At 36.0% G+C, this 57671-nt stretch carries 49 protein-coding genes (2 of these 49 only partly in view); 33 read left to right on the top strand and 16 right to left on the bottom strand.

The genetic code is table 11. The annotated features are described in order from the left end of the window. Positions 1-2234 carry the 5' portion of a transcription-repair coupling factor gene (mfd, locus tag CHRYMOREF3P_RS15555; RefSeq protein WP_180564993.1) on the bottom strand. The gene continues 1135 nt to the left of window position 1, outside the view, so 2234 of the gene's 3369 nt are visible here — the first part of the coding sequence; its start codon is at positions 2232-2234; its stop codon lies off the left edge, out of view. A gap of 246 nt (positions 2235-2480) precedes the next feature. On the opposite strand from mfd, the gene CHRYMOREF3P_RS15550 reads away from it, so the two are divergent. From CHRYMOREF3P_RS15550 to CHRYMOREF3P_RS15470, 17 genes are all read left to right on the top strand, one after another. Beyond that, the gene (locus tag CHRYMOREF3P_RS15550; protein WP_180564992.1) at positions 2481-2876 is read left to right on the top strand and encodes a hypothetical protein; all 396 of its coding nucleotides are present in this window, start codon (positions 2481-2483) and stop codon (positions 2874-2876) included. Positions 2877-3059: 183 nt separating this feature from the next. Next, complete coding sequence (locus tag CHRYMOREF3P_RS15545; RefSeq protein ID WP_077413486.1) at positions 3060-3353, top strand: hypothetical protein; 294 nt, start codon at positions 3060-3062, stop codon at positions 3351-3353. 135 nt (positions 3354-3488) lie between these two features. After that, positions 3489-4988: a GH3 auxin-responsive promoter family protein gene (locus CHRYMOREF3P_RS15540; protein WP_180564991.1), complete on the top strand. Its 1500-nt coding sequence runs from the start codon at positions 3489-3491 to the stop codon at positions 4986-4988. A 69-nt stretch (positions 4989-5057) separates the two neighbouring features. Next, the gene (locus CHRYMOREF3P_RS15535; protein ID WP_047380343.1) at positions 5058-5420 is read left to right on the top strand and encodes a hypothetical protein; all 363 of its coding nucleotides are present in this window, start codon (positions 5058-5060) and stop codon (positions 5418-5420) included. A gap of 92 nt (positions 5421-5512) precedes the next feature. Then, entirely contained in the window at positions 5513-6748 is a 1236-nt protein-coding gene (locus CHRYMOREF3P_RS15530) for an MFS transporter (RefSeq protein WP_180564990.1), read from the top strand. 303 nt (positions 6749-7051) lie between these two features. Further along, positions 7052-7657: a tetratricopeptide repeat protein gene (locus CHRYMOREF3P_RS15525; protein WP_139348453.1), complete on the top strand. Its 606-nt coding sequence runs from the start codon at positions 7052-7054 to the stop codon at positions 7655-7657. 160 nt (positions 7658-7817) lie between these two features. Then, positions 7818-9890, top strand: a complete 2073-nt coding sequence (locus CHRYMOREF3P_RS15520) for a T9SS type B sorting domain-containing protein (RefSeq protein WP_077413481.1) — start codon at positions 7818-7820, stop codon at positions 9888-9890. Between the two features lie 102 nt (positions 9891-9992). Continuing rightward, positions 9993-12140, top strand: a complete 2148-nt coding sequence (locus CHRYMOREF3P_RS15515; RefSeq protein WP_077413480.1) for a T9SS type B sorting domain-containing protein — start codon at positions 9993-9995, stop codon at positions 12138-12140. Positions 12141-12295: 155 nt separating this feature from the next. Beyond that, positions 12296-13882 (top strand): replicative DNA helicase, encoded by a 1587-nt coding sequence (gene dnaB, locus CHRYMOREF3P_RS15510; RefSeq protein ID WP_047380329.1) that lies wholly within the window; start codon positions 12296-12298, stop codon positions 13880-13882. A gap of 65 nt (positions 13883-13947) precedes the next feature. Further along, a complete protein-coding gene (rnhA, locus tag CHRYMOREF3P_RS15505; protein WP_077413479.1) occupies positions 13948-14424 on the top strand; it encodes a ribonuclease HI in 477 nt (158 codons plus the stop codon). 164 nt (positions 14425-14588) lie between these two features. Next, a complete protein-coding gene (locus CHRYMOREF3P_RS15500) occupies positions 14589-16847 on the top strand; it encodes a lectin-like domain-containing protein (protein ID WP_077413478.1) in 2259 nt (752 codons plus the stop codon). A gap of 146 nt (positions 16848-16993) precedes the next feature. Next, complete coding sequence (locus tag CHRYMOREF3P_RS15495; protein ID WP_180564989.1) at positions 16994-19252, top strand: gliding motility-associated C-terminal domain-containing protein; 2259 nt, start codon at positions 16994-16996, stop codon at positions 19250-19252. A 121-nt stretch (positions 19253-19373) separates the two neighbouring features. Beyond that, positions 19374-20000 carry an NAD(P)H-dependent oxidoreductase gene (locus tag CHRYMOREF3P_RS15490; RefSeq protein ID WP_047380324.1) on the top strand — a complete coding sequence of 209 codons (627 nt, stop codon included), beginning with the start codon at positions 19374-19376 and terminating at the stop codon, positions 19998-20000. A gap of 33 nt (positions 20001-20033) precedes the next feature. Further along, positions 20034-21605, top strand: coding sequence for an L-aspartate oxidase (gene nadB / locus CHRYMOREF3P_RS15485; RefSeq protein WP_180564988.1), 1572 nt, complete (start codon positions 20034-20036; stop codon positions 21603-21605). Positions 21606-21617: 12 nt separating this feature from the next. After that, positions 21618-22478 (top strand): carboxylating nicotinate-nucleotide diphosphorylase, encoded by an 861-nt coding sequence (nadC, locus tag CHRYMOREF3P_RS15480; RefSeq protein WP_077413475.1) that lies wholly within the window; start codon positions 21618-21620, stop codon positions 22476-22478. A 208-nt stretch (positions 22479-22686) separates the two neighbouring features. Next, positions 22687-25332: a TonB-dependent receptor gene (locus CHRYMOREF3P_RS15475; protein WP_180564987.1), complete on the top strand. Its 2646-nt coding sequence runs from the start codon at positions 22687-22689 to the stop codon at positions 25330-25332. A gap of 69 nt (positions 25333-25401) precedes the next feature. Continuing rightward, a complete protein-coding gene (locus tag CHRYMOREF3P_RS15470) occupies positions 25402-26142 on the top strand; it encodes a nucleotidyltransferase domain-containing protein (protein WP_180564986.1) in 741 nt (246 codons plus the stop codon). A gap of 27 nt (positions 26143-26169) precedes the next feature. Here the strand turns inward: CHRYMOREF3P_RS15470 and CHRYMOREF3P_RS15465 are convergent, their stop codons facing one another. From CHRYMOREF3P_RS15465 to CHRYMOREF3P_RS15435, 7 genes are all read right to left on the bottom strand, one after another. Continuing rightward, the gene (locus CHRYMOREF3P_RS15465; protein ID WP_180564985.1) at positions 26170-28368 is read right to left on the bottom strand and encodes a peptidase domain-containing ABC transporter; all 2199 of its coding nucleotides are present in this window, start codon (positions 28366-28368) and stop codon (positions 26170-26172) included. A 19-nt stretch (positions 28369-28387) separates the two neighbouring features. After that, the gene (locus tag CHRYMOREF3P_RS15460) at positions 28388-31483 is read right to left on the bottom strand and encodes a lantibiotic dehydratase (protein WP_232539112.1); all 3096 of its coding nucleotides are present in this window, start codon (positions 31481-31483) and stop codon (positions 28388-28390) included. A 23-nt stretch (positions 31484-31506) separates the two neighbouring features. After that, positions 31507-32712, bottom strand: coding sequence for a lanthionine synthetase LanC family protein (locus CHRYMOREF3P_RS15455; protein ID WP_180564983.1), 1206 nt, complete (start codon positions 32710-32712; stop codon positions 31507-31509). Positions 32713-32809: 97 nt separating this feature from the next. After that, positions 32810-33109, bottom strand: coding sequence for a class I lanthipeptide (locus CHRYMOREF3P_RS15450; protein WP_180564982.1), 300 nt, complete (start codon positions 33107-33109; stop codon positions 32810-32812). A gap of 22 nt (positions 33110-33131) precedes the next feature. Continuing rightward, positions 33132-33413: a class I lanthipeptide gene (locus tag CHRYMOREF3P_RS15445; RefSeq protein WP_180564981.1), complete on the bottom strand. Its 282-nt coding sequence runs from the start codon at positions 33411-33413 to the stop codon at positions 33132-33134. An 18-nt stretch (positions 33414-33431) separates the two neighbouring features. Next, positions 33432-33710 (bottom strand): class I lanthipeptide, encoded by a 279-nt coding sequence (locus CHRYMOREF3P_RS15440; protein WP_180564980.1) that lies wholly within the window; start codon positions 33708-33710, stop codon positions 33432-33434. An 18-nt stretch (positions 33711-33728) separates the two neighbouring features. Continuing rightward, positions 33729-34022: a class I lanthipeptide gene (locus tag CHRYMOREF3P_RS15435; protein WP_047427254.1), complete on the bottom strand. Its 294-nt coding sequence runs from the start codon at positions 34020-34022 to the stop codon at positions 33729-33731. Between the two features lie 382 nt (positions 34023-34404). Between CHRYMOREF3P_RS15435 and CHRYMOREF3P_RS15430 the strand changes: the two genes are divergently transcribed. The 3 genes from CHRYMOREF3P_RS15430 (at position 34405) to CHRYMOREF3P_RS15420 (ending at position 36961) form a co-directional block, all read left to right on the top strand. Continuing rightward, a complete protein-coding gene (locus CHRYMOREF3P_RS15430) occupies positions 34405-34845 on the top strand; it encodes a hypothetical protein (RefSeq protein ID WP_180564979.1) in 441 nt (146 codons plus the stop codon). 67 nt (positions 34846-34912) lie between these two features. Further along, positions 34913-35905 carry an aspartate-semialdehyde dehydrogenase gene (locus CHRYMOREF3P_RS15425; RefSeq protein ID WP_077413472.1) on the top strand — a complete coding sequence of 331 codons (993 nt, stop codon included), beginning with the start codon at positions 34913-34915 and terminating at the stop codon, positions 35903-35905. 57 nt (positions 35906-35962) lie between these two features. Then, the gene (locus tag CHRYMOREF3P_RS15420; RefSeq protein WP_180564978.1) at positions 35963-36961 is read left to right on the top strand and encodes a cation diffusion facilitator family transporter; all 999 of its coding nucleotides are present in this window, start codon (positions 35963-35965) and stop codon (positions 36959-36961) included. Positions 36962-36971: 10 nt separating this feature from the next. Here the strand turns inward: CHRYMOREF3P_RS15420 and CHRYMOREF3P_RS15415 are convergent, their stop codons facing one another. Together CHRYMOREF3P_RS15415 and xrtF are read right to left on the bottom strand one after the other, a co-directional pair. Next, the gene (locus CHRYMOREF3P_RS15415) at positions 36972-37409 is read right to left on the bottom strand and encodes an exosortase F system-associated membrane protein (protein WP_077413470.1); all 438 of its coding nucleotides are present in this window, start codon (positions 37407-37409) and stop codon (positions 36972-36974) included. Beyond that, positions 37396-37926: an exosortase family protein XrtF gene (xrtF, locus tag CHRYMOREF3P_RS15410; protein ID WP_077413469.1), complete on the bottom strand. Its 531-nt coding sequence runs from the start codon at positions 37924-37926 to the stop codon at positions 37396-37398. Before xrtF ends, CHRYMOREF3P_RS15415 begins: the two co-directional genes overlap by 14 nt. A gap of 240 nt (positions 37927-38166) precedes the next feature. On the opposite strand from xrtF, the gene CHRYMOREF3P_RS15405 reads away from it, so the two are divergent. The 7 genes from CHRYMOREF3P_RS15405 (at position 38167) to CHRYMOREF3P_RS15375 (ending at position 43057) form a co-directional block, all read left to right on the top strand. Next, on the top strand, positions 38167-39192 hold the full coding sequence (locus CHRYMOREF3P_RS15405; protein WP_077413468.1) for an aminoglycoside phosphotransferase family protein: 1026 nt from the start codon (positions 38167-38169) through the stop codon (positions 39190-39192). A 32-nt stretch (positions 39193-39224) separates the two neighbouring features. Continuing rightward, positions 39225-39587, top strand: coding sequence for a GxxExxY protein (locus CHRYMOREF3P_RS15400; RefSeq protein ID WP_228408607.1), 363 nt, complete (start codon positions 39225-39227; stop codon positions 39585-39587). Between the two features lie 116 nt (positions 39588-39703). Continuing rightward, positions 39704-40111, top strand: coding sequence for an RNase adapter RapZ (locus CHRYMOREF3P_RS15395; RefSeq protein WP_077413467.1), 408 nt, complete (start codon positions 39704-39706; stop codon positions 40109-40111). A 110-nt stretch (positions 40112-40221) separates the two neighbouring features. Beyond that, positions 40222-40935, top strand: coding sequence for an NDP-sugar synthase (locus tag CHRYMOREF3P_RS15390; protein ID WP_077413466.1), 714 nt, complete (start codon positions 40222-40224; stop codon positions 40933-40935). A gap of 9 nt (positions 40936-40944) precedes the next feature. Further along, positions 40945-41697 (top strand): TIGR00730 family Rossman fold protein, encoded by a 753-nt coding sequence (locus CHRYMOREF3P_RS15385; protein ID WP_077413465.1) that lies wholly within the window; start codon positions 40945-40947, stop codon positions 41695-41697. Between the two features lie 58 nt (positions 41698-41755). Continuing rightward, positions 41756-42226: a DUF6702 family protein gene (locus CHRYMOREF3P_RS15380; RefSeq protein WP_228408605.1), complete on the top strand. Its 471-nt coding sequence runs from the start codon at positions 41756-41758 to the stop codon at positions 42224-42226. 279 nt (positions 42227-42505) lie between these two features. Further along, positions 42506-43057 carry an inclusion body family protein gene (locus CHRYMOREF3P_RS15375; RefSeq protein WP_047380290.1) on the top strand — a complete coding sequence of 184 codons (552 nt, stop codon included), beginning with the start codon at positions 42506-42508 and terminating at the stop codon, positions 43055-43057. Between the two features lie 42 nt (positions 43058-43099). Here the strand turns inward: CHRYMOREF3P_RS15375 and CHRYMOREF3P_RS15370 are convergent, their stop codons facing one another. The 3 genes from CHRYMOREF3P_RS15370 to CHRYMOREF3P_RS15360 form a co-directional block, all read right to left on the bottom strand. Beyond that, the gene (locus CHRYMOREF3P_RS15370) at positions 43100-43606 is read right to left on the bottom strand and encodes a hypothetical protein (protein WP_180564977.1); all 507 of its coding nucleotides are present in this window, start codon (positions 43604-43606) and stop codon (positions 43100-43102) included. A 141-nt stretch (positions 43607-43747) separates the two neighbouring features. Continuing rightward, positions 43748-45172 (bottom strand): DUF5689 domain-containing protein, encoded by a 1425-nt coding sequence (locus CHRYMOREF3P_RS15365; protein ID WP_180564976.1) that lies wholly within the window; start codon positions 45170-45172, stop codon positions 43748-43750. A gap of 26 nt (positions 45173-45198) precedes the next feature. Then, a complete protein-coding gene (locus CHRYMOREF3P_RS15360; protein ID WP_180564975.1) occupies positions 45199-48075 on the bottom strand; it encodes a carboxypeptidase-like regulatory domain-containing protein in 2877 nt (958 codons plus the stop codon). A 251-nt stretch (positions 48076-48326) separates the two neighbouring features. Here CHRYMOREF3P_RS15360 and CHRYMOREF3P_RS15355 point away from each other — a divergent pair, with 251 nt between their 5' ends. Both CHRYMOREF3P_RS15355 and CHRYMOREF3P_RS15350 read left to right on the top strand, forming a co-directional pair. Next, positions 48327-49517 (top strand): endonuclease, encoded by a 1191-nt coding sequence (locus tag CHRYMOREF3P_RS15355; RefSeq protein WP_077413461.1) that lies wholly within the window; start codon positions 48327-48329, stop codon positions 49515-49517. A gap of 51 nt (positions 49518-49568) precedes the next feature. Beyond that, positions 49569-49988 carry a DUF6146 family protein gene (locus CHRYMOREF3P_RS15350; RefSeq protein WP_077413460.1) on the top strand — a complete coding sequence of 140 codons (420 nt, stop codon included), beginning with the start codon at positions 49569-49571 and terminating at the stop codon, positions 49986-49988. 71 nt (positions 49989-50059) lie between these two features. Here the strand turns inward: CHRYMOREF3P_RS15350 and CHRYMOREF3P_RS15345 are convergent, their stop codons facing one another. Beyond that, entirely contained in the window at positions 50060-50656 is a 597-nt protein-coding gene (locus CHRYMOREF3P_RS15345; protein WP_047380285.1) for a superoxide dismutase, read from the bottom strand. Positions 50657-50853: 197 nt separating this feature from the next. Continuing rightward, positions 50854-52695, bottom strand: a complete 1842-nt coding sequence (rho, locus tag CHRYMOREF3P_RS15340) for a transcription termination factor Rho (protein WP_077413459.1) — start codon at positions 52693-52695, stop codon at positions 50854-50856. Positions 52696-52838: 143 nt separating this feature from the next. Between rho and CHRYMOREF3P_RS15335 the strand changes: the two genes are divergently transcribed. The 4 genes from CHRYMOREF3P_RS15335 to CHRYMOREF3P_RS15320 all read left to right on the top strand — a co-directional run bounded on the left by CHRYMOREF3P_RS15335 (position 52839) and on the right by CHRYMOREF3P_RS15320 (position 56757). Further along, positions 52839-53228 (top strand): DUF4293 domain-containing protein, encoded by a 390-nt coding sequence (locus CHRYMOREF3P_RS15335; protein WP_077413458.1) that lies wholly within the window; start codon positions 52839-52841, stop codon positions 53226-53228. A 167-nt stretch (positions 53229-53395) separates the two neighbouring features. Beyond that, positions 53396-54316, top strand: coding sequence for a M28 family peptidase (locus tag CHRYMOREF3P_RS15330; protein WP_180564974.1), 921 nt, complete (start codon positions 53396-53398; stop codon positions 54314-54316). A 236-nt stretch (positions 54317-54552) separates the two neighbouring features. Beyond that, positions 54553-56391, top strand: a complete 1839-nt coding sequence (locus tag CHRYMOREF3P_RS15325) for an ABC transporter ATP-binding protein (RefSeq protein ID WP_077413456.1) — start codon at positions 54553-54555, stop codon at positions 56389-56391. An 18-nt stretch (positions 56392-56409) separates the two neighbouring features. Continuing rightward, a complete protein-coding gene (locus tag CHRYMOREF3P_RS15320; protein WP_077413455.1) occupies positions 56410-56757 on the top strand; it encodes a DUF1801 domain-containing protein in 348 nt (115 codons plus the stop codon). A gap of 49 nt (positions 56758-56806) precedes the next feature. Here CHRYMOREF3P_RS15320 and CHRYMOREF3P_RS15315 read toward each other — a convergent pair whose 3' ends face one another. Continuing rightward, on the bottom strand, positions 56807-57671 hold the 3' portion of the coding sequence (locus CHRYMOREF3P_RS15315) for a hypothetical protein (RefSeq protein ID WP_180564973.1). The gene runs 947 nt beyond the window's last position; only the last 865 of its 1812 coding nucleotides appear in the window; its start codon lies beyond the right edge, outside the window; the stop codon is at positions 56807-56809.

Here is a 57671-nt window from a genome sequence, read left to right as displayed (position 1 = left end):
TCTACAGGCTGTCTGTTAGGTGGTGGTGTTTTGATGACAGATAAATCCCTTGCCGCCATTAATGAAAACTGTAAAGTCCTTGGAATAGGAGTCGCTGTAAGGGTAAGCGTATCAACATTACTTTTAAGCGTTTTCAACTTATCCTTTACTGAAACTCCAAACTTATGTTCTTCATCAATAATCAGCAGGCCCAGATCTTTAAACTTCACAGAACTGCTTACCAGCTGGTGTGTCCCAATGATAATATCTACTTTTCCATTCTTTAAAGCATCTAAAGTTTCTGATTTTTGCTTCGCTGTTCTGAATCGGTTTATATAACCAACATTTACAGGAAAATCTTTAAGTCTTTCTTTAAAACTCCTGTAGTGCTGAAAAGCAAGAATAGTTGTGGGAACTAATATTGCAACCTGTTTACCGTCTGTGGCCGCCTTAAATGCTGCACGGATTGCAACTTCCGTTTTACCGAAACCTACATCACCACAAACCAGCCTGTCCATAACCGTATCAGCCTCCATATCTTTCTTTACATCTACGGTTGCTTTTTCCTGATCCGGAGTATCCTCGTAGATAAAGCTGGCCTCCAGTTCATTCTGAAGATAAGAATCCGGTGTATAAGCAAAACCTTTTGCCGTCTTTCGCTGTGCGTATAATTGAATAAGATCAAAAGCAATTTGCTTTACCTTCGCTTTTGTTTTTTGTTTCAAAGATTTCCAGGTTGGAGAACCAAGTTTGCTCAGCACAATCTCTCTTCCATCCGGTCCATTGTATTTCGAAATCTTATGCAAAGAGTGAATACTTACATATAATAAGTCTCCGTTTTTATAAGTCAGTTTAAAACATTCCTGAATCTTACCATCATTATTTACTTTTACCAGCCCCATAAATTTTCCGATCCCGTGGTCAATATGGGCAATATAGTCACCTATTTTCAAAGACATCAGGTCTTTCAGGGTAAGCTGCTCTGATTTTGCAAAAGTATTCTTTGCCTTATATCTCTGATAACGGTCAAAGATCTGGTGGTCAGTATAAACAAGAAGCTTGTGACCGTTGTCCACAAATCCCTCATGCAGCTCAGATTTAAAGCTCTTAAAAGGAAGTTCATGTTCAAGTTCTTCAAAAATAGATTCGAGTCTTTCTTTCTGTTTTTCTGTTGAAAAGGAAATCCACGTATCAAATCCGCTGTTCTGTTTTTCTTCGATATCTTCAATCAGCAGTTCAAAGTTTTTATGAAAAGACGGCTGAGGGAGCTGCTCCATTTTGACTTCAGTAATTTCCTTCAATCCTTCAATTACTGCCCCACCAAAATCAACTGTTCTGAATTTTTTATAATCGAATAAAAACTCCTGATCAGAAATAAAAAGTTCCTGAGGAGTTCTGTGAGCAATATCTTTACTTAAAGTATCATATTTTTCCAGGGACTTCTCATAGAACGTCCTGATCTTCTGCATTCCTATCATTCCATTTTTAGAAACTACAAAACTTTCGTTTGGCAACAGCTGTAACAATGACACTCTGCTTCCTGTCACAGAGAAATTCATATTGGAAACCAATTGAAAATCCTTTACTTTATCTATAGAAAGCTGGGTTTCGATATCAAAAGTTTTAATACTTTCCACTTCATTCCCAAAGAATGTAATCCTATATGGCTTTTCGTATGAATAAGAAAATACATCTACAATTCCCCCTCTTACAGAAAATTCTCCCGGTTCTGAAACAAAATCGGCCTGCTGAAAATGGTAATGGGTGAGCAATTCGTCTACAAAATCGAAGTCCAGCTGGTCACCTACTTTTATATGATGAGAGATGGCTTTAAAATCTTCTTTTTTCAAAACCTTTTCAGACAAAGCTCCGGCATAAGCTACAATAACTTTCGGAGATCTCCCTGAATTGATTTTATTTAAAACTTCAGTTCTTAAAACCAGATTAGCATTTTGTGTTTTTTCTACCTGATAAGGCTCAAGATGGGTGGCTGGAAAATACAACACCTTATCTTTGCCAATAAGATCTTCCATTTCAGTATTGGCATACAATGCATCCTCTTTATCATCTACCAGATAAAGAATATTTTTCTTTTGAACTAAAAAAAGTTCAGCCACAAAAATAGAAACTGAAGATCCCGCACTTCCCTTTACGGCAATATGCTGGCTGTTTTCTAACTGGGTGAAAATTTCTTTCCCGAACTCTTTCTGCATCAGATCTGGAAGAAACTTTTCTTTGATGGATTTTAATTGCATAAATAGTATTGATATAAACGACAAAAGCGATTTCGGGAGTTTTCCGAAACCGTTTATGATATACAAAGGTACGGATATTTTTTTCTTTCATTAAAAAACCAGCTGACTTTCGGATTTAAAATGAATGACTTAGCCTAATAAATCTTAATTTTTTACAAATTTATTTAATAACCCGTTAAAAAAAACCAATTATTCCCTCATGGCATAGTGTTTGGGCTTTTAAGTCTAACCAAACATTTAAGTATTATGAAAAAAGCAATTAAAATCTTAGGAATTATGCTGCTGCTGGTATTCACAGCATTATCGTTTTCGTCGTGCAGCAAGGATGATGATCCGGTAAACAATGAGTTCTTTGCGGGAACATACAAAGGAAGTATTTCTTATAACGATGGCGGATCTACTAATGTAAGCACAGATAACGGAAGTGTTTTTGTAACGAAGATTGCCAGCGGTACCAAGTATAATTTCGGTTTCTCAAACAGCATTCCGGATCTTAACGGAATAGAGTTTAATCAGGAAGGAGATCACACTCTTGTTATGATTGGTTCTACAGCAACCTCTTATATCAGAATTGACAACAATACGTTAAAAATCCTATACGCAAAGGACGGTAAAACGTGGACAGCCAACTGTACGCGCTAACCTCCTGTCTATTTATATATTATTGCAAGCCTGTTTTCATCTGAAGACAGGCTTTTCTATTGTAAATGAATTGTTTTAATTTTTTTTTAAGCAGTAATAAACTTTAGTTAAGGTTGAAAATCCAAATTTTCTAGCCTGCTTTTTGTATATCTTTATTCAACAAAAACAAACAATAATATTCTTATGAAAAAACTATTATCTGCAATGTCATTGATCCTTGGATTAGGACTTGCAACTGCTCAGCAGACTGCTCCCGCTACCAGCGCTCAGCCTCATCAACCTGTAAAAACTACAGTGAAAGCCGCTAAACCTGCAGAAGTAAAAGCTGCAAAACCAGCAATGGATGCAAAAGCTGCGAAGCCTTCACAACCGGCTGCCAAAATGAAAAAAGACGGTACTCCTGATAAGAGATATAAAGAAAACAAGCACCTGAAAAAAGATGGTACTCCTGATAAAAGGTATAAGGTGAACAAATAAGCATAACATTAACATATAGTTGTTATTTTCATAATCAAATTTCGAAAAGCCGGTGGAACTAGTTCTATCGGTTTTTTTATGTGAAGCTTCGTAAAAAATGACTCCATATTCTCTACTTATTTATAAATTTGACCCATGTTAAACTTCTTCAAGAAAAATGCAGCGCTGATCTGGGCAAAGAAACATGTTCAAAAAGCGGAGGAATTCAAAAAAAATGCAGAGAAAAACCAGGAGGACTTATTACTTTCTCTAGTCAGTACGGCTCAAAAAACACTTTTTGGCCGGGAACATGATTTTGAAAACATCCATTCGGTGAAAGATTTTCAAGACAGAGTTCCTGTAGCAGATTATGAAGATCTTAAACCTTATATAGAACGGGTAAAAAAAGGACAGTCCAATATTTTATGGACAGAAACTCCTGAATATTTTGCTAAAACTTCGGGAACAACTTCCGGATCAAAATATATTCCTATTTCCAAAGAAGGAATGCCGCTTCAGATTGCCGGTGCACAAAGTGCCTTATTTCATTACATCAGTAAAAAGAATAATGCCGACTTTGTGAACGGAAAAATGATTTTTCTGCAGGGAAGTCCTGAACTGGAGGAAGTTTTTGGAATAAAAACAGGAAGATTATCCGGTATTGTAGCGCACCATATTCCTAATTATCTGCAAAAAAACCGTCTGCCAAGCTGGGAAACCAATATCATGGAAGACTGGGAAGCCAAAGTAGATAAAATCATTGAAGAAACGGAACATGAAAACATGACCCTGATCTCAGGAATTCCGCCATGGCTGATTATGTATTTTGAAAAGTTAACAGAAAGACACGGCAAAAAAATCAAACAGCTTTTCCCAAACCTGCAGCTTATCGTTACAGGAGGGGTCAATTACGAACCATACCGCGATAAAATGGAAGATCTGCTGGGTGGAAAAGTAGATATTATTCAGACATTTCCTGCTTCTGAAGGCTTTTTTGCTTTTCAGGATGATTACACAAAAGAAGGTCTTCTGCTATTGACCCATCATGGAATTTTCTATGAATTTATTCCTTTGGAAGAATATGGTAAGCCGGGAGCAAGAAGATTAACATTAAAAGAAATTGAACTTCATAAAGATTATGCCTTAATTCTTACAACGAATTCCGGACTTTGGGCGTATTCTATCGGAGATGTTGTGCGGTTTATCAGCAAAGATCCTTACAGAGTTCTAGTAAGTGGCAGGACCAAACATTTCACTTCGGCATTTGGGGAACACGTGATTGCTTTTGAAGTTGAAGAAGCGATGAAAGCTACTCTTGAAAAACATCCGGCACAGATTACAGAATTCCATCTTGCCCCACAGGTAAATCCTGGCGAAGGACTTCCTTATCATGAATGGCTGATCGAATTTGAAAAGGAACCGGAGAATTTAGATACATTCAGAGATGGACTAGATTTGCAATTGAGGGCAAGAAATACGTATTATGATGATCTTATTTCCGGGAATATTTTACAGAAGCTGCATATCACCACCTTAAAAAAGAATGCCTTTCAGGAATATGCCAAATCTCAGGGGAAACTGGGTGGCCAAAATAAGACTCCGAGATTGGCTAATGACAGAAACATTGCAGATCTCTTAGAAATTTACAAAAATTAATCATATTTTTTCAATTCCAAAAACGTATATTCAAAAAAAATTATAAATTTGAAAAACTAAAAGAAAATAATGAAAGCATCTGTACTGTTGAAATCGTCTTTACTAACATCTTTATTTGTTATTACATCTTGTGCTACTACAAAATACAGCGAAGATATTTCAAAAAACAATTACTCTAATCTTGAAGCCGGAAAGGTATACAAAGTAACTATGAGAGACGGTTCTCCTAAACAAACCATCTTATTCAGAAACGTTGTTGGTGACAATCTTGTAGGTACAGCGGGTAAAAAAGACAGTACAGAAGTAGTGATCCCGAAATCAAATGTAGCGGCTGTAAAAGACAGAAGAAAGGCAAGAATTGCTGCCGGAGCTACTATTATTGGGGCTGCGGGTGTTGCTGCCATCGTAATCAGTTCTTCAAGAGCAGACTAAAATAGATTTTATCTTTCAGGATATATTTAATATATCTTTTAAAAATCAACATATGAATAGTCCTAAATAGATTTTTAGGGCTATTTTTGTTCATGATTTCCTTTACCCCGTTACAAACATTACAAAATGTTGAGTTCAGAAATCTTCTTACCGGGAGATTTTTTATTGTTTTAGCTTTCAGAATGCTGGCCACTTTATTAGGATGGTGGGTATATCAATTAACAAAAGATCCTTTTTCAATAGGTCTTATCGGGCTATCGGAGGTAATTCCTGCTGTAAGCTGTGCGCTGTATGCCGGGCACGTTATTGATATGAATGAGAAAAAGAGACTGCTTCTCATCTGTAATTATACATATATTTTCCTGATCGGGCTGCTGCTGATTCCTGCCTTTTTTGATGTGGAGATGCATTTCACCGGTCATCAGATCACTTATTATATTTATGGAGTTATCTTTTTTACCGGAATAGCAAGAGCGTTCATAGGCCCTATTGTACCTTCCATGATTCCTAAAATTGTAAAGAAAGAAAACCTTCCCAACGCTGTTACTCTGAACCAGGCTACTTTCCTTATATCTTCTGTGTGTGGACATGCGGTAGGTGGTATTCTTATTGGCTTTATAGGCGTAAAATGGACGTTGGTTGCTATTTTAGCATTAATATTTGTTGCTTCACTGTTTTTCTGGCAACTTCACAAACAGTATTCGAAGTACAAAAAGGAAACTGTAAATGTGGTGGAGAGTATGCGTGAAGGAATTTCTTATATTTTTAAAACCAAAGAGATTCTGGGAGCACTGTGTCTTGATATGTTTGCTGTACTTTTTGGGGGTGCAGTGGCCATGATCCCGGTATTTGCTACTGATATTTTAAATTCAGGGGCTGAAGGTTTCGGATTGTTGAATGCAGCATCTGATATCGGTTCAATGTGTATCATTACTATTTTATCCATTGTTCCTCTTCGAAAAAATCAGGGGAAAATACTACTTGTTGTTGTCACCGGATTTGGGCTTTGTATTATTGGGTTTGGTTTATCCAAATTGTATTGGCTGTCTTTCATGTTCCTTGTGATGAGTGGAATGCTTGATGGAATTTCTGTGGTCATCCGGGGTACCATTGTACAGTTAAAGACACCAGACCATATAAGAGGACGTGTTCTCAGTGTAAATTCAATCTTCATTATGTCCAGCAATGAAATGGGACAGTTTGAAAGTGGTGTTATGGCTAAATTACTGGGGGTTGTACGCTCTGTAGTATTTGGAGGATGCATGACTGTTCTTGTTGCTTTACTTGTGGGAAGCACCAATCCTAAACTAAGAAAAATGCAATATTAACCTATTATTTATCAATTCATTTCAAAACTTATACGGTAAAAACCGTAATCCGAAATACTTAAAATCAGAATAGAACGTTTTCTATTCTGATTTTACTTTTATAGGTGTTTTTTCAAAATCATTCAAAGGATTAAATCCCAAATATTCAGTGAAATCATTAAAATCTTTGCGATCTCTATATAATTTCACTTAAAAAATAAAATACAATATTAAAAATCAATATATTACTTTCTTTAAATATATCTCAAAATCTTTAATTTAACGTTAATAATTTTTTATATTTGCTCTATAAAATATCCCCCTATGTATAAACTTTTACTAATTTTGAGTTTTTTCGTCACAGGTTCGCTGATGAATGCCCAATTTTTTTCAGATCAAACCTTACAGCAATCTGTTTTGCAGCTGAATAATGCAAAAACAGAAAACGACTATGATACTCTTTTTTCTAAGTTTTCAGAGGCTAAAACTTCAGAAAAATGGCAGGCGAATTATTATGCCGCTGCAGCATTGTATCTTAAAACAAATTTCCTTTTAAAGAACAGCCCGAACAGTCCTCTTGGAGAAACTAACGAAACTGCAAGAAAACTGGCTATGCAGGCTCTTGCTTCTGAGAAGAATAATGGAGAAGTAAATATTCTTCTTGGTCTTATCCATTTTCAGAAAATCAGGATAAAAACAGCTGCAGATCCTCAAAAGGAACTAAAGACCGCTACAAGCTTTATGACAAAAGCGGAAACAACTGTAAAGAACAATCCAAGACTTTCTTTCTTAAAAGCTGAAATGGCTGAAAAGCAAGGCAATAAGACAGAAGCTATCAAATTTTATCAAAAAGCAGTCAAAGAATTCGAAACATCAAACGCTTCATCCGGTTCACCAAACTGGGGAAGACAGCTGATCGGAACAAATTAACAGTAAGAAAATGCATGATCTCCTGAGTAAATTGGGCGGTCAGTTTTTATTTTGATACACAAGACTTTAATAGTTCGCAGAAACATTTTTGTATCCGATAAAGCACCGCATTTTTTTAGTAATTAAACAATTTTACTATTTGTTTTTAAAATCATCTCTTATGAAAAAAGCATTACTTGTTTTCTCAATTATATTTTCACATCTTTTATTTGCCCAGTCTGACTGTCCTACTGCAATGGCAGTCTGCGGAAACTCGGATATTTCCTATACTCCGGGCGGGCACGGAGACATTGCAGAAGACCTTGGCGGATGTTTATCTTCCGATGAAAAGTACTCTGTATGGTACTCGTTTACGGTAGCTACAGCCGGAACCTTAACTTTCGAAATCATTCCTAATGATCAGAGTGATGACTATGACTTCGGGGTATATGGTCCTAACAAGTCATGTGGCAGCCTTGGAACGCCAATCCGCTGTTCTTATTCCGGAACAAGTGGAAACACAGGCCTTAACATGACGGCTACAGACCTTAGTGAGGATGCTTCAGGAGATAAATGGGTGAAATACCTTGATGTATTACCTGGCCAGACGTACTATTTAATTGTAAACAACCACAGAGAGACCGCTAACGGATTCAAATTATCATGGGGTGGGACAGCTACTTTATCTTCTCCATTTACAGATCCGAATATACAGCCTCATCCGTTCATTCCACCAGGAATTCCAGGAGCAAACCCTACAGACCCTAGAGAAGTAGTGGTGTGTGCAAATCCTGCAACTTTTGATTTCTCTTCATTAACAGCAGGAATTCTGAACGGTAACCCGAACTTCAGTATTAGCTATCATACAAGCCAAAATGATGCATTAACAGGTAACAATCCTCTTATTGGCCCTCAAACAGTTACTCCTGTAGGTGTTTATTTCTATAGTATCAACTATACCGATCCTACTAATCCGGACAGTCCTATTAATAAATGTAGACAGACTGGTAAATTTAAATTTAAAGATGGTACCATCAAGGCAACAAGCGTTACTTTAACAAGCTGTAACAACAACAATGCGGGTACGGCAACTTATGACCTTACAACAGCAGCTGTTTTTGCAGATCCTACGGCTACAAAAAAATATTATTATACTTTATATGATCTGAATAACTCAATTAATGAGATCACCAATATCTATCAGTTTGTTTCGGCAGAGGGTAAAATATATGTAAAAGTAACTTCTGTATTCGGATGTACCGATATTGCAGAAATTACCCTTAAGTTCTATCCGGCAATCATTGCAAAAGATGCAGAATTAAGATCATGCTTTATTGAAGCAAATCCTTCTACAGCTTTATTCAACCTTGATAACGCCGCTGTAATCACGCCACAGGCAGGTATCACGAAAAAATACTTCCCTTCACTGACAGATGCAATAGATGCAACCAACGAGATTTTAAATGCTAATTATATTGCACCAAACGGTTTGGTATACGTAAGAGTATCTGATACCAGAGGATGTTTTGTAGTTGTAAAAATCGGTTTAACAGTTATCCCTCCGGTAACATCCAGTGTTCTGAAAGACAAAATCATCTGTATAGAAGACACAACAACTTTAGATGCCGGGCCTGGATTCAAAAGCTATGAGTGGAGCACGGGAGCTACAACTCAGTCTATAAAAGATGTAGGAGTAGGAATCTACTGGGTAAAATTAAAAACGGGGGAATGTATCACTACTCAAACAGTAACAGTATATCCTGCTGATCAGCCGGTTGTAACAAATATTGATGTTTCTAACACTACATTAACGATCAATGTTATAGGAGGAACTCCGGATTATCAGTATTCTATGGATAAAATCATATGGCAGACCTCCAATACATTCTCTAATGTGGCAAGAGGCACCTATAAAGTATATGTAAAAGATGCTTATGACTGTGAGCCTATTGAAGTTACAATAGTGGTTCCTAACCTGATCAATATGATTACACCGAACGGAGATGGTGTGAACGATGTTGTAGATTATTCTGCAATTGCAGACAAACAAAACCTTGTATTGAGTATCTTTGACAGATACGGAACAAAAATCCACCAGGGAGATAAATCCAATGGATACAAATGGGACGGAACCATTGCAGGGAAGAAGATTCCGACAGGTACATACTGGTATTCTGTAACATGGAATGAGAATGACAAGAAGAATACTCCATTTAAGTTTTCAGGTTGGATTGTTGTAAAAAACAGAGAATAAAACTAATACAATACGAGAAAGCCGCTTTGGCGGCTTTTTCTTTTAACAAATCATGATAAAATTAATTGATCCCAATTTTGTTTAACAAAAATCGTTTCAACAATGAAAAAAATACTACTTCTTTTTATTTTATTGATAACACAAATAGTCTACTCACAGTCAGATTGTATCACGGCAATTCCCATCTGTGGTAACTCTGATATTTCTTACACTCCTTCAGGACCTGGAAATATTATAGAAATTCTTAATGCAAACGGAGGATGCCTTAGCACCAATGAAAGATATACCGTTTGGTACACTTTCACTGTATCTACACCAGGTACACTTGCATTTAAAATAAAGCCAAACGATCAAGGTGATGATTATGATTTTGCAGTTTATGGACCAACAGCAAACGGCTGTGCTTCTTTACAGAATGCAGATCATGTCTTCATACAGCCTATAAGATGTAACTATAGCGGTACTCCGGGAGATACAGGTCTGGATCTTACTCTTGCTCCACCTGCAGTATTCCCTACCAATCCTCCTGGCACTACAGCCAGTATGAACAATGGTAAATGGAGTCCTTATATGGATGTATTAGTAGGACAAACCTATTATTTAGTCATTGATAACTTCAGTAGATCCGTTAATGGTTTTTCTATGGAATGGTCAGGTACTGCGAGCTTAAGTTCTGCATTTAATGATCCTGTTCTTTCACCTAACCCATTCATTCCTCCGGGAATTCCAGGAGCTACTCCTAACGATCCTAACCAGGTAATGGTTTGTGCATTACCTAGCCAGTTTGACTTTACAACACTTTCTGCTGCTATTGTAAACGGTAACAGCCCTAATTTCAAGGTTACTTATCATAAAACTACCAACGATGCCCTTACAGGAGAAAACCCTCTTACCATAGCAACTGTAGATGGAACAACAACCTACTATTACAGAGTAGTATATAAAGACCCGAACAACCCAACCAATCCTATCAACGGATGTTTTATAACCGGGAAATTTAAGTTTGTGAATGTAGGCATCTCAGCCAATACAGCCACTCTATATTCTTGTAATAACAATGGAGCCGGTACTGCTAAATATAATTTGACAACAGCCAATATATTCGGCGGAAGCGGAGCAACTATTAAGTATTATACTACGGTTGATGATATGAATGCGGAAATCAACGAAATTACGGATCCTGCCAACTATATCTCTCCGGAAGCAACTATATACGCAAAAGTAATTTCTACTTTCGGGTGTAAAGCAACCACTACCATCAGACTATTATTCTACCCTACAGTGGTATTAAAAGATGCAGTACTTCAAAATTGTTATATTGATAATGATGTTACCCGTTCAACATTTGATCTTTCCAAAGCAGATATCGGAGTACCTGTACCAACCCCTACAGGAACTATCATCAAGTATTATACATCGGTAGCTGATGCAAAAGCCCAGACCAATCCTATTACAATGCCATTTAATTATCTTTCAGAAAGCAAAACGGTATATGTAAGAGTAGACAATGATAAACAATGTTATTCAATTGCTAAAATAGAACTGGTAGTATTACCTCCGGTAAAATCAGCTGTATTAAAAGACAAAACGATTTGTGCGGAAGCCAAAACCACTTTGGATGCAGGACCTGGATTCGACAGCTACGAATGGAGCACCGGAGAAACTTCACAATCTATCAATAACGTAGGCGTAGGAGTTTACTTTGTAAAACTTCAGACTGGAAAATGCTTCACGCTTCAGGAAGTACGTGTACATGCAAGCCTTCAGCCGGTGATTTCTGGGATAGAAATATCAAATAATAACATCACCGTTACTGCTACAGGTGGAGTTCCTCCATATAAATTCTCAGTAGATGGTATCAACTGGCAGGATTCTAATACATTCACAGGACTTCCAAGAGGTGAAAATACAGTGTATGTAAAAGACACTTATAATTGTACTCCTGTTCAGGTAACGGTTACTGTTCCTAACCTTATTAACGCTATCACTCCAAACGGAGACAACGTAAATGATGTGATTGATTACTCTGCACTGGCGTACAAGAAAAATCTTATCTTCGTTGTGTATGACAGATATGGAAACAAACTTCATGAAGCCAACAAAATGAGAAATTTCACTTGGGACGGAACTGCTTTCGGTAAGAAAATCCTGACAGGAACTTACTGGTACACGATCTCATGGAACGAAAACAATAAAGACAATACAGAAACCAAATATTCAGGATGGGTATTGGTAAAAAATAAAGAATAAGCGATACTTAATCTTTTTGAAAAAATCACCTCAGACTGAGGTGATTTTTTTTATCAACAAGATCAACCTCCTGTTTACAGCATTTTCCGAAAGACTGCTAATAATTTGTTGAATACTATTTTTTTATTATTTTTTAAATAAACTATCTTTGCACCATGGCGCAGAAAGAAACATTATCATCCCTAACACACGGAAACTTTGCAAAAGAATTGTCTATTGCGGATGGAAAAATGCCTCCCAATGCAGTGGATTTCGAAAGACTTGTTATCGGAACTTTTTTGATTGACAAAAAAGGGCTTGACCATTCTATTGACCTTCTTACTTCAGAAGTATTCTATGATCCGAGACATCAGGTCATCTTTTCTATCATCTTAAAGCTTTATGAAGGCAACCATCCGGTAGACTTAATGACCATTATTCAGGAATTAAAAAAAGAAGATAAGCTAAGCCAGGCAGGTGGTGATCACTACATTATTGACCTGACAATGGGAGTAAGTTCATCTGCCCATATTGAATACCATGTACGTGTGATTCTTGAAAAATATATTTTAAGAAGCCTTATCAATGTTTCTGCCAATGTCATTGATTCCTCATACAAAGAGTCAACCGACGTTTTTGAACTTCTGGATAAAGCTGAACAGTCTTTCTTTGAGATTACCAACGGAACGATCAAAAAGGGATTCGATACTGCCAATTCGTTAGTAAAACAGGCTATTGACACTATTAAATCTTTAAAAGATAAAGAAGGTCTTTCAGGGGTTCCTTCAGGATTCCGAGACGTAGATAAGGAAACCGGTGGGTGGCAGAATTCTGACCTTATCATTATTGCTGCACGTCCCGCGATGGGAAAAACGGCATTCCTTCTTTCCATGGCAAGAAATATTGCAGTAGGACACAAAGTTCCTATGGCTCTTTTCTCTCTCGAGATGGCATCAGTACAGCTGATCACCAGAATGATTGCTTCCGAAACAAGAATTTCTTCTGAGAAATTAAGAAAAGGAACTCTGGATGATGAAGAATGGCAGAGACTATTCTCCAATGTATCTGAGTTGGAAAATGCTCCTTTATATATTGACGAAACCCCTTCCCTTTCCATATTCGACTTCCGTGCAAAATGCCGAAGACTTGTCATGCAGCATGGTGTAAGAATTATCATGGTCGACTACCTTCAGCTGATGACAGCAGGAAGCAGCGGTGGAAAAGGAGTTGGAAACCGTGAACAGGAGATCTCCATGATTTCACGTTCATTAAAAGCGATTGCAAAAGAACTTAACGTTCCGGTGATTGCTCTTTCCCAGCTTTCAAGAAGTGTGGAAGCGCGTCCGGGGAAAAGACCTCAGCTTTCTGACCTTAGGGAATCCGGAGCGATTGAGCAGGATGCCGATATCGTATCTTTCATCTTCAGACCGGAATATTATAAAATTACCGTTTGGGACAATGATGAAGAAGGACAGGAAACTTCTACTGAAAACCAGGCCGAACTGATTATAGCAAAGCACAGGAATGGTGCTACGGCAGACGTCCGACTATCTTTCTTAAAACATTTTGCAAAATTTGGTGATATCGAAGCAGCAATGGATGGAGCCGGAGGAGGATATCCTTCCAACTTTGGAGAACCAAGCGGCTTTGACAAGATCAAAACGACTATTCAGCCAGGGGCAGCATTTGACCTTCCGGACAGCTCAAAACTTTCCGGCTCATCAATGAATGACTTTGATGATGATGACGATTTTCCTTTTTAAGTGAAGGCTTAAACCTAATTCAGTTTAAATTCACAATCCATAATTCAATTTTTTAAAAAACAGATTTGAGAATCGAAATTTATACCGACGGGGCTTGCAGCGGAAATCCGGGAAAAGGCGGATATGGAATTCTCATGCGCGTTCCTGAAAAAAATTATCAGAAAACATTTTCCAAAGGGTTTCGGAAAACCACCAATAACAGAATGGAACTTCTGGCAGTCATCACTGCATTGGAAAAGCTGAAATCTACAGAAAATGAGATCCATGTATATACTGACAGTAAATATGTATCTGATGCAATCAACCAAAACTGGATTGCCGGATGGATCAAGCGAGGCTGGAAGAATGTAAAAAACCCCGACCTCTGGAAAAAATTTGTTGAGCTATACAATAAACACACCCCTAAAATGCATTGGGTAAAAGGCCATGCAGGACACTTTGAAAACGAACTTTGCGACAAATTAGCGGTTGCAGCAGCCAATTCTTCCGATCTCGAAATTGACACTTATTTCGAAAATCTTGATAATAATTCTCTATTTTAATCTTAATTAAAACTATTCTAAAGCCCCAGCCTCATATTTGCCATTTCATCAGAAGAAACAAGATTTATTAAAAAATAATTAAATTTTTTAACAAAATTAACATTAAATACATATTGTTTGATCGGGATTTAATATCTTTACACATTAATCAAAGTCCCATTTAAATGAATAAAAATCTATTATTGTATTTATCTGTTTTTTTACTTTGTATAGCCGGGAAGTCCTTTGCCCAGACTTATCAGCTTATTGGAAACCCAGTGGCTACTACTGGATGGACGATGGTTTCCCCTACTCAGGTAAACACAGATTTTATTCAGCTTACCCCGGATACCAACAACCAATCCGGTTCTATCAGACTGAATGACCCTATCAATTTAAAATATTGTGACAAATGGAGAGTGGAATTTGATTTCAGAATGGATTCCAACCAAACCTCTAATGGGGATGGAATTGCTTTCTGGTATCTGGCCAACCCGCCTGTCGCCAGTGTATTGGGATCCGGTCTGGGGGTATCTCAAAATGCAGTAGGCCTTGTTGTAGGTTTTGACACTTATAACAATACTACAACCGCTACAATGAGCAAGGTTCACGTTGCTTATGGACAAGTTCAAAATACAAGTGACACGAATAATGTTGAGTTCTTTAATGTTGCAGGAAGCTCTTTCCATTCACCAGATCTGAATACAACCCAGCCTTTTCAGGGAACCACCTTTAAGCATGTTGAAGTAACGGCACAGGTAGATCCAGCGAATCCTACCAGCTGGATATTAAAAATAACAATAGACGGCAATGTAATCTGTAATCAGTCTTTTGCTCCTTCCGGAACGGCTGCCGCAATGACTGTAGGATATTTTGGATTTTCAGCTTCCACAGGAGGTGCAAGATCAAGACATTCTATTAAAAATGTAAAAATTTATACTGATAAAGTTCCTATTTTACAAAACTCGGCTACTCAGTCTTTCTGCCCTAATCCGACTACCGGATATGGATCTGTAAACCTGACATCTTTCAATTCGCAATTCGTCAACAATACTTCAAATTATACATTTACGTATTATCCACTGGGAAGTTCTACCCCTATTGCCAACCCTGCCAACTACCAATTCAATACAAATACAACAGTTACGGTTGTTATTAAAGATAATGCAGGACTGCTCTGTGATAATCCGGATGGTAAAATCTTACTCGTTCTCGCTCCTTTTAAAGCTGAGGATAAAACCATTACTGTATGTAATAATAACAAAGCCGGAACGGCCGCTTTCAACCTGAATACAGCAAATGTAACAGGTGTTCCGGGAGCGGTTAAAAAATATTATAAAACGTTAGCAGATCTCAACGCAGATACTAATGAGATTCAAAATCCCGGCAACTATATATCTGCTCCGGGAGACGTGTATGTAAAAGTGACAACTCCTCAGGGATGTACAGGTTCCGCAAAAATCACGCTGGCATTTTATCCTGACACACCTGTGAAAGAAGCCACACTCAGATCATGTTTTATTGAAAACAATATTACCAGTGCTATTTTTAATCTGACCACTGCTGATGTTACTACATTAACTTCTGGAGTGACAAAAAAATACTACACCTCCATTGCTAATGCTTTAGACGGAACCAATGAAATCATGAACCCTCTTCAGTACTTATCCACAAGTACTGCCGTTTACGCAAAAGTAACAGATGCCAACGGATGTTTTAATATTGCTAAAATCAACCTTATTGTATTACCACCTGTTCCTTCTTCTGTTCTGAAAGACAAAACCATTTGTATTGGTGAAAAAACAGATCTGGATGCAGGTCCTGGATTTGATGGCTATGAATGGAGCACCGGAGCCACTACCTCATCTGTTAAAGACCTTGGAGTAGGTGTTTATTGGGTGAAGCTTAAAACCGGCAACTGTATCACGACACAGATTGTAAAAATAAATGCATCTGCAAATCCTGTGATTTCCAGCATTGATATTGACAACAACACGATCACCGTAAATGTAGCAGGAGGAAAACCTCAGTATCAATTCTCTCTGGATGGAGTCAACTGGCAGACCAGCAACATATTCACCGGACTGGCAAGAGGAGAAGTAAGAGTATATGTAAAAGACTTCTATAACTGTACTCCTGTTGAAGTTCAGATCACTGTACCAAACCTGATTAATGCCATCACTCCGAACGGTGATAACGTAAACGATTTCATAGACTACTCTGCACTCGCTTACAAAAAAAACTTAGTATTCATCGTCTACGACAGATATGGCAATAAATTGTATGAAGCCGGAAAGATGAGAAACTTCACTTGGGATGGAACTGCTTCCGGTAAAAAAGTTCTTACAGGTACTTACTGGTACACCATCTCATGGAACGAAAACAATAAAGACAATACTGAAACTAAATACTCAGGCTGGGTATTGGTAAAAAACAGAGAATAAATTTTACTATCAGAAACTACCTCATTTGGGGTAGTTTCGGTATTAAAACAAGACCTGCTTAATCAGAGATTGTTTCATGATCAATTCAAACATTAAAAAAACAATTTTATTTCTAAGAAAAAGTATAACATCACAATCCATCCACTATGAAAAAAGATATACTCATTTTTGTACTGACTATCTTATTATGCTTGCCGGGAAGCCTATTTTCGCAAACCTACCAACTTACCGGAAACCCCGTAAATACAACAGGCTGGGACCTTGTCTCTGATGCTGTAGTAAGCGGAGACTTTGTAAGGCTTACAACCGATCAGACCAGCAGATATGGAGCTGTAAAATTATCCACACCTATCACCCTGAGCTATTGTGATAAATGGAAAGTGGAATTTGATTTCAGAATTGACGGAAATGGAACTACTCAGTTTGGAAAAGGAGATGGCTTTACCTTCTGGTATCTTGCCAATCCACCCACAGGATTCGTTTCAGGAGGAGGACTTGGTATCCCGGCGAATGCTTCAGGGCTAATGGTTGGTTTTGATATTTTCAATAACACTACGGAAGGTCAGATGAGTAAAGTTCATATTCTTTATGGCACCAATAATACAGCTGGTAACAATATTGAATTCAACACTACTCCTGGAAGTACATACCATTCTCCTGATCTTATCGCTACTCAACCGTTTGTAGGAGATACTTACAGACATGTTGAAGTAAATGGAGAAACAGACCTTACCAACCCAACAAACTGGATCATCAAAGTAAGAATCAACGGTGTGCTTATCGTAGATCAGTCTTTTGCTCCTTCTGGAGGTGCGGTAGGAATGTCACAGGGATATTTTGGTTTCTCTGCAGCAACCGGAGGTGCCAGCGCGAGACATTCTATTAAAGACGTTAAAGTATATGTAGATAAAGTTCCTATTTTAAGCAATACGGTAACTCCTTTCGTATGTACAAATCCCGCTACCGGAAATGGTGTAGTAGATCTTACTTCTTTTAACTCTCAATTTGTGAATAATCCTGGAAACTATATTTTCAGTTATTATGTATTGGGAAGCTCTACCCCTATCGCCAATCCTGCAAGTTTCCAATATTCAGGAAATACCACCATCAAGGTTGTTATAAAAGACCCTACTTCCACTCTTTGTGATAATGGTGACGGTGTTATTCAGCTTAACCCTACTCCTTTTGCAGCAACGGACGCCACCCTTTCCGGATGCAATAACAACAATGCAGGAACAGCGACCTTTGATCTTAATTCTGCTGCTGTAACAACTGTTGCCGGAGTTACAAAGGAATTCTATCCTACATTATATGACCTTAATAATGACACCAACAAAATTACAAACCCTTCAGCTTATGCTTCTGCAGCAGCTACACTATATGTTAGGGTAACAACTCCCCAGGGTTGTGTAAGTACAGCTAAAGTTACACTGAACATTTACCCTGTTGTGGTTGTCAACGATACCGAAATAAAATCCTGCTTTATAGAAACGAATCCATCTATGGCCTCTTTTAATCTTACAGGAGCCATCGTTTCCCAAGGCGGACTTACAAAAGAATATTACCCATCATTAGCAGATGCAATCAGTGGAACTAATGCAATCTCTACCCCGGCGGCATACATTGCTCCGAACGGAGTCATTTACATTAAAGTATTTGGCGCAAACGGATGTTATTCAATTGCTAAAGTTACATTAACGGTCATCCCTCCAGTTTTCTCAAGAACTTTACTTGATCAGACTATTTGTATAGAAAATACAACCACATTAGATGCAGGAGCTGGTTTCAAAAGCTATGAATGGAGCACGGGAGCGACCACTCAATCTATCAAAAATGTGGGAGTAGGTACTTATTGGGTAAAACTTAAAACCGGAGATTGTATTGCAACACAAAAAGTGACAGTATATCCTTCCGAAAATCCCGTTGTTACTACTGTAGATATTTCAGGAAGCACAGTGACAGTGTATGCCAATGGCGGAACTCCACCTTACCAGTATTCTATGGATAATATCAACTGGCAGGATTCCAATATCTTTACCAATATTGCCAGAGGTGAGGCTACAATATTCGTAAGAGACAGTTATAATTGTACTCCTGTTGAAGTTAATATTACAGTACCTAATCTGATCAACGTGATCACTCCTAATGATGACGGTATTAATGATTTTGTTGATTATTCTGCACTTGCCAATAAACAGAATCTGGAAATAGGCATCTTCGACAGATATGGCTACAAAATGTTCCAGGCCGATAAAACCAATGGCTACAAATGGGCAGGTACCACTAATGGAAGTAAAAAAGTTCCTACAGGAAATTACTGGTATTCTGTTTCATGGAATGAAAATAATAAAAACAGTACTCCGATAAAATTCTCAGGTTGGATTGTTGTAAAAAACAGAGAATAATTACACTTTCCATCACATCAAAAGAATCACCCTGCCAGCCAGGGTGATTTTTTGTATTAACAGGGCGGAGATATTTCATTTTAAAGACTCTTTATTCATATTCAATTCTTAAATTTGTCCTATGAATTATTTGGAAGCTTTAAGCAGAAGATATTCTGTAAAAAAATTCAATCATCAGATTATTCCTCAGGAAACCCTTCACAATATTCTTGAGTCAGGAAAGCTGTCTGCCAGTTCTCTGGGACTTCAGCCCTATAAAATTGTGATTGTTGAGAGTGAAGAAATGAAGCAGAAACTGATTCCGGCTTTCTATAATCCTTCTCAGATTTCCACCTGTTCTCATCTTATCGTTATTATTTCAAAGAAAATTATTGAAGAGAACTATATCCGGGGATATTTTAATCATATTTCTGAAGTAAGAGATACTCCTGTTGAAAAACTGGATCCTTTCAGAAACAGTATAAATCAGCACATCACCCAGAAAACAGAGGATGAAATCTTCAACTGGGCAGAAAAACAATCCTATATAGTATTGGCCAATCTTATGTATGCCGCCGCTATTGAAAATATAGACTCCTGCCCTATGGAAGGTTTCCGCCAGGATCTTATAGAAGAAATTCTGAATATCAATCCCGAAACAGAAAAAGTAACCGTTACCCTCGCTTTAGGCTACCGTTCTGAAGAAGACCATTTTCAGCACATGAAAAAAGTAAGGAAACCAAACGAAAAATTGTTTAAATTTATTTAATCGTTCTAAAACGATTGTACCTAAAGCAAGCATATGATAAAAGCGGATGTATTAGTAATCGGTTCCGGCATTTCCGGACTTTCCTATGCCATTAAAGTTTCTGAACAGCTCCCTGATGCCAAAATCATTATCGTAACCAAATCTGACGAAGACGAAAGCAATACCAAATATGCACAAGGCGGTCTGGCTGTAGTTACAGATTCTAAAAATGATAATTTCAGCAAACATATTGAAGACACTATGCGCGCCGGAGACGGTGAGAACAAACGCGATGTCGTAGAAATGGTCGTTACGGAAGCTCCAAAAAGATTTAAAGAAATTGTAGAATGGGGGGCCCAATTTGACATGAAGAACGGCAAATTCGCTTTAGGAAGAGAAGGAGGCCATACTGAAAACAGAATCGTACACCACAAAGATATTACAGGTTTTGAAATTGAAAGAGCTTTGCTGGAAACAGCCAATAACAGCCCAAATATTGAAATTCTTGACCATCATTATGTAATTGATATCATTACACAACACCATGTTCCCGGAAAAGAACTCAACGAAGGAGATATTCATTGCTATGGAGCATATATTCTGGATGAAAAGTCCAAGACTATCAAAAAAATTACTTCTAAAATAACACTGGTTGCAACAGGAGGTGCAGGACATGTTTATAAAAACACTACCAACCCCACCATTGCTACAGGAGACGGAATTGCTTTTGTAGCCCGCGCGAAAGGAAAGGTTTCCAATATGCAGTATTATCAGTTTCACCCAACAGCTCTGTACAGCAAAATGGACGGAATGTTGTTTCTAATTTCGGAAGCAGTTCGTGGAGACGGAGCGAAATTAAGAACCAAAAGGGGCGAAAAATTCATGCATAAGTATGATGAACGTGAAGAACTAGCATCCAGAGATATCGTTGCAAGAGCCATCGACGCCGAAATGAAAATTACCGGAGACGAATTTGTTGGTTTAGACTGCAAGGAAATGAACCATGAAAAATTCTTAGAACATTTCCCTAATATTTATAAAAAATGCAGAGACGAAGGAATTGATCCCTTCACTCAACTAATTCCCGTTGTACCGGCCTGCCATTATTTAATGGGAGGTATTGAAGTTGACAGAGACGGACAGTCCTCCATCAGAAATCTTTTTGCTGTAGGTGAATGTACCAACTCAGGACTTCACGGAGCCAACAGACTTGCTTCCAATTCATTACTTGAAGGCTTGGTTTTCGGGCACAATGCTGCCATGAAAACCGTAGAACTTCTGAATGAAAACAGTTTCAACTTTGATGATCTGAAAGCCGTTCCGGAATGGAATGAAGAAGGAATGAAAATCATGGACGAAATGGTAATCGTAAGCTATCTCAGAAAGCAGCTTCAGGAAATGATGAGCGACCTGGTAGGTATTGTAAGAAGTAACAAACGTCTGAATATGGCACTCCAGAAACATCAGGAAATTGCTGCTGCCGTGGATGAAATTTACCACTACTCTATCCTTTCTCCTCAATTATCAGAATTAAGAAACTTAACAACCGTTGCCTACCTCATCATTACCCAGTCTATGGAAATGACGGAGAATAAGGGGGCATTCTATAATAAAGATTTAGCCTAAAAGCATCACAAAATGAAAAGACCAGCATACGTAACAGATAAAGCATTAAAGTCATTTATAAAAAACGCTCTTGAAGAAGATATTCAGGATGGAGACCACTCTACCTTGTCTACCATTCCAAAGGATCTTGTGCAAAGTGCTAAGCTTTTAGTAAAACAGAACTGCATTCTTGCAGGTGTTGAGCTGGCAGAAATCATTTTCAAGACTTTTGACAAAAATCTGAAAGTGGAAGTTTTCATTAAAGACGGAGCTCCTTGTAAATTTGGAGATGTAGCACTTATGGTAACAGGAAGTGCAAGATCTATTCTTTCCACTGAAAGATTCGTCCTTAACTGTATGCAGAGAATGAGCGGTATTGCTACGCTTACCCATGACTGGGACTCAAGATTGGTAGGTACAAAAACCAAACTTTTAGATACAAGAAAAACAACTCCTAACTTCAGAATGTGTGAAAAATGGGCGGTTGCGATAGGTGGAGGAACCAATCACAGATATGGTCTTTATGACATGATTATGCTGAAAGACAACCATATCGACTACAATGGAAGCATCACCAATGCAGTGGCAATGGCCAAGGATTACGTTAAAAAGAACAAAAAAAAGTTAAAAATTGAGGTTGAAACAAGAAACCTTGAAGAAGTTCGCGAAGCCATCAATGCAAAGGTTGACAGAATCATGCTTGATAATATGGATGTAAATACCATGAAGCAGGCGGTAAAAATGATTAACGGCTCATGTGAGTCTGAAGCTTCAGGCGGAATTACCCGTGATATGCTTAAAGAAATTGCTTCAACAGGGGTAACATTTATTTCTGTAGGAGCCCTTACACACTCTGCTGAGAATATAGATTTGAGTCTCAAAGCAGTGAAATAGCGTTGAATTTTTAACAAAAACACCCCCACTTTGTTAGAAATTCAATAACATGACTTTTTTCATATAAAAATTCAATTTTTAGCCATAATACTGATTTTTAACACATTAACATTATTAAGACTGATTAAAAATTAACATTGAGTTAATAATAGTTAAATTTTATTTTGCGAATTTTGCAGAAAATTAAATCTAACTATTACTAACGATTATGAAATTAATCAACAAATCGATACTAACTGCGGTTATTACATTATCTACAGCTAGTGTTTATTACGCTCAACAAGTTCAGGACACGGTGCAGACTAAGTCCAAAGATATTGACGAGGTAATCTTAAGAGGTGTTACGGATATCGCTAAAGATAGAAAAACACCTGTTGCTGTTTCTACCATTAAATCTGCACAGATTGTAGAAAGACTGGGTAACCAGGAATTTCCAGAGATTTTAAAAACTACTCCTTCTGTGTATGTAACAAGAGGTGGTGGTGGGCTTGGTGATGGATCACTAAGAATTAGAGGATTTGATACTAAAAATACGGCTGTAATGGTTAACGGTATGCCTGTTAACGATATGGAAGGAGGTACAGTATATTGGTCTAACTGGCAAGGGCTAAGCGACGTAACTACATTTATGCAGATGCAAAGAGGGCTTGGGGCATCTAAATTGGCAATTGCTTCTGTAGGAGGAACTATTAATATGCTTACAAAAGCTGCTGATGCAAAACAAGGTGGTAACGTAACTCTTGGGGTAGGTAATAATGGGTTTTTAAAAACTTTATTTTCTTATAATACTGGTAAAAACCAGAATGGCTGGTCTACATCATTTTTAATGAGCAGAACCTCTACTAACGGTTATATTGACGGAGGTAAAGGAGAAGCTTATAATTATTATTTCGCTTTAGGTTACAAACCTAGTGAAACTCATGAACTTCAGTTTACTTTTACCGGAGCTCCACAATGGCATGAGCAAAACTTTCAGTCTCCTATATCTGCTTTTCTAAAATATGGTAAAGACGGAAACCCTAACAGAAGATACAACCCAAACTGGGGATATCTTAATGGACAAGAGTTTTCAACAAACAGAAACTGGTATAGTAAACCTGTTGCCATGTTAAACTGGGACTGGAATATGAACTCAAAATCCAAGTTATCTACAGTATTGTATGGTTCTTGGGGTAGAGGTGGTGGAACTGGAATGCTTGGTTCAATCAATGGTAAAAATACCAATTATGCAGACAATTCCCCATTAAGAGATGCTAATGGAATTATCCGATGGGATGATATCGTAAAATGGAATCAAGGTGGATCTGTTCCGGATTTTGGGGCAAATAAAACTGCTACTAATGGAGAAATTGGACTTAATACATCTAATAATGGACTTACCAGAAGAGCTAGTGTAAACTCACATAACTGGTATGGGATCTTGACTAATTTCCAACACAAAATCAATGATAATTGGAATTTTTCAGTTGGTTTTGATGGAAGATATTATTATGGATATCACCCGGGATATGTAACTGATTTCTTAGGAGCCTCAGGTTACCAGGAAAAAGGAAATTTAAATTATCCTGGTGGGTATATTGTAAGAGATTCGTTCAATGCTGTTCCTTCTGCTAATCCATTTGCTAAAGCTACTAAAGGTGATACCCAATACGCATATAGAAACTTTGATGGAGAAGTATTGTGGGGAGGTTTCTTTGGACAATTAGAGTATTCTACAGAAAAATTCTCTGCTTATATTCAAGGATCGGCTTCAGAACAAGGTTTCCAAAGAATTGATAACTGGATTGTTGATGGTGTAACGGTTAAAAACGGACAAATCCAAAATACTAAAACAGGTTTCAAATATCTGTTCGGATATAATGCAAAAGGGGGAGTAAACTACAATATTAATGAGAATCATAATGTTTTCGGTAATATTGGATACTACGAAAGACAACCTAACAACTATGGAGTCTATCCAAGTAATAACCAAAATCTTAACCCTAATCTAACCAATGAGAAGGTGATGAGTGGAGAACTAGGATATGGTTATAGAAGCTCCAAACTCACTATGAATGTGAATCTTTATTATACTTCATGGAAAGACAGATTTCAAAGATTTACAAACCTTCCTAACTTAACCGATGTTAATGGAAAACCTGTGTCCCGTCCTTATGCTAATATGGATGGTATACAAGAGGTTCATATGGGAGTGGAATTTGAAGGCGCTTATAAAATCACTAATTACATTACTGTTAATGGTATGCTATCTATTGGTGACTGGAAATATAAAGGTAATGCAACTGGTGAGATTTTTGATGAAAATGACCAACCTGTACAGTTAGCGGCCGGACAAAGCAATAGAAGAACTTTTGCATTAGATAAAGTAAAAGTTTCAGATGCCGCTCAAACAACAGCTTCTGTTGGAGTAACTGTAAACCCTGTAAAAAATCTTTCGGTGTATGGTACATGGACTTATGCTGATAAATACTACGGAGGAGTAAGCTTTAATCAGGATTATTTAGTAGGACCAAATGGAGAAGTAACTGATGCTGCAAAAAAAGGAGCATTAAAGTATCCTAGCTTTAGTCTTTTCGATGTAGGTACATCATATACTTTAAAATTAAAAGATCAAAAGCAAAGTTTTGTATTTGGAGTTAATGTATATAACTTATTTGATAAATATTACATTTCTGATGCCAGAACTTCTGTTCATACAAAACAACTATCTGACTTTAAAGATAATTCATCTGCAACTGCACAGCAACAATTTGATGCTTATCAAAACACTCTTTATAAAGGTATAGATCCTTCAAACCAAGTGTATTTTGGAGCTGGAATTACATGGTCAGCATCTATTGCATTTAAGTTCTAATATCTTAATATATTAACATAAAAACCCGCCAATGGCGGGTTTTATTTTTTATATTTATAAAAAATAAATATGGATATAGCTCTTACCGAATTTATCGAACATTGGAAATCCAAAGACTATGTAATTGGAATTGTCTTAACCGGTAGTCATGCATTGGGATTGCAAAATGAAAATTCAGACATTGATATCAGAATTATATTTGATCATACACAAAAAACAACACTGAAAGGCATAAAAAATAAAATTTCATACTTCGCTGAAAGTATTGACTCTGTAAAGAAAAGAATGCAGCAGGACTATGTACGCAATATGAAATTCGAAGCCAGGCTTTTTAGTATCGGAAAGATATTATATAAAAAAAATAACGCAGTTGATGATTTGATCATCATTGCTCAAAAGTTTATGAATACACCTTTCAGGAATATTCAACATAACAGAGATGCTATCATATTAAAAACTTACTCGCTTTCAGTTAATTACAATTATCTGATGCATAATGAATCTTCAAAGCTCTATGCCTATAATTACATGAGCTTTTTGAAGAATGCTTTACATACCTATTCCTGGTTTATGAGCTATGAATTATTTATTGATGTAAAAACAGATCTGATCCTAAATGATCCTAATTACAGAAGGACCAACTTATGGCAAGATTATCCGGATAAAACTTTCATTAAAATCTGGACAGACTGTATAGAAGGCGAGTACAATAATGAGAATATTAGAAAAATTTATAATTATCTTCAATCACAAATGATACAAATTGAAGGGAGAGATTTCGAAGTAGTACGGGAGGAAAATATCTTTTAATTTACTATTAAAAAATAAGCATGTGTGCTAGTTTCCAAGCTCCAATTGATTTTTAACAAGTTGATAGTAAGCCCCTTTTAAACCAACTAATTCCATATGAGTACCTTCTTCTATAACTTTCCCCTGATCAAGAACAATAATTTTATCTGCATGTTTCACTGTTGATAAGCGGTGCGCAACAATGACAGCTGTACGACCTTTAAAAAATTGTTCAAGATTATCAATTATCGTTCTTTCATTATTTGCATCTAAAGCACTGGTCGCTTCATCAAAGAATATATATTCCGGAGATTTATAGACAGCCCGCGCAATAAATAAGCGCTGTTTCTGACCACCGCTTATACCCATACCCTCATTACCGATCTTAGTATTATAAGTCAATGGAAGACCTTCTATAAATTCTTTAATATTGGCAACATGCACCGCATGTCTTAATCTGGATTTATCAATATCATCATCCCCTACTGCAATATTATCTGCAATCGTATCATTAAAAATGTAACCGTCCTGCATAACAACACCCACATGATCCCGCCACATTACCGGAGAAATATTTTTAAAGTTTTGATTTCCAAGCTTAACCTCTCCTTTTGTAGGCTCATAAAACTTCAATAATAACTTAATCAGGGTGGTCTTACCACTACCACTAACACCAACGATTGCTGTTGTTTTCTGATAGGGAATTACCAGATTCAGATTCTCAAAAATATTCTGATTTGATCCTGTATATCTAAAACTTAGATTATGTACAAGCAGATCTCCTCCAGATATTTCCGGAATATATTGGGATCCCGCAGTTTCTTCTTCATCTTTCTCATGGATTTCATTAAGTCTTTCTAATGAAATACTGGCATCCTGTAATTGCTTAATAAAGCCTATAACCTGTCCTATCGGGCCATTTAACTGACCTATGATGTACTGTATAGACATCATCATTCCCAATGTAATATTACCGTCAATGACCAATTTTGCTGAAAGAAAACTAATGACCATATCTTTTATCTGATTGATAAATCCACCACCAATAGACTGCCACTGATCCAAAGCAAGACTCTCTATTCTTAACCTAAATATTTTTACCTGTAATGACTCCCAGGCCCATCTCTTTTTCTTTTCGGCATTTTGCATTTTAATTTCCTGCATACCATTAATCAACTCAATTACCTTACTTTGGGTCTGAGATACTTGAGAGAAATTTTTATAATCCAGATCTTTTCGCTTTTTTAGGAAAAAAAGAATCCACATCGAATAAAATGTAGCCCCCACTAAAAATACTAGAAACAATCTATAATCATAAAACAATAAAATAATACTGTAAACAAAAAAATTAACAATGGAAAACAATGTACTCAATGCTGAACCTGTAAGCAACTGCTCTATTCTTGAGTGATCTCCAATCCTCTGCATAATATCTCCTGTCATTCGGGTATCGAAAAAACTGATAGGCAATTTCATTAGTTTAATAAAAAAATCTGAAACTAATGAAATATTAATTCGCGTACTCAGATGGAGTAAAATCCAGCTTCTGACAACATCAATTCCCATCCTTCCGAGATACAACATAAACTGAGCAATCAGTACGAGGTAAATAAAATTAATATCTTTATTCTGAATCCCTACATCCACAATGCTTTGCGTAAGAAAAGGAAGGATCAGAGAAAGCAAACTTCCTGCAAGCAGACCTACCGCCAACTGAATAATTAGTGATTTATATTTAATTGCATAGCGGCTAAGAAATCTTAGATTAAGTTTTTTTTCATCATCCCATTCTTTATTATAAAAGGCTGGAGTAGTTTCTACAACCAAAGCAATACCCTCTTTTAAGGTTTCATCGGCATTATTTCCGATCCAGTGTTTTATAAATTCATCTTTCTTATAGTTGACAAGTCCATGAGCTGGATCAGATACATAGATCAAATAATCTCTCGATTTCTTCTTAATTTCATATACTACTACAAAATGTTTTTTATCCCAATGAACAACACAGGGTAAAGGGATAGCCCTTGAAAGAAGATCAAAATTTATTTTTACACCATTCGTTTTAAATCCAATCTTTTCCGCAGCATTACTTAAATTTAATAAACTGCTCCCTATTCTTGTTGTTTCGGAAAGCATTCTTATATACTGTAAGTCAACCAACTTACCATAATATTTACTAATAATACGTAAGCATGTTGGACCACAATCCTTAGCGTCGGGCTGGCGATAAAAAGGGAATTTTTTCACAATGATTTAAATAATAAACTTATACTTCAACAGATTTCCGTGCTTTAATCGACTGATATTTTTTTAATAAGAAAAAATAAATTTTAAATTCATTAAAGCGTTGCTTTTCTGTAAATAACCGATTCATACTCATGTGAATATAGCTGGACAAAACATTTAAATAGTCATTTTCAACATTTTTTTTAACCTGGTCAATAACCTGTTTTAAATTGGATTGGTTAATAAGCTTTATTACATCTGCGCTGAGTTTTTCAGCAATTACAATATCCTTAATCCTTCTCTGCTCTTCATGTAAGGTATTTCTCATCATCTTATCTTTCGTGTACTCGAACTCTTTTGCATAGTAATTAAATTGTTTTTCCAGAAAATGTAACCTGACCTCGTCATTGAGATCAGAAAGATTAAGATAGTGCTCTGTCAGATAATAGCCTACTAAAAACAGATCCTGATAGCTTATATTATTCTTCCATTTATATATTTTGCATATCAATGATGAATCATAATAAAACAGAGTTTCAGAATCAATAATATTTTTACCTCCATATCTTCCTAACTCTCTGGCATATGTATCCTGAACAATATTAGATACATACCCCTTTCTAACCAACGGTGTCAATATACTATTACAAGCTTTCATTATTAAAGAAAGAAACTCTAAATCATTTACATACAAGCGTAATCTCAAATGCTGCTTGGGATCTGAATATCTTATAAAAAACCATTTTTCAACAATTCCTTTTTTAACAAATTTACTTTCAATACAATCCGCAAGCTGGAGAAGTATTTTATTGATGAACTTAAAATCTACATAAATTTTAAGATAAATCCAATGAGACCCTGGAATAAACACATTGTCATTGTAAGCATCTTTATTATTCAGTCTCCTTTCCACAGAAGTTCTTATAGTGGGATACTTTTTATCCTTATTTATAAAAGGTACTATAATTTCTTTATGATAAACAGTGCTTGCGTGTTCATTCGTCTGTTCCCATAAACTCTCATATAAAGTGATATACTTATCTTTCTTATCAATAATTTTCCACAGCATATCCATACCTAAGGAAGTTGATATATCCAGGCAAATTGTATTATCTCCTTCCTTAAAGATAACTAAATCATGAATACTTAATCCTTTTCTGATTACCTCAAATTTATTATTGAAATCAATGAGATTTTTACATTTTTTTAATCCTATAAATTTTTCATTTCTTATAATCCACTTTTTAGGCTCCAATACATAATTCCCGTACATCACTCTTGGAAAAGACTCTTCAACAGAGTCTATGATTCCCCAATCCCATACTTTAATATAGGGATTACTCTGATATTGCATATCACATAAAAAATGATAGATAGGAAGACCATTCTTACTAAAGTTATGAGCGTTGGATAAACGAGGTTTAATAGGCTTTTTTAGTTTTTCAGAAAATAAAAACAGTTCATTATTTATCACCTGAATGTAAAGATCATCTACATTAATTTTTTGTTTTTCAGGAAGTACAGAATTAGACAGATAAGGAATTTCATACTCTCCAAAATGAGGCCTTGCAATTACATTCCCAGATCTTGCTTGTGGTAAATGAATAATCTCAGCATAGATATAATTTTTGTCCAGTTCTTCATGTTCATGAATTAATGTACTTAGGTTATTATAAACATTATCATGTGAAGAGCAAAAACGTCCCATAAGATTATTTGCTAAAGAACTTGATAGAGATGCAATGTGAATGAGATTCTCATCCTTGCGGGGATAGATTTTTAAGAAAAAATTAATATGTGGGAGATCAGCTGGTACAGCATCATTGAAATGAGTTTTTATATCAGTTGTATTAATAGTAATCTGATCTTTATTATGTTTTAAATATTCATGGTATTTGTGTAAAACAAAAGTTGTCAGTTTATTATTATCATTTTTTTTCCCATTATCATAAAAATCCCTCATGCTTTTGGCACTCTTGTAACCAATCCCCAATTCTCCATCTAAAACCTCTGCTAATTTAACCTTTCTATCTTCATAACGTTCTTTGAATGCTCTTTTAAAAACTTCAAACCAGGAATTTTGAGAAGGAGGTGTAGAAAATTTAGAAACAATATTGATTAAACCTTTTAATTCTTTCTTTGTATCAATAGTAAAAGTCTGATCATCTTTTAAATCTATAACATCAAGTTGTATCAAATTCTTTTCTGGTATTCCGGGCAATACAGTAGTAACATGTTCATGGATTTGTTTATACAGTTCTATGTTTGACCGACTGCTGTTAACCTGAAGCAATAAATCTTTTACTTTTAGTAAAAGATTTCTGATTTTTGAGATTTTATCGTTGATCCGATTTTCATGTAGGTTTTTCAGAAACTCTAACAGGATATCAAAATAATCTTTCCCTGAAATATTGATATCCAGATTACTTGTTAAAACTTTATTAAGAATTAACTCATTAATATAGTTAGCCAATTCTTCTTTTGAAACATCATATTTATTTAATAATTTCTCAACCAATAAAGTATAACTTATACCAGATCGGGAGATCTTAATAATATAAGACAATACTTCATCAGGTTCCAACGATACAAGATGATGGGTGAGATTCATTTTTTTTAATCTGTATTCCACATACCTGTATGTTCCTCCTGCTTTATATAAACTATTGTTTACTCTGTAGGTTAAGAACTCCTGTACGCCTTCAAGTTTCGAAATATAATCTCCTATTTGATATTGCACCTCCATGTCTAAACGTGGGAAATATTGTAATGAACCTGATATTTCTTTACCTTCTCCCTGTTCTTTATAGGTACCTTGGCTAAAATTAGCAAATAAACCAAATGGTGTGCAGCGACTTGCTGACCTTATATAATATTTAGCTAAAGAATGAAGCAATTTTTTCTTGTCCTTATCTGAGAAGTTCTCGGGCGTTGCAGCATATTTCAGGGTCTCATTATATAGAACATCAGATGCCAGATATAATGCCTCATTTAATTGATAGTTTTCAGAAAATTCTTTAATAAGATAATTCAGAATCTCTTTATCATCATTAGTTTCAGAAAATTTATAAAATTCAAAAAGATTTTTTAAAGACAGAAGAGGTTTCCTTACCGCATAAAAATTACTCTCGTACATTGTTGTTGACATAATTAAAGAATTTACATTAATAACACATCGCCCCATTTAATATCAGGATCTATTAAAGAAAGTAAAGATAACCCGACACCACTAAGCCCTTGTAAAAACCCAAAATCGTTATAATACCCTCGCTCATTATGCCATGCACAATGCCCACTTGCATATTTTTCTTCTTCAGAATGAATCATTTCGATAGTTATATTCTTCCAATATTCTATTGCTTCAGAATAATCCGCTTCTCCATTAAGATAAGAAAACTTATTAAAAATATGCATTACACCTGCTGCTCCATGACAAACTGCAGCATCTTTAATACTATTGAGATTAAGATCTCTTTTAGATGCCGAAAAATTAATACAATCTAAAGCTACCTTCTTAAAATCTTCATTTTGAATCATTTGCCCAACATCCCACAATGAAATACCCATTCCTAAATCTCCATAACACCATCCCAGCCGGGCACCCCTGCTCATATTTTTTTCTATATCTTCAACCGCAGATGTCATCGTAGGAAAAAGAGAATTTTTCTTTGTTTTAAATTTAAAATCCAGCATTGCAGAGGTTGCATCGTTCAGCAATATCTTTAATTCACTACTGGAATTCAACTCATAAACCTTCGCTAAAACAGATACTATAGCCGGCTGCCCATGTGAAAGTCCGAAATTGAGTGTCTCATCGTATCTTTTACCTTCGCTTACATTAAAAGAAGCCCAATAAGGTTTATTATATATTGTAGTTTTAGTACCAGAAGCCAATTTGGAAGTTATATCTTCTATATATCCGTTTGTAGTATTAGCACCTTCCGTAAAATAGTATAATGCTCCAATAGCCCCATGTAAAAAATCATAATTATCCTTATTTATTTCTTCAATTGCATAATGATAAATATATTCGTCCAAATCGGACAATGCGTCTTCTACTTCAAAATCAATAAAATCTTCTTTATGAAGAAATTTTAATAACCAGCCCAAACCTGAAGCTCCTGTACTGAATCTATAATTTTTATATTTTATACTATCTTTAATACCTTCCAAAATATGATCAACTAATATATTTCCTTTGTCTGAACTTATAGGATCATTAAAAATTTTTCCATAATAAAAATAAAAAAGACAAATACCTCCTAGCTCGTGTAATACTCCGGGAAGATATGATTGCTTATGCAGATATAATTGATCTATTTTACTTTTTATATTTGTTATTTCTTTTATCAAATTCTCCACCATAAAATTAATTCATCTTTTATACAAATATAAACACGGATAACTTTTCCATAAAGATAAAAAGCTATCCGCGTTTATTTTAACCGTAAATAATTAAATATTATGTCCTGTCATCACACATTCCGGATCCGTCTTGTGTAAAGCAATCCATTGTGATATCTGTAATGCAGGCCATATCATCTGTATCGTTCATTGTACAGCCACCATAGGTGCAATCTTCGTCTGTGCAGTCATTGGTGTTACAACCATCTGTTTGATCACATGCATTTCCGGGACATTGGCTAAGGTCTACGGTAATCAAGGCTCCGCCTCCTCCCATAATTTTTTGAGATTCATCTTGTGATAGATCCAGAATATCTTCCTTATTAATTTCTAACTTAATAATTTTTTTCTTTCTCATGTCTCAAAATAGTTGCTTCTAGTTAGGTTCTTATACAATCTCCTTGAAAACCTGTATCCTGACACCATCCGGATTCACAATTCCCTCCAGCACTTAAGTTACACATTTCTGTATCTTGAACCGTATTATCCCAACAATCATAGGTGGGTTCAATACAACCAACAGTGCAACGCACATTCTGAGATTCAGGACATTGATCTTCTGTATTCAGACCACCCCCCACAATTCCATAAGCCTCTTTTTCAGATAAATTAAGAATATCTTCTTTGTTAATCTCTAATTTGATGATTTTTTTCTTTTTCATATTTTAAAATTTCATATTTTAGGTTCTAGTTCCATTACATTGAAATACATCTCCTGTATAACAGTTTCTATCGTCACTCACTCCACAAGCGCCATCACAACTATCCAGGCCTTCTGTGTACCCCTGACAGCCTTCTTCTGTACGATTACAGTCATCTGGCAATGTTAGTTGTTGGCACGTATCACCATTATCGTACGTTAAAGTATCTCCACCTCCAATAATTTCTCGAGATTCGCTCTGTGAGAGGTTAAGAATATCCTCTTTATTAATTTCTAGTTTAACAATTCTTTTTCTCATACCTTAACTAGTATTTAATTACGTTCTTTCACAAGTGAAATCAAAAGTTCTGTCACAGTCTCTTGTAACATCAGTGATACAAGCCATATCATCTGTTTCATTCATTGTACAACCCCCATATGTACAATCTTCATCTGTACATTCATTTGTGTTGCAACGCTCTGTCTCATCACATACATTTCCCGGACACTGACTAAGATCTACAGTAATTACCGTTCCTCCTCCTCCTAAAATTTTCTGGGATTCATCGTGTGATAGATTAAGGATGTCTTCTTTGTTAATCTCTAATTTGATAATTTTTTTCTTTTTCATAGTTATTTTAGACTTTGTAAATCAAATATACATTTATTTCCGAATAAAACACATTACATTTTATTAACAATACACCAAATAGTGTCTAATCCTTTTATTGGCCGCCAATAGTCTACTTTTAAAGAAAAAAAATTAGTATTTACTGAATAAGGGAAGAAGTTTGAAAGTAATTCAATGACAATTATAACCCATCAACCTTAAATAAATGGTCTTTTATAATTATGTCTCATCGCTTCAACAGAATTCATTCAAAATTTGAAAGAACTATATCTACAACATTATCATTCAACTTCTAATAATATCACAATATTAGATTTTATAAATATCAATCCCGGCTTTGAGCCGGGATTTTTGTTATCTTTGTGTACAAAAAAATAGGATTATGGATTTTTACAAGATTTTTCTTAGTGCACACAAAGGATTCGGTTATTTAGAGCTTCTTTTAGTTGCATTATTTATCATTGCACTTTTAGCTACCATGTTTGGCTTCAGTGGAAAAGTGAACAAATTTTTGAAGAAGACGACGCTCTTCACAATGATTTTCTTCCACGTTCAGTTTTTATTAGGAATATGCTTGTTATTCATATTTTCTCCAGGCTTCAAGGCTGCTTTAGATGCAGGGACATTAATGAAAGATCCTTACAGCAGACAAACATTTGTGGAGCATCCGTTCTCGATGTTAATTGCAGCAGTTTTGATGACTATTGTCAACAAAAAAGTAAAATCCAATGATACTATTTCTTTAGGAGTAGTGTTTATGGGGCTGATTGCAGCAGGTTTATTTGCATTCGCGTTCCCTTGGCTAAGAGTCTTTGGGGCTTAAAAAAGATAAAGAAATTATATGTGTTATAATTTATAAATAGTTTAATCTTAAATTTTTAATTAAATCAATGAAAGTAGCTGTAGTAGGTTCAACAGGAATGGTTGGACAAGTTATGCTTAAAGTTTTGGAGGAGAGAAACTTCCCTGTAACAGAATTAATCCCGGTAGCATCCGAAAGATCTGTAGGCAAGAAGGTGAAGTATAAACAGAAGGAATTTACCATCGTAAGCATGAAGGACGCTATAGCTGCCAAACCGGATATTGCAATCTTCTCTGCGGGTGGTTCTACCTCTCTTGAATTCGCTCCTTTATTTGCAGAAGCAGGAATCACAGTAATTGATAATTCTTCAGCATGGAGAATGGACCCTGATAAAAAATTGGTCGTTCCTGAAATCAATGCTGATGTTTTGACAAAAGAAGACAAAATCATTGCAAATCCAAACTGTTCTACCATTCAATTGGTAATGGTTCTAGGACCTTTGAACAAAAAATATGATTTAAAAAGAGTAATTGTTTCTACCTACCAATCTGTAACAGGAACAGGGAAAGCTGCTGTAGACCAATTAAACGGTGAAATCAGCGGAGATGATTCTATCGAAAAAGTATATCCTTATCAGATATTCAAAAATGCATTGCCACACTGTGATGTATTTTCTGATGATGACTACACGAAAGAAGAGATCAAACTGATGAAGGAACCTAAGAAGATCTTAGGAGATGATACCTTCAATTTGACAGCAACCGCTGTAAGAGTTCCGGTTCAGGGAGGACATTCTGAAAGTGTAAATATTGAATTCGAAAATGAATTTGAACTGGATGAAGTAAGAAAAATTTTATCCGAAACTCCTGGTGTTATTGTAATGGATGATGTGAAAAACAACCACTACCCGATGCCTTTATATTCGGAAGGAAAAGATGAAGTCTTCGTAGGAAGAATCAGAAGAGATCTGTCACAGCCCAAAACACTCAACCTCTGGATCGTAGCTGACAATCTGAGGAAAGGAGCAGCAACAAACGCTGTACAAATTGCAGAATACCTTGTAGCAAACAACTTAGTATAAACTAACAAAATAAAAAAGAGTCTCAAAATTGAGATTCTTTTTTTTATCAAACTCTATATGAACACCCAGAAAAATACCCACAAAGAGAAAATAGGATTCCAAAAACTTATTGCAGTGTTTGGAGTTATCCTTTTTATCGGAAAGATTATTGCCTGGAAACTCACCAATTCCGATGCTGTATTTTCCGACGCCATGGAAAGTATTGTTAATGTCATCAGTGCATTCATGGGACTTTATTCCCTTCACCTTGCGGCCAAGCCTAAGGATGAGGACCATCCATACGGTCACGGAAAAGTAGAATTTGTAACTTCCGGTATTGAAGGAGCTCTTATTGCTATTGCCGGCGTCATGATTATCTACGAGGGAGTTCACAGCCTTATTGTAGGAAAAACTCTGAGCAAAATAGATCTTGGGATATGGATTATTGCTGCCACGGCAATTATCAATTATCTATTGGGATATATTTCTATAAAAAAAGGAGAAAGAGAAAACTCTCTGGTGCTTGTCTCATCTGGAAAACACCTTCAGTCCGATACCATTACCACTCTTGGAGTAGTTGTCAGTTTAATTATTGTTTACTTCACCAAAATTTATTGGCTGGATTCTGCAGTAGCATTAAGCTTTGGGCTTTATATCATCTTTGTAGGCTATAAAATCGTCCGAAAATCTTTAAGTGGTATTATGGATGAGCAGGATCCTGAAATATTAAATCAGGTCATCAGAATTCTTGAAGGAAACAGACAAATAGAATGGATTGATGTACACAATATGAAAATACAGCAATTCGGTTCTTCACTGCATATTGATGCCCATATTACACTTCCCTGGTATTATGACCTTCGTGATGCTCATAGCGAAATGGAAAAGGTAATTATCCTTCTTGCCAAAAACATGAAACGCAGTATTGAGTTCAATTTCCATATGGATGATTGCAAACCGATTTCATGCCCGGTATGCCAGATTAAAGACTGTCCTGTCCGCGAAAAAGATTTTATCAAACGGGTAGAATGGACTCCTGAAAATGTAACGAGTGTAGATAAACATACCATAGAATAGATAAATTCACTTATCTACCCTCTTTCATCATCTGTTTTCTGTAATAAAACATCGGGACAATCAGCAGTATAATCAATGGCTGGATCACAAATCTTCTCATATAAAAAGAAAAAAGATATCCAATTTCGAATTTATCATGAATACAGTACAGGTAAATCGGAAGAGAGATCATAAACACAATAACCATCATTACGGCACCCTGCAATGTCCATTGCTTGTTTTTAAAGAAACCATAAATGATCAGGCAGGAAAACAAAAGATTTAAAACAAATCTAAATAAATGTCCGCCAATCAGTCTTCCCCATTCAAATGCAGGGAATTCAATATTTTTATTCGCCTCATGAAAGTAATCAAGGAAAGGATCATAAAAAAGAGTATTCTCCAGAATCCTTACCCCTATCAATCCACAGATTCCTGTGATAACCAGAAGCCAACTAAGAATTTTCATGTTTTAAAGCAAAAAATTTAATCCAGACCAGCCAAAGTACAACGACAGTTCCATAAATAATGGCAGGAAAAATAAAATCATGGAACATTTTACCGTATTCCTTATGATCTGTCATGACGATATTCAATCCTACAATTCTCAGAAGATTCATGATGTACAGGATAATCAACCCTGCCCCAACAAAGACAAAGGTTTTCATTCCTTTATAAAAAGCAAAAACGAAAGAAACAAACAGAATGATAACAGAAACAGCATTACAGCCTTCCACCATTCTCGTCTCATACCGTTGTTTTACATAAAACCAAACCTGCTCATTCTTTACATCATCATAAAGTTCCGTAGGATACCCTATGGTATTCTGCAGGGCAGCCACCTGATTGGCAATTATTCTTGAAAAAGAATCCAACCCGGAATCTTTACCGCTATTCAGATAGAACTGATAAGCAAAAAGCAGTACCAGGTAAATAATAATGAAACGCAATAAGATACCTAAAACAGGTTTAAAGTCTTTCAGCATTCTGCAAAGATAAAAATTAGCCTGTAATATCCTGAATTTGAATCAAGAAACTTAAAAAACACCAATCAAATCCTGCGATTGTGTGTATAATACTGAAAAATTTTCTTTAAAACATGCAGTAAAATAAATATTCAACTCTTCTTTTATTCCTTCATTATAGCGGTCTCTTCCTTTCACATTCTCACTTCTTTAAACTATAATTCCCAACTCATGTTAATTTAGTATATTTGTTTCCATATTATGACTTCTGAAAACGCAAAACGATTTTTTGAAAACCATTTGGGTAAAAAATCTTCCGAATTCGTCACATTAGCTCAAAGCGGCTCTGCGAGGGTAAATTTCCTGGCCACTGCCGGCACTGAAAAATACATCATCACCTATAATGAAAATATCCAGGAAAATGAAAGTTTTCTTTACTATTCCGAGGTATTTTCAAATTTGAAACTCAATACCCCTTCTATTCTTGCTGTTTCTGATGACAGAAAAATGTACATCCAGGAATTTTTGGGACAGTACACCCTTTCGGAGATCATTACCAAAGAACAGCAATCTTCTATTGTAAGATCTTTGGTACAGCAGACATTAGAAAGGCTTTTCCAAATGCAGACACAGACACTGGGGAAAATTGATTTTTCAAAAACCTTTGAATACGAAAGTTATGATGAACTTCCTGTGATTCATGATCTTTATTATTTTAAAAACTTTGCAGCAGATGTCCTGGAGCTTGAATACAACAAATCAACACTTTTAAAGGAATTCAAAAAGATTGCTTTACTCATTGAAAACATTGAGCCTAAAGGAATCATGATCCGAGACTTCCAGGCAAGAAATATCATGGTAAATGAGAAGAATGAAGTTTCTTTCATCGATTACCAGTCTGCAATGAAGGGCCCGCTAATGTACGACGTCATCTCTTTTCTTTTTCAGGCTAAAGCCAACTTCACCGAAGACTTCAAACAGGAAATGCTGGAATTTTATATTCAGCAGTTTGAAAATCCTGAAACAAGAATTCAACTAAAAGATGCGGTGATGCCTATTCAGATGATGAGATTTCTACAGGTTTTGGGAGCTTATGGATTCCGTGGTTTGATTCAGAGAAAGCAGCATTTTATGGCCAGCCTTGAAAAAGGAATTCAGAATATTACACAATTTGCTAACTCATGGGAGCAAATGAAAAATTACCCGGAACTGGAAAAAGTAATTCAGCAGCTGACATCAGACAGAGCAAAGCAAAAAATTGAGGAAATTATAAATTTAAACCATTAAGAAAGCTTTAAGTCATTAAGAATATTAAGGTTATGACCAAAAAAGAAATTACCCAACTGTCATATGAAATTACAGGCTTTGCTATTAAAGTCCATAAGGCTCTTGGTCCTGGTCTCCTTGAAAGTGTCTATGAAGAATGTTTAAAAATTGAGCTTATTAAAAATGGTTATGATGTTAAACAGCAGCTGTATTTCCCCATCAATTATGAAGGGATAGAAATTGAAACAAAGCTTGTTGTAGATCTCCTCGTCAATGATACAATTATTAAAGAGTTAAAAGCTGTAGAAGAAGTTTTACCAATACATGAGGCACAACTACTCACTTACATGAAAGTTCTTAAAAAGCCACAAGGTCTTCTTATTAACTTTTTACGAACAATATTACAAAGTCAATGAAACCCTTTATTAATGATTTTTTTAAAGAACTTCCTGACTAAATTTTGATTTATCAAAATCTTAACTTACCTTAAAAACTAAATAAACCTTAATGGTTTAAAAAATTAAAAAAGAATATGCTACACATCGAGATACACAGTTTTTCATACAAGAAAGGGGGAATTCCTAAAGACAATTCAGGAAATGGCGGAGGTTTCGCTTTTGACTGCCGTGGAATTTTAAATCCCGGAAGAATTGAAGAATATAAAATTCAGACCGGAAATGATATCGGAGTTCAGGAATACCTGGAAACAAAAACGGACATGCCAAAGTTTTTAGAATTGGTAAAATCCCTTGTTTCTATAAATATTGACAACTATCTTGAAAGAGGATTTGAACATCTGCAGATTAACTTCGGATGTACGGGCGGACAGCACAGATCGGTATATTCCGCTATAAAAATCGCCGAATTTATCCAGAAAAAATATCCTGAAGGAACTGAGATAACCCTTCACCATGATGAACAACCACAACTGAATTCATAAAAGATAAGCGATGATTGATAAATGATTATTTTTCACTGTTATTTTAATGATCATTTATTAATTATAAAAGTTTTATCATTCATCAACTATCATTTATCAATTATAAAAAAATGAAAGCTCTAATTTTCGCAGCAGGAAAGGGGACCAGACTTAAACCGTTTACAGATCACCATCCGAAAGCGTTGGCAAAAGTAAACGAAATTCCGCTTCTGGAAAGAAATATCACTTACCTGAAAAGTTTCGGAATAAAGGATTTTGTGATCAATATTCATCATTTTGGAGATCAGATTGTTGATTTCTTAAATAAAAACAATAATTTCGGATGCAGGATTGAAATCTCTGATGAAACCAACGAACTTCTTGAAACAGGGGGTGGCTTGATTTTTGCGAGAAAATTTCTTGATCACGGAGAAGATTTTTTAATCATGAATGCGGATATTCTCACCGACCTGAACGTCAATGCGTTGGTGGAATACCACAAAAAGATAAAAGATTTTGCTACTTTAGCGGTTTCCGACAGGGAAAGCTCGAGAAAACTTCTTTTCAATGATGATATGGTTTTGAGAGGCTGGCTAAACGTACAAACTGGTGAACAAAGGCTGGCGGAATTCAACAAAGGCTTTAAAGCTCTTGCTTTCAGCGGAATTCATTGTATCAATCCTAAGATCTTCGAAAAAATAAAAAGAACAGGCAAATTTTCTGTTATGGAAGAATATCTGGACCTGATGCAGACCGAGCATATACACGGTTTTGTACACAACAGTATTCTTATCGATGTCGGAAGACCTTCATCTGTAATAGAAGCCGAAAAACACTTTAAATAAAATTTTGCAATGGAAATTGATGGAATTAGGGATGAAAGTTTAATAAATCCGGAACTTGACGTTAACGAAACAAAACTACATAACAGTTTCAGACAAAAAACCTGGGACGAAACAATCGCTAAAGACAGCTGGATGGTCTTCAAGGTCATGGCTGAATTTGTAGACGGTTATGAGAAACTGGCCAAGATTGGTCCATGTGTTTCTATATTTGGTTCTGCCCGACTGAAACCGGAGAACAAATACTATGAAATGGCTGTCGATATTGCGGAAAAGATTACCAAAATAGGCTTCGGAATCATCACCGGAGGCGGTCCGGGTGTTATGGAAGCTGGAAACAAAGGAGCTTTCAACGCCAAAGGAAAATCTATCGGATTGAATATTGATCTTCCTTTTGAACAGCATTTTAATCCTTACATCAATAAATCCTATTCTATGAATTTTGATTACTTTTTCGTGAGAAAAGTAATGTTTGTAAAATATTCTCAGGGGTTTGTAGTAATGCCAGGCGGTTTCGGGACATTGGATGAGCTTACTGAAGCAATGACTCTTATTCAAACCAACAAAATAGGAAAATTTCCAATTGTTCTGGTGGGAAGCGAGTTCTGGGGAGGATTATTAGATTGGTTCAAAGCAACCTTATTGAAAGAAGGAATGATTGCTGAAGATGATTTGGATCTTTATCGTGTGGTAGATACCGCTGACGAGGCTGTAGCACATATTAAAGCCTTCTATGATAAATATTCTGTGAATGTAAATTTTTAATTGGCATATTATTTGTGACTTATAACGAACAAGTATGATTGTAAATCTATTAATTAAGATGAAAAAACTTTTATATATATCAGGAATTTTAACATTTTTTGTGTTAATGAGTTTTATGTATGTAGACTTTTTCTCTTCAATGACCAAAGTGGATTATGTTGATGGAAGCAAGACATTGAAGTTTACCACAAAAATGAATACAAGCCACATCTCTGATGCAATAAAGATCAACCCTAACACGGCCGGATTTGAAGCAGAAGTAAAAAAATATGTGAACAATAATTTTGATGTATTTGTCAATGGGGCTCCTAAAACGATAACCTTCACAGGAAGTCAGGTCAGTGGAGAAACTGTATGGGTATATTTTGAAACCGGAGGTGTTTCAGATATCAATACCTTAAAGATTAAAAATACGATCCTTTTAAGCGCTTTTCCTAAGCAGATCAATCTGGTGAATATTGCCTATAAGGGCAGCCAGAAAACAATGAACTTCCAAAGAGGAAAAGAGGTGAATGAGGTTTCTTTTTAACGTGAATTAGATTTAACCATTATAAAATGGGTACCCTGGAAAGTAAAACTTTTCAGGGTATTTTTTGTTTAAATCCAAACAAGTCACTAAAAAGAGATTAATTACGTACAAATACCTAATCGCTAATTTCAGCATTTGTACCATAATATATTCAATTTCAGCAATGTACATTTGTATAGTAATTACAACCACAACAACGTGAAGCCGGAATCACTTTAATAACGGGGCAGAATCTGAAAAGCCAAATGAGTAAGAAACACCAAACTAAAACCAAATATCATGGACGACGTAACACTTAAATCATCGAGTCAGGCAATAGATGTCCTGATCGTAATTGACACGGATTATGTACGAGCAAATTATAAAAGCCCCAGTACGGATCCAAATAAACCTGTAGGAATTGACCATAACAGCCAGCATATGATTGTTTCAAATGCCAATGCCATCTCAGGGCAAGGTTCTGCCGACCTCAATTTCAGTGCAAGAGCCGGAGATACAGTTTCTTTCAGAGGAACTTCGATCTATCAGAATTCGGATGACGCAGTTATTATTTATAATATTAAATACTGGTCAGGTGATCAGGTTTTTAATAATTTCGTATACAATTCTGTGAGAAGAAAGCAAGCCGCTGTACCAGATGTAAATTCTTTAAACGGCCTTCCTGCCACCTCTGCAGATATCAGCTTTGCTAGTATTGACTCCAAAGTAAGATCTACTGGAAAAGAGAACTTCTATGTACAGTTTGGGCTTTACATTTTAGATCCGAATGACAGTAACAAACAGATTCTGTACGGTTACTTTTACTGGGATCCAACAATTACGGTTAAGTAAACGAAAATAATAAAACCACTGCGATGCGGTGGTTTCTGTTTTTTAAACGCTGCCAAATCCGCTACTCCATAAAAGTGTTGCAAGATCCAGTTCACAGATAATAAAATCATCTTGATGATCTTTAAAACCTGGTTTATTTTTGAGTTCTTCAATAGCTTTCTCTACCTTTTCTAAGGTTGAAAATACCCCGATATATCTTTCATCATCTAAAAAAGTATGGATTGTATAGGAATGACTGACACTGAAAACAGTGCTTAAACCTAATTCTTTGACTGAAATACAGTTCTCATCTATCTCATCACCTTTTTCTATATAATCACGTCCTATTTCACCAATTACCTTCTCAAAGCCATTATTCCAATGTATTTTATCCATAATATAACAATCTGCAACAAAACAATCCGGATAATCTCTGAATCCAGACATAAGAACGGCTTTTGCTTTTAGCTTCTCTAAATCTTCAAGGCTATTTGAAAAGCCCAGAAATTTGGTATCTGTATGAGATTCATCAGTGTAAGTATGATTCAAAGCATAAATGAAGTATTCCATCTTAAATATAATTTCCTAGTTTAAAAATATAAAATTCTCTGCTTTTTTGATTTGAAAAAAATATTAAAATAAAACTCGGGCAGCTCGTAAGAGCTGCCCGAGTTTTATAAGTGCATTAGAAATATATTTTATTCTAATGTATTACTCAATTTTGATGTTGTCAATCTGAAGATCATATACTCCATCTTTTCCGGTTTTGAGTGCAAACATAGTTTTTCCAGAAGTAATATTAAGATCAGTAAGACCTGTAAGAGTAAGCTCCACCAGTCTCCATTGTCCGTTCGTATTGATAGATCCTGTATATGAATTCGTGCTTTCCGGACTTAAAGTAGCCCCTGTAGAGAATGTTCCTAAATTGAATGTATAGAAAGCAGATGTATTAGGAAGAAGCGGTGTTGCTCTATATACATTGAAAGAAAGTGATTTTCCGGATGCAGTCCCTTTAATATACATTGTAATTCTCTTTGGAGCCGCAGGAATTCCTGACGCAGCATTCGCTGTAAATACATAATCATTATTGGCAGGTGTACCTTTAATCTGAAGGGAATTTGTACCGTTATACCCCAAACCAATACCTTGAGACGCATAAGGCATAAGCCCAAAGCTATTTAAACTTGATAGGAAAGATGCCCAGTTTTCAAAATCAGAGCTTGGGAAAAGATTTACTGCATTAGCGGATGGAAGTTCCGGTTCACCTGGGGTAAATCTGGCGTTCGGGAAGTTAATATCATTAAGATCCCTTATATAAGCCTGATCTGTGAAAACCGTCGCGTTACTTGAGCTTGTAAAACGGCTTAAAATAAGAACGATATCACCACTTTTTTCATATTTAGGAGAGATCGGAGATTTCCCAAAAGTTGAAAAGTTACTGAAACGAAGATCTAATCTGCCTGCTTTTTTATCCGTAATATAACGATCACCTGTAGCTGATTCGTCGGCAAAGTTCTTTGTCAATTCAGGCTCTTCAAACTGAACGTTTTTTATTTTTACAAGCTGATTAACGTGCGCACCATTTTTCAGAGCATCTGAGATAAAGTTGAACTCTAATGGTTTCATTGCAGCTACTACAGGCTTCTGTCCGTCGCAAACTCTTGCCATGTAATTAGAAACTTTATTTGGGTTGATTCTACCGATAGGATAGTTAGGATCATAAGAACCTACTTTAATGTTTCCATTAACCCCCTGAACGATCAATCCTTTCAGGTTGATTCTTACTAAAGCCCCAACTGGGAAATCAAGATACTGATTGCTACCGTCGATATCAATCTCAATACCTTGAGTTGGGTTTTCAGGCTTATCCTGAAGGAACATCATTTTGTAAAGATTTCCGGATTCATCACTTGAAGAAACGTAAGCTTCTACGATAAAATCTTCTTTAATGATATCAGCTTCAACGGGTTTTGCTTTTGCTATGGTTATAATCTCAGATAACTGATGATTAGCTGCTGCAAATTTGTTACTACATTTGATTTCCGGCACATCATAATCATCAGTTTTTACACAAGACGAGATTGCCAGCATTGAAATGGCCGTAAAGATCGCCGCTTTAAAATATATATTTTTCATTGTTTTCGATTTTTAATTTTAATTTTTTAGAATCTGAATTGAAGGTTAACAAAATAAGATCTACCCTGGTTATACCAATATTTAGGAGCGAATACCATGTTTCCGCTGTCATAATCATTAGCATAGTCAGTATAGTTAACGTTTCTCGTCTGCTCAAATCCACCTGTAATAAAGTTTCTGTTATTAAGGATGTTATTTACAGATGCAGACACTAACACATAATACTTACCAATCATCCATGATTTACCTGCATTCACATTGAAGAAGAACGCTGAAGGTAATTTTGTTGGAGTAAGAATTCTTGCAAGCTCTTCCTCTGTTACGTTATCATAAGGTACTCCAGGTGTGTTAGGATTTGTATAGAATCTTTCTGTTCTGGTTACCGGAGACGGATCCAGGAATGAATGTCCGAAATAGTTCCATGTAGCTCCTATCCACCAATACTTAGGGCTGCTGTAACGAAGACCTAAAGTGTATGCCTCCTGAGGCGTTCCTCCTTGTCTGTAGTTTTTAAGGGTAGCCTCTCCCATATTGGTATAAGATCTTGATACAATATTTCCGTTTCCGTCAAGTTCTCTGAATGTTCCAACCGCATCAGATGCAAAATAAACGGTAGGATTATTAGTATAAGTATATTGTCCTACACTTAATAATCCGCTGGCTGTCAAAGTAGGAGTAACTTTCACCTGTGCTCCAAGCTCAATACCCATATTTCTTTTGTTAGCACCTGCCAATACCTGTGTAATGAAAGCACCATCCTGTACAGGAGCCTGATCTCCGCTCTCAGTAAGGTTTGTGAGTTTAACTCCCTGTGCGAAATATCTTTGCACACTTGTTTCGTTTTGAGTATTAACAAGGTAACCGGTCAATCTAAGTTTAACAATCGGAGTAGAAATTACATAGCTCAAATCGTTTGCATCAACAACAACATTCTTGATCCCCGGAGTTGTAACACCACTTACTCTTGTATTAAAATAAATATCATTTAAGAAAGGAGACTGTGAAAAGTAAGCTCCGTTATAAACCAAAAAGTTTCTACCGTTGATTTTATAGGTAACCTGACCTTTAACCCCTGCATTCCAGAAGTTTTGGTCTGCTCCTTTTCCATAAGAAGACTCATACAGATAATGTTGGAATAAACCTTCTCTGCTGTTCGTTGTATAACCGAATAGTCCGGAAATAAAAACATCAAATTTTCCTGTTGAGAATTTGAATGCAGGGTTTATTTTAAATTCCTGTCTTCTGAAAATATAGCTGTATCCGATTTTATCACCTTCTCTTTTGGCAACATCAGTATCGCTTTCTCTTGTATTAAATTTCCCCCAAACACTTCCAGCAGTCGTATTGGACGCAAATGGGTCCATATTCAGGGCAAAATCAGCACCTAAAAGGTCATTCACTTCTCTGTACTGTTCAGATCTGTAATTCTGATAAGATAAGTTTAAGATAAAACGGGAAGTATCGGTGAAGTTATAGGTATAATGTGTAGATACATTCCATACTTTATCATCTTTTACATCATCTACAAGGTAATAAGCCGCTCTTCTTCCTCCAAGTAACGCATTGTATTGTACGTTTCTATTGGCATTATAAAGATTATCCCAATTGATCTGTGTGTGCGACTGATCATCATTAGTCCACCAGTCTCTTGTAATTCCAATGTTAGCAGCCTGTTCCGGAGACGGATTTGTATAGTTTAACCAATAGCTTGGTAAATTACGGTAATAAGTTGGAGACGGGTTATTGGCTCTATACCAGTCCAATCTTGAACTATATTCTTTACCGAACTGATAGGAAACAGAGGTCCATAACTGAGAGTTTTTATTGATTTTCCAGAAATCCTGTAACTGGATCATTGGCTGGAAACCTCTTTTCACTCTCTCATTCCTTTTATCTCCATTCTGCCATCCCCAGTAAGAATTGTAATGAACTCCTCTGAAATCATAAACTTCCTGAGTATTTGGACTTGAAGAGCTTCTCTCATATTTGGAACCTATAGCATTTAAAGTCATGGTATGACTGTCACTGAATTTCTTCTCAATACCAATATATCCACTGTATGCATCATAAGCAGTACCATCCTGAATCCCTTCCTGTGCCCATCTTCTTGCGATCATTCCAGTAAATGCCCATCCGTTCTTATTCATTCCGGAAGAGAATCTGTAAGATAATCTGTTGGTATAGTTTCTGTTGGTCAGAGAGTACGTCAGCTGACTTCCTTTTCTGTACTCGCTGGCTTTGGTATTCTTATAAAATACTCCGGTAGTTCCTCCGAAAGCATATTCGGAAGGGGCATGATTAGCTGCAATTTCCGGGTAACGGGTGATTTCGTTCAATCCTCCCCAGGTACTGAAGTCTACATCTCCATTATCTGCAGCGGCCATAGAAATCCCGTTGATCATATTCTCACCTGTTCTGCTATCAATTCCTCTTGGACGGAACCAGTATGGTCCTAAATCGAAACTTGCAATTCTATTGAAGACATCCTGAGAAGACTGTAATAATCCTACAGTTGCGGTTTGCTGTGCGCCGCCACCATCACTTTCTCCTGAATCCTCCACAATAGCTAAACCCTGATCTGCACCATTCAATGCAGAATAAAGAGTAATTACTCCAAGATCTTTTCTCTTCTCATTATTAGTTACGTCAAATTCAAAAATTTTAGTTTCAAAATTCGGCTTTGTAACCATAATTTGATAATGTCCCGGCATCAAGTCAGTAAATTGGAAATAACCGATCTTGTCTGCCTTTGCATCATTTCCTGCTCCTTTTAAATCTACACTTGCTTGCTCAACAGGCTTTCCTTCCGCATCCTTAAGATACGCAAACACTGTTGTCTGCGCATAATAATATGACGCAGGCAGCAAAGTAAATAAAGAGATCAATGATAGTTTTTTAATCATGAGTATATTTATTTTTTTAAATACTTTTCTTGTTAATTTTCAACAGTTTAAAAGTTGGGGGCACAAATTTAATCAAATTTTGTAATTCACAACTTTTTTAACAATATTTTTCCTTAATACTGCAAGCTTTTAAGAATCATTATATAAATGATTCTGAGATAATTGCTTTTAAATTTACAAATATTTAAAACGTAGTGAATTAAAAAAAGTAAATTTGTAAATTAAATAGTATTAATAATAACTCAAAGAAGATGAAGAGATTTTCGAGTCTGTTTGCCATCATTATTTCGGTCATGGCATTTTCGCAGCAACAAGGAAAACTGAGAAAAGTAGCTACTGTAGGTTTTTTAAATGTAGAAAACCTGTGGGACACTATCCGTTCAGCGGATTATATTGATGGAACCAAGGACATTAAAAATCCTGCTTTTCACAGAAGTATTCCTATGGATTCTATCAAACTTCTGGAAGCTGAAAAATATGACGGACCATGGAGTGACGGTGCTTTAATTGGTAAAAAGGTAGTAAGAGAACAAGGTGGTTCTGAAGAGTTTACCCCAAAAAGTGCAAAAAACTACGGGACTAAGATTTATAAAGCAAAATTGGCCAATGAAGCCAAAGTAATTTCTGAAATGGGAGCACAGTATACCAAAACAGCTCCTGCAGTAGTGGGATTAATTGAGGTTGAAAACAGACAGGTCATCCAGGATCTGATCAACGAACCCGCTTTAAAGAAATATGATTACGGGATTATTCATTACAACTCTTATGACTACAGAGGAATTGATGTTGCATTGATTTATCAGAAAAGAAGATTCACTCCTACCAATTCATTAAAAAAAGAACTGAAAATATACGGTGACAACGGAAGAAGAGAATATACAAGAGATATTCTTGTTGTAACAGGGTTTTTAGATAATGAAAAAGTGGCATTCTTTATGAACCACTGGCCTTCAAGAAGAGGAGGTGAAGCGATTTCTTTACCTAAAAGAAATGCTGCAGCCGCTTTATTGAAGCAGCAGATGGACAGTATAAGAGCTGCAGACCCAACAACGAAGCTTTTTGCAATGGGTGACTTTAATGACGATCCTGTAAGCCCGAGTTTAAAAAACCACCTGAAAGCTCAGGCAGCACCTAAAGATTTAAGTGAAGAAACACCATACCTTAATCTGATGTATCCTTTATATAAGAAAGGAGTGGCATCTCTCGCCTATCAGGATGCACCGAACCTGTTTGACCAGATTATTGTTTCTAAAAATGTAATTTCAGATCAGGTAACTAAAGAATATTCTGTGTACAAAACAGAAATTTTCGCACCGTCTTATTTAGTTAATAAAGAAGGAAATTATAAAGGCTATCCTTTCAGATCCTGGAATGGAGACCAGTTCACAGGAGGTTACAGTGATCATTTCCCGGCATTTGTAGTTCTCCAGAAAGAACCATAAAAAAGTTAGGCACTCTTATTGGAGTGCTTTTTTTATATAAATACCTTCATCATGAAAAATATTATTTTATTGGTATTGATCGCATTGATACCTTACAGCTGTTTTTCTCAGGAAACACCAAAGAAAGATAAAGAACAACATGAAATGAAGCCTTCTAAAAACGAAGACGGAGAATGGGATCTCACGGTTATTGATACGCAATTTGATTATTTTTTGAACGCTGTTGCCAAGCCCATCAGCCAGTATACAGAATCATATCTGAAGACAAAAAATACATTTCTGGTGAACGAATGGAACAGTTATTATAATTCCGGGAGATACAGAAATATCATAGAATCCGGAATAGATTATGATCCGCAGGAAAAGTACGGGATCAAGTTTGAATATAAGTTATATCAGGTCTTTGTGTATGTAAACTGGAAGTATAAGCTAAGATTGAATGGATTGTCCGGAAGCGATGCCATAAGATAAATTTTAAATACTACTCAATAAAAAAGGTTCAGAACAATTCTGAACCTTTTCATTTTTATAATAGTTGAAAATTATTTATTGAATAATTCTTCTACTTTATCCCAGTTTACTACTTCAAAGAATGCAGAAACATAGTCAGGTCTTCTGTTTTGGTAGTTTAAATAATAAGCGTGCTCCCAAACATCTAATCCTAAAACCGGAGTTCCTTTAACGTCTGCTACAGGCATTAATGGGTTGTCCTGGTTTGGTGTAGAAGAAACAGATACAGAACCGTCAGCATTTTTTACTAACCAAGCCCATCCCGAACCAAATCTTGTTTTAGCAGCATCAGAAAAATCAGTTTTGAATTTTTCAAGACCTCCGTAGTTTTCGATAGCAGCTTTTACATTTCCTACAGGCTCTTTGCTTCCTCCTGGCGTTAAAATTTCCCAGAATAAAGAGTGGTTGAAGTGTCCTCCTCCATTATTTCTTACTGCTGGTTTGTCAGTTCCTGTCTGGCAGATTTCTTCAATAGTTTTTCCTGCTAGTTCAGTTCCTTCAATTGCTTTATTTAAATTGTCAATATATGCCTGGTGGTGTTTTGTATGGTGGATTTCCATAGTTCTTGCATCAATAGTTGGCTCTAATGCATCATATGCATATCCTAGTTTTGGTAATTCAAATGACATAATCTTTATTTTTAATGTTATATTCCAAAATTAGCCAATATTTAAGGTATTATCAAGGATTGAAGATTACTTTAATAAATCTTTAACATTGATACATTGATTTAGAATGAATTAAGTTTTAATTTTTTTTATTTACAACCAACAAAAAGCACGAACCAAATGATCCGTGCTTTTCATTTAACAATATTAAATTAAATTTATTTATTCATAGACATCAGGAATTCTTCATTGTTGAGAGTTCCTTTGATGTTCTTATTTACAAATTCCATAGCTTCTACAGGATTCATTTCAGAAAGATATTTTCTGAAGATCCACATTCTCTGAGAAGTCACTTCATCAAGAAGAAGATCATCTCTACGGGTACTGGAAGAAATTAAGTCAATAGCAGGATAAATTCTTCTGTTAGCAATTTTTCTGTCTAGCTGAAGCTCCATGTTACCAGTACCTTTGAATTCTTCAAAGATTACTTCATCCATTTTAGATCCTGTATCAATCAATGCGGTTGCAATGATCGTCAGAGATCCTCCTCCTTCGATTTTTCTTGCTGCTCCAAAGAATCTTTTCGGCTTGTGAAGTGCATTGGCGTCTACCCCACCGGAAAGAACCTTACCTGATGCAGGAGTAACTGTGTTGTATGCTCTTGCCAATCTTGTAATAGAATCCAGTAAGATTACTACATCGTGTCCACACTCAACCATTCTCTGTGCTTTCGCAAGAACAAGGTTAGCTACTTTCACATGTTTTTCAGCTGCTTCGTCAAATGTAGAGGCAATAACTTCTGCATTTACACTTCTTTCCATATCAGTAACCTCTTCCGGACGCTCATCAATCAAAAGAACCATCATGTATACTTCCGGGTGGTTGGCTGCAATAGAATTAGCAATATCTTTAAGCAACATCGTCTTACCTGTTTTAGGCTGTGCAACGATCATTGCTCTCTGACCTTTTCCAATAGGTGCAAATAAATCTACAATTCTGGTAGAAATGGTAGATCCGCTTCCTGCTAAATTGAATTTTTCTTCCGGGAAAAGCGGAGTAAGATATTCAAAAGCAACACGGTCCTTGATGAATGCAAGGTCACGTCCGTTAACTTCTGTAGGTTTTAATAATGAAAAATATTTTTCACCTTCTTTTGGAAGTCTTACAATTCCTTTAACGGTATCTCCGGTTTTTAAACCATAATTTCTGATCTGTGCTGTAGATACATACACATCATCTGGAGAAGAGATATAGCTGAAGTCTGATGAACGTAAAAATCCGTAGTTATCCGGTAAAATTTCCAAAACACCTTCAATGCTTACCAATCCATCGAAATTGAATTCTTTTTTATGGTCGTGCTGCTCCTCTGCCTTTTCAGAATGTCTGTTTTGATTCTGATTTTGGTTTTGATGCTGCTGGTGTTGTTGGTTCTGGTTTTGATTTTTATGTTGGTTTCCACTATTCTGTGGATGGTTGTGTCCTTTTTGAGGTCTGTTAGCCTGTTGTTGAGGATTGTTAGGCTTTTCTTCAGCCTGAGCTGGCTCTTGAGATTCTGTGTTTTTTGGAGCTTCTGTTTTTTCCTGAGATACTTCTGCATTACCTGCATTGGTAGAAACTCTTTTTCTTTTCTTTTTAGCCTGGGCGCTTGCTGCAGATTCCTCTGTTATTGCAGCTACTTCAGCTGTGGGTTCTTCCGGTTTTACTTCTTCAGAAGCGGGTACCTTTTCTTCTACTTTTTCTTCTGCTTTAGGTTCTTCTGCCGGAGCTTTTGTATTTGTGTTTGTATTTGTTTTTGGCTTGGCTGCTGGTTTCTTCGGAACAGCTTTTCTTGCCGGGGCTTTAACAGGTTTATCTGCTGGGGCCTCTTCAGTAGTTACACTGGTGGTTTCTGTGGCGTTGAAATAATCTTTTGCAACTTTAGGGTTAGAAGCCTGAAAGTCAAGAATAGCAAAGATCTTGTCATTTTCATTGCTGGTTCTTGCAACTTTAACGCCCAAATCTTTTAAGATTTTAGTCAGTTCCGTTACGGATTTTGACCTTAACGTTTCTATGTTAAACATATTTATGTAAAAATGTAATTAATTGTGAGTAAGAAAAGTAAGTCCGGTGACTTTGGTTTTCAAGTACATTGTATAATGCAAATCTACACTTATTTTTGAATTGTGCAAAATTTATGTTATTTTTGCCAAGAATTTAATATTCAATGCTACAGAGAATACAAACTATATGGACGTTATTGGCAGTTTTAGCTGCTGTTTTCCTTTTTATAACAGGACAGGATGTTGTCATTTCCGACAGTATTCCTTTACTTAATATGGGCAGTATCGTGCTTGTAATCATTGGAGCATTAAGTATTTTTAGTTTCAAAAACAGAAAAAGACAAATTTTGCTGAATACTATCAGCATCATTATAAACGTTTTGTTGATTGGTGTATTGGCGTACTGGTTACTAAACTTATCCGGAGGAATTCATTTTCCTGAGAAGGGTATTGAGCCGATTTTCCCATTGATTGCGGTAATTTGTCTGCTTATTGCAAACATTTACATCCGTAAAGATGAGAGGCTCGTAAAATCTGTAGACAGACTTCGATAGCCTTACAACGATTTTTTGAGTGAGAACAGCTTCTTTTTAGGAGCTGTTTTTTATTTGCCATATTCCTATTTATACAGTCTGTACCCTCACATCAATTAATTTATGTAAATTCATTGCAACTTTTTGATCAAAACCACGACAGATCATATAACTTTTAATAAAAGACAATGAAAAAGCTAACGTATCTTACTTTATCACTATTCTCCATATTCACTTTTTCCCAGGAGATTTCTAAAGAAAGGGTAAAAACAATCCTTTCCACTCTCGCTTCAGATGAAATGAAAGGCCGTGAAATCGGAACTCAGGAAAATGAAAATGCAGCCAACTACATTGCTAAACTCTTCAAAGAAAATAATCTGGAATACTGTACCGGAAAATCTTACCTGGTACCATTTGATTATAATGGGAAAACAGCATACAATGTCTGTGGTGTCAAAAAAGGAAAAACAGATCAGTATCTTGGATTCTCAGGCCATTTTGATCATATTGGAACCAGTGATAAAAGTGGTGACAACATTTATAACGGAGCCGATGATGATGCCAGCGGAATCACGACTCTGGTAGGTATTGCCGATTATTTTAAAAACAAAAAGCCTGAATTCTCTATGGTTTTCATGGCATTTAATGGAGAGGAGAAAGGAATGCTTGGTTCAAGAGCTATCTCAACTGACACCAATCTGGATCATATTTATAATAAGCTGACAGCACTTTTCAATTTTGAAATGGTAGCCACAGAATCTCAGTGGGGAAAAAATGCATTATATATGACAGGAGACGGATTCTCTGACCTTGATGAACTGTTCAATAAAAATGCAGTAAACGGATTAAAACTCAATGCAGATCCATATGCAAAACAACAGCTGTTCTACCGTTCAGACAATGTAAGCTTTGTAAAAAAGAAAATCATTGCCCATTCATTCTCTACAGTAGATATGACGAAAGCATCTCATTACCACCATGAAAATGATGACATCAACATCGTAGATTTTGATAATATGACGCAGATCATTAATAACTTTGGAAAAACTCTGGATAAATTGAATCCTAAAAATTTTGCTCCAAAGTATAATGACCAGGTGAATTTTTAATTAAATCATTATATCAAAACCGCTGTTTCAGCGGTTTTTTTTTATGAAACAGCAAGACCTTCTTATCTTCTATTTTTATGTCATAATCAGGTTTAATTTATTCAAAAAACAAGGCTTAATAACACGGAGTTGTAACAAAAAGACATTTTTTGAAACTTATCCATTAAAGTAAAACAGGATTAAGGACGTCTTATCTTTTAATTTTACGTAATTTTGCTATCCAATTTTTTCATTGAATGAACCAATATATTAAAATACTGAAGTTCGCAAGACCTCACCAAAAATACATCTACGGAAGCTTGTTTTTCAACCTTATGTATTCTGTTTTTCAGATTGCTTCCTTAGGAACTATTCTACCGGTTTTGGGAATGCTTTTCGGAACCATTGAGGCTAAAAAATACACCCACCCACCTGTTTATTCAGGAGAGATTTTAGATTTTTTCTCTTACGCAAAAGAGTATGCCAATTATTATGTTCAGAGTTTAGTAACTGAACACGGAGCACTTAATGTTTTGGCCTGGCTTTGTGTGATAACAGCTTTTATGTTTTTACTGAGAAACCTTTTCAGATATTTAGGTTCGTTTTTACTGATCAATTATCGTGTAGGCGTTACTCAGGACCTTCGTGGAGCGATGTACAGAAAGATTCTTTCTTTACCCGTTTCCTTTTTTACAGAAAGCAGAAAAGGAGATCTGATGTCCCGTATGTCAAATGACGTAGGTGAAGTTGAAGGTAATATTTTAGGAAGTTTAGTAGAATTGATCAATGCACCTTTTATGCTGATAAGCACATTGGTGACTCTTTTCTTTTTAAGTACAGAGATGACTCTTTTCTCCCTTCTGGTATTGCCGGTAATGGGAACTATGATTGCTTTAATAGGAAAAAGCCTGAAAAAAGACTCTCATGAAGCCCAAAATGAAATGGGAACTATTTTCTCAATCGTAGATGAAACATTGAAATCTACAAAGGTGATTAAGATTTTCAGTGCAGAAAAAATAATGGACAACCGTTTTATGCAGTCAATGCAGAAATGGATCAACAGCTCTATAAGATTAGGTAGAAAAAAGGAACTTGCATCTCCGATGAGCGAATTTTTAGGTTCGGTTACGTTCTTAATTATCGCTTGGTATGGGGGAAAACAAATCATTGTAGAACAAAGTATTTCCCCTGCAGATTTCTTGGTTTTCCTGGGAATTTTCTTCCAGATTTTACCTCCTGTGAAAAGTTTGTCTCAGTCAATTTCGAATGTACAGAAAGGAGAAGCTTCTCTTGAAAGAGTTTTAGCAATTCTGGATGCTGATGTGAAAATTGATGAAATAGAAAATCCTGTTTCCATCTCAACATTAAATCATTCTATCGAGTTTAATAATATTGGCTTTTTCTACGATAAAGACCATACAATTCTTAAAAACTTCTCACTTTCTATTCCAAAAGGGAAAACAGTAGCTCTTGTAGGGCAAAGTGGAAGTGGTAAAACAACCATTGCCAATCTTTTAGCAAGATTCTATGATGTTTCTGAAGGAGAGATCATGATTGACGGCACCAATATTAAACATTTAAAATTAGATGAATACCGCAAGCTTCTGGGTATGGTAACCCAGGAATCTGTATTATTTAATGATTCCGTTTATAATAATATCCTGATGGGTAAACCTGATGCGACAAGAGAAGAGGTGATTGCTGCCGCAAAAATTGCCAATGCAGATGCATTTATCACAACACTTCCTGAAGGATATGATTCCAATATCGGAGATGATGGCGGTAAGCTTTCCGGAGGTCAAAAGCAAAGAGTTTCTATTGCGAGAGCAGTATTGAAAAACCCTCCAATTATGATTCTGGATGAAGCAACCTCTGCACTGGACACAGAATCTGAAAGATTTGTACAGGATGCACTGGAGAAAATGATGGAAAACAGAACTTCTCTGGTAATCGCCCACCGTCTTTCAACCATTCAGAAAGCAGACTGGATCGTAGTGATGGAAAAAGGCGATATTGTAGAGCAAGGAACACATCATGACCTGATCGCGAAAAAAGGAATGTATAACAAGCTTGTTGAGCTTCAAAATTTCGACTAATATTTTAATTCAATTAAAATGAACCCTATACAAGAGTATTTCTACAGAATCGAAGAGCCTGAAAGAAGTACTCTTTTATTTTTACGTGATTCTATTTTAGCTTCAGATCCGGAAAATATTACAGAAACATTCAGTTTTGGGCTTCCGTTTATCAAATACAAAAAGAAAATGCTGTGTTATTTTTATTACAGCAAAAAATACAGGAAACATTATATCAGCTTTTACCACGGTGACAAATTGGATTATCCGGAGTTGATTCTGGATGGCAGAAAGAAGTTTAAAATCCTCTTAATTGACACTGAAGAAGATCTCCCGGTAGAATTCATATTAAACCTTACAGAAGAGATTAAAAAGTATATAAAATAAAAAACTCCGGCACGAATCATCGTACCGGAGCCCTCTTTAAAAAACTTTATCATTGTGTGTTTATTCCGCTGAATTCTGCCTGTTTAATTGCCCAGGCAAGAGCATTTGCATAGAATATTGAGTTATATACATTCATTTCATAAGCAGCAACCCCATTTCCATAATTTGGTTTAGCAATTGGCTTATAATTAGTATCTGCATAGAACGGACATATCGTATCTGAGGTATTTGGAGAAGTAACTGATCCACATTGAGAGTTGAATCCACCATCTCCTACCCAGATGAAGTTTAAAGTGTTATGTTTAAATGCAGTTACACGACCTACAGTTCCTGATGGTGAAGCCGTAGAGATGTTCGTATCTCCTGAATATACTGTAATTTCACTTGAAGGAAGTCCTGTTGCATAGGTTGTAGAAGAAGCATCTTCTCCCCATTGCAATCCTCTTATATCTCCAAAAGGACCATTCAGAATTTCATCATTTGTCATGGGCAGTTTATAGATAGCTCCCGCGCTGTTTACACTTCCGGTATTTACTGATCCGTCAAAAATATTTCTGAAAAGATTCTGCATTCCGCTGTTACTTTCAGAATAAGCAACGATGACACCTCCTTTTGCCATATAATTTTTTAGAACCTGTGCATCTGCAGCACTCATTCCCCATGCATATCCTATTACAATTATATCTACAGGATTGGCTCCGGTTGTCCACGTCGTCAGCTGCGCAGTACTCGGGCTGTCTGTACCGTCTATAATCTGATCCCATCCTTCGTATTTTACGATGCTGTTGGCCAATGTTCCAAAATTAGCTGCTGCTTTAGTTACCATCCCTGATGGAGAAGTTCCTGACACATTATATCCACAACCGTTTGCACCAGTTCCGATTGTTAAAAGTTTTTTCTTTGGAACAACTACG

Origin of the sequence: Chryseobacterium sp. JV274, from assembly GCF_903969135.1 — a bacterium.
Taxonomy (GTDB): domain Bacteria; phylum Bacteroidota; class Bacteroidia; order Flavobacteriales; family Weeksellaceae; genus Chryseobacterium.
The sequence above is the reverse complement of the archived record's forward strand: the minus strand, read 5'-3'. Positions and strand labels throughout refer to the sequence as shown.

Coding starts and splice junctions, on each gene's coding strand:
- CHRYMOREF3P_RS15500 (WP_077413478.1), top strand. CDS start 14,589: ATGAATAAAAATCTATTATTGTATTTATCTGTTTTTTTACTTTGTATA.
- CHRYMOREF3P_RS15330 (WP_180564974.1), top strand. CDS start 53,396: ATGAAAAAGCTAACGTATCTTACTTTATCACTATTCTCCATATTCACT.
- CHRYMOREF3P_RS15455 (WP_180564983.1), bottom strand. CDS start 32,712: ATGGTGGAGAATTTGATAAAAGAAATAACAAATATAAAAAGTAAAATA.
- CHRYMOREF3P_RS15420 (WP_180564978.1), top strand. CDS start 35,963: ATGAACACCCAGAAAAATACCCACAAAGAGAAAATAGGATTCCAAAAA.
- CHRYMOREF3P_RS15445 (WP_180564981.1), bottom strand. CDS start 33,413: ATGAAAAAGAAAAAAATCATCAAATTAGAGATTAACAAAGAAGATATT.
- CHRYMOREF3P_RS15375 (WP_047380290.1), top strand. CDS start 42,506: ATGGACGACGTAACACTTAAATCATCGAGTCAGGCAATAGATGTCCTG.
- CHRYMOREF3P_RS15380 (WP_228408605.1), top strand. CDS start 41,756: ATGAAAAAACTTTTATATATATCAGGAATTTTAACATTTTTTGTGTTA.
- CHRYMOREF3P_RS15415 (WP_077413470.1), bottom strand. CDS start 37,409: ATGAAAATTCTTAGTTGGCTTCTGGTTATCACAGGAATCTGTGGATTG.
- CHRYMOREF3P_RS15360 (WP_180564975.1), bottom strand. CDS start 48,075: ATGATTAAAAAACTATCATTGATCTCTTTATTTACTTTGCTGCCTGCG.
- CHRYMOREF3P_RS15530 (WP_180564990.1), top strand. CDS start 5,513: ATGATTTCCTTTACCCCGTTACAAACATTACAAAATGTTGAGTTCAGA.
- CHRYMOREF3P_RS15460 (WP_232539112.1), bottom strand. CDS start 31,483: ATGTACGAGAGTAATTTTTATGCGGTAAGGAAACCTCTTCTGTCTTTA.
- CHRYMOREF3P_RS15390 (WP_077413466.1), top strand. CDS start 40,222: ATGAAAGCTCTAATTTTCGCAGCAGGAAAGGGGACCAGACTTAAACCG.
- xrtF (WP_077413469.1), bottom strand. CDS start 37,926: ATGCTGAAAGACTTTAAACCTGTTTTAGGTATCTTATTGCGTTTCATT.
- CHRYMOREF3P_RS15435 (WP_047427254.1), bottom strand. CDS start 34,022: ATGAAAAAGAAAAAAATTATCAAATTAGAGATTAACAAAGAAGACATC.
- CHRYMOREF3P_RS15525 (WP_139348453.1), top strand. CDS start 7,052: ATGTATAAACTTTTACTAATTTTGAGTTTTTTCGTCACAGGTTCGCTG.
- CHRYMOREF3P_RS15520 (WP_077413481.1), top strand. CDS start 7,818: ATGAAAAAAGCATTACTTGTTTTCTCAATTATATTTTCACATCTTTTA.
- CHRYMOREF3P_RS15325 (WP_077413456.1), top strand. CDS start 54,553: ATGAACCAATATATTAAAATACTGAAGTTCGCAAGACCTCACCAAAAA.
- CHRYMOREF3P_RS15370 (WP_180564977.1), bottom strand. CDS start 43,606: ATGGAATACTTCATTTATGCTTTGAATCATACTTACACTGATGAATCT.
- CHRYMOREF3P_RS15545 (WP_077413486.1), top strand. CDS start 3,060: ATGAAAAAACTATTATCTGCAATGTCATTGATCCTTGGATTAGGACTT.
- dnaB (WP_047380329.1), top strand. CDS start 12,296: ATGGCGCAGAAAGAAACATTATCATCCCTAACACACGGAAACTTTGCA.
- CHRYMOREF3P_RS15535 (WP_047380343.1), top strand. CDS start 5,058: ATGAAAGCATCTGTACTGTTGAAATCGTCTTTACTAACATCTTTATTT.
- nadB (WP_180564988.1), top strand. CDS start 20,034: ATGATAAAAGCGGATGTATTAGTAATCGGTTCCGGCATTTCCGGACTT.
- CHRYMOREF3P_RS15335 (WP_077413458.1), top strand. CDS start 52,839: ATGCTACAGAGAATACAAACTATATGGACGTTATTGGCAGTTTTAGCT.
- CHRYMOREF3P_RS15495 (WP_180564989.1), top strand. CDS start 16,994: ATGAAAAAAGATATACTCATTTTTGTACTGACTATCTTATTATGCTTG.
- CHRYMOREF3P_RS15320 (WP_077413455.1), top strand. CDS start 56,410: ATGAACCCTATACAAGAGTATTTCTACAGAATCGAAGAGCCTGAAAGA.
- CHRYMOREF3P_RS15470 (WP_180564986.1), top strand. CDS start 25,402: ATGGATATAGCTCTTACCGAATTTATCGAACATTGGAAATCCAAAGAC.
- CHRYMOREF3P_RS15450 (WP_180564982.1), bottom strand. CDS start 33,109: ATGAGAAAGAAAAAAATTATTAAGTTAGAAATTAATAAGGAAGATATT.
- CHRYMOREF3P_RS15365 (WP_180564976.1), bottom strand. CDS start 45,172: ATGAAAAATATATATTTTAAAGCGGCGATCTTTACGGCCATTTCAATG.
- CHRYMOREF3P_RS15515 (WP_077413480.1), top strand. CDS start 9,993: ATGAAAAAAATACTACTTCTTTTTATTTTATTGATAACACAAATAGTC.
- CHRYMOREF3P_RS15345 (WP_047380285.1), bottom strand. CDS start 50,656: ATGTCATTTGAATTACCAAAACTAGGATATGCATATGATGCATTAGAG.
- CHRYMOREF3P_RS15425 (WP_077413472.1), top strand. CDS start 34,913: ATGAAAGTAGCTGTAGTAGGTTCAACAGGAATGGTTGGACAAGTTATG.
- CHRYMOREF3P_RS15475 (WP_180564987.1), top strand. CDS start 22,687: ATGAAATTAATCAACAAATCGATACTAACTGCGGTTATTACATTATCT.
- CHRYMOREF3P_RS15395 (WP_077413467.1), top strand. CDS start 39,704: ATGCTACACATCGAGATACACAGTTTTTCATACAAGAAAGGGGGAATT.
- CHRYMOREF3P_RS15405 (WP_077413468.1), top strand. CDS start 38,167: ATGACTTCTGAAAACGCAAAACGATTTTTTGAAAACCATTTGGGTAAA.
- CHRYMOREF3P_RS15490 (WP_047380324.1), top strand. CDS start 19,374: ATGAATTATTTGGAAGCTTTAAGCAGAAGATATTCTGTAAAAAAATTC.
- CHRYMOREF3P_RS15440 (WP_180564980.1), bottom strand. CDS start 33,710: ATGAGAAAAAGAATTGTTAAACTAGAAATTAATAAAGAGGATATTCTT.
- CHRYMOREF3P_RS15430 (WP_180564979.1), top strand. CDS start 34,405: ATGGATTTTTACAAGATTTTTCTTAGTGCACACAAAGGATTCGGTTAT.
- CHRYMOREF3P_RS15540 (WP_180564991.1), top strand. CDS start 3,489: ATGTTAAACTTCTTCAAGAAAAATGCAGCGCTGATCTGGGCAAAGAAA.
- CHRYMOREF3P_RS15355 (WP_077413461.1), top strand. CDS start 48,327: ATGAAGAGATTTTCGAGTCTGTTTGCCATCATTATTTCGGTCATGGCA.
- nadC (WP_077413475.1), top strand. CDS start 21,618: ATGAAAAGACCAGCATACGTAACAGATAAAGCATTAAAGTCATTTATA.
- CHRYMOREF3P_RS15385 (WP_077413465.1), top strand. CDS start 40,945: ATGGAAATTGATGGAATTAGGGATGAAAGTTTAATAAATCCGGAACTT.
- CHRYMOREF3P_RS15550 (WP_180564992.1), top strand. CDS start 2,481: ATGAAAAAAGCAATTAAAATCTTAGGAATTATGCTGCTGCTGGTATTC.
- CHRYMOREF3P_RS15350 (WP_077413460.1), top strand. CDS start 49,569: ATGAAAAATATTATTTTATTGGTATTGATCGCATTGATACCTTACAGC.
- rho (WP_077413459.1), bottom strand. CDS start 52,695: ATGTTTAACATAGAAACGTTAAGGTCAAAATCCGTAACGGAACTGACT.
- CHRYMOREF3P_RS15400 (WP_228408607.1), top strand. CDS start 39,225: ATGACCAAAAAAGAAATTACCCAACTGTCATATGAAATTACAGGCTTT.